Annotated in this window: 51 protein-coding genes and 1 pseudogene (2 of these 52 only partly in view); 38 read left to right on the top strand and 14 right to left on the bottom strand. The window is 67.2% G+C overall.

Going from position 1 to position 57671, the window contains the following annotated elements:
- The 5 genes in view from FVA80_RS24430 to FVA80_RS24410 are tightly spaced (at most 59 nt apart) and all read left to right on the top strand, a layout consistent with a single transcriptional unit that may run on beyond the window.
- Positions 1-756, top strand: partial view of a TRAP transporter substrate-binding protein gene (locus FVA80_RS24430; protein ID WP_243970969.1) — the 3' portion only. It extends 204 nt beyond the left edge of the window; only the last 756 of its 960 coding nucleotides appear in the window; its start codon lies beyond the left edge, outside the window; the stop codon is at positions 754-756.
- Positions 757-808: 52 nt separating this feature from the next.
- Positions 809-2386 (top strand): AMP-binding protein, encoded by a 1578-nt coding sequence (locus FVA80_RS24425; RefSeq protein WP_147907799.1) that lies wholly within the window; start codon positions 809-811, stop codon positions 2384-2386.
- A 58-nt stretch (positions 2387-2444) separates the two neighbouring features.
- A complete protein-coding gene (locus tag FVA80_RS24420) occupies positions 2445-3377 on the top strand; it encodes an AEC family transporter (RefSeq protein ID WP_147907798.1) in 933 nt (310 codons plus the stop codon).
- Between the two features lie 24 nt (positions 3378-3401).
- Positions 3402-5132, top strand: a complete 1731-nt coding sequence (locus tag FVA80_RS24415; RefSeq protein WP_147907797.1) for a thiamine pyrophosphate-binding protein — start codon at positions 3402-3404, stop codon at positions 5130-5132.
- A 59-nt stretch (positions 5133-5191) separates the two neighbouring features.
- Entirely contained in the window at positions 5192-7084 is a 1893-nt protein-coding gene (locus FVA80_RS24410; RefSeq protein WP_147907796.1) for a TRAP transporter large permease subunit, read from the top strand.
- A 273-nt stretch (positions 7085-7357) separates the two neighbouring features.
- Here the strand turns inward: FVA80_RS24410 and FVA80_RS24405 are convergent, their stop codons facing one another.
- The 4 genes from FVA80_RS24405 to FVA80_RS24390 form a co-directional block, all read right to left on the bottom strand.
- Positions 7358-7654 carry a DUF1236 domain-containing protein gene (locus FVA80_RS24405; protein WP_243959432.1) on the bottom strand — a complete coding sequence of 99 codons (297 nt, stop codon included), beginning with the start codon at positions 7652-7654 and terminating at the stop codon, positions 7358-7360.
- A gap of 170 nt (positions 7655-7824) precedes the next feature.
- Positions 7825-9024, bottom strand: coding sequence for an alpha/beta hydrolase (locus FVA80_RS24400; RefSeq protein ID WP_246692124.1), 1200 nt, complete (start codon positions 9022-9024; stop codon positions 7825-7827).
- Between the two features lie 247 nt (positions 9025-9271).
- Positions 9272-9478 carry a hypothetical protein gene (locus tag FVA80_RS24395; protein WP_147907794.1) on the bottom strand — a complete coding sequence of 69 codons (207 nt, stop codon included), beginning with the start codon at positions 9476-9478 and terminating at the stop codon, positions 9272-9274.
- A gap of 66 nt (positions 9479-9544) precedes the next feature.
- A complete protein-coding gene (locus FVA80_RS24390; protein WP_147907793.1) occupies positions 9545-11518 on the bottom strand; it encodes an AI-2E family transporter in 1974 nt (657 codons plus the stop codon).
- Between the two features lie 303 nt (positions 11519-11821).
- On the opposite strand from FVA80_RS24390, the gene FVA80_RS24385 reads away from it, so the two are divergent.
- The 22 genes from FVA80_RS24385 to FVA80_RS24280 all read left to right on the top strand — a co-directional run bounded on the left by FVA80_RS24385 (position 11822) and on the right by FVA80_RS24280 (position 29451).
- On the top strand, positions 11822-13267 hold the full coding sequence (locus FVA80_RS24385) for a helix-turn-helix transcriptional regulator (RefSeq protein ID WP_243959482.1): 1446 nt from the start codon (positions 11822-11824) through the stop codon (positions 13265-13267).
- Between the two features lie 105 nt (positions 13268-13372).
- Entirely contained in the window at positions 13373-13570 is a 198-nt protein-coding gene (locus FVA80_RS24380) for a hypothetical protein (RefSeq protein WP_147907791.1), read from the top strand.
- 255 nt (positions 13571-13825) lie between these two features.
- The gene (locus FVA80_RS24375; RefSeq protein ID WP_147907790.1) at positions 13826-14086 is read left to right on the top strand and encodes a GlsB/YeaQ/YmgE family stress response membrane protein; all 261 of its coding nucleotides are present in this window, start codon (positions 13826-13828) and stop codon (positions 14084-14086) included.
- Positions 14087-14240: 154 nt separating this feature from the next.
- Positions 14241-15116 (top strand): PhnA-like protein, encoded by an 876-nt coding sequence (locus FVA80_RS24370; protein ID WP_243959480.1) that lies wholly within the window; start codon positions 14241-14243, stop codon positions 15114-15116.
- Between the two features lie 2 nt (positions 15117-15118).
- Complete coding sequence (locus tag FVA80_RS24365) at positions 15119-15616, top strand: YsnF/AvaK domain-containing protein (protein ID WP_243972356.1); 498 nt, start codon at positions 15119-15121, stop codon at positions 15614-15616.
- A complete protein-coding gene (locus FVA80_RS24360; RefSeq protein ID WP_147907787.1) occupies positions 15613-16503 on the top strand; it encodes a YsnF/AvaK domain-containing protein in 891 nt (296 codons plus the stop codon). The genes FVA80_RS24365 and FVA80_RS24360 overlap by 4 nt, the downstream gene beginning before the upstream one ends.
- 83 nt (positions 16504-16586) lie before the next feature.
- Positions 16587-16844 carry a 3',5'-cyclic-nucleotide phosphodiesterase gene (locus FVA80_RS24355; RefSeq protein WP_147907786.1) on the top strand — a complete coding sequence of 86 codons (258 nt, stop codon included), beginning with the start codon at positions 16587-16589 and terminating at the stop codon, positions 16842-16844.
- Between the two features lie 45 nt (positions 16845-16889).
- Positions 16890-17336, top strand: a complete 447-nt coding sequence (locus FVA80_RS24350) for a YidB family protein (RefSeq protein ID WP_147907785.1) — start codon at positions 16890-16892, stop codon at positions 17334-17336.
- 114 nt (positions 17337-17450) lie between these two features.
- Complete coding sequence (locus FVA80_RS24345; protein ID WP_147907784.1) at positions 17451-17642, top strand: hypothetical protein; 192 nt, start codon at positions 17451-17453, stop codon at positions 17640-17642.
- A gap of 63 nt (positions 17643-17705) precedes the next feature.
- Positions 17706-18068: a CsbD family protein gene (locus tag FVA80_RS24340; protein WP_147907783.1), complete on the top strand. Its 363-nt coding sequence runs from the start codon at positions 17706-17708 to the stop codon at positions 18066-18068.
- Positions 18069-18164: 96 nt separating this feature from the next.
- The gene (locus tag FVA80_RS24335; RefSeq protein ID WP_147957885.1) at positions 18165-18563 is read left to right on the top strand and encodes a hypothetical protein; all 399 of its coding nucleotides are present in this window, start codon (positions 18165-18167) and stop codon (positions 18561-18563) included.
- A complete protein-coding gene (locus FVA80_RS24330; RefSeq protein ID WP_243959425.1) occupies positions 18560-18973 on the top strand; it encodes a phage holin family protein in 414 nt (137 codons plus the stop codon). Before FVA80_RS24335 ends, FVA80_RS24330 begins: the two co-directional genes overlap by 4 nt.
- Positions 18963-19319, top strand: a complete 357-nt coding sequence (locus FVA80_RS24325) for a DUF3618 domain-containing protein (protein ID WP_147907780.1) — start codon at positions 18963-18965, stop codon at positions 19317-19319. The genes FVA80_RS24330 and FVA80_RS24325 overlap by 11 nt, the downstream gene beginning before the upstream one ends.
- The gene (aqpZ, locus tag FVA80_RS24320; protein ID WP_147907779.1) at positions 19319-20089 is read left to right on the top strand and encodes an aquaporin Z; all 771 of its coding nucleotides are present in this window, start codon (positions 19319-19321) and stop codon (positions 20087-20089) included. Before FVA80_RS24325 ends, aqpZ begins: the two co-directional genes overlap by 1 nt.
- Positions 20090-20113: 24 nt before the next feature.
- Complete coding sequence (locus tag FVA80_RS24315; RefSeq protein ID WP_147907778.1) at positions 20114-20425, top strand: hypothetical protein; 312 nt, start codon at positions 20114-20116, stop codon at positions 20423-20425.
- 31 nt (positions 20426-20456) lie between these two features.
- Complete coding sequence (locus FVA80_RS24310; RefSeq protein WP_147907777.1) at positions 20457-21629, top strand: chromosome partitioning protein ParA; 1173 nt, start codon at positions 20457-20459, stop codon at positions 21627-21629.
- A 46-nt stretch (positions 21630-21675) separates the two neighbouring features.
- On the top strand, positions 21676-22662 hold the full coding sequence (locus FVA80_RS24305; protein ID WP_147907776.1) for a mechanosensitive ion channel domain-containing protein: 987 nt from the start codon (positions 21676-21678) through the stop codon (positions 22660-22662).
- Positions 22659-23435 carry a hypothetical protein gene (locus tag FVA80_RS24300; protein WP_210249190.1) on the top strand — a complete coding sequence of 259 codons (777 nt, stop codon included), beginning with the start codon at positions 22659-22661 and terminating at the stop codon, positions 23433-23435. The genes FVA80_RS24305 and FVA80_RS24300 overlap by 4 nt, the downstream gene beginning before the upstream one ends.
- A 94-nt stretch (positions 23436-23529) precedes the next feature.
- A complete protein-coding gene (locus FVA80_RS24295) occupies positions 23530-24405 on the top strand; it encodes a transglutaminase family protein (protein ID WP_147907775.1) in 876 nt (291 codons plus the stop codon).
- Between the two features lie 93 nt (positions 24406-24498).
- On the top strand, positions 24499-24690 hold the full coding sequence (locus tag FVA80_RS24290; RefSeq protein WP_147907774.1) for a hypothetical protein: 192 nt from the start codon (positions 24499-24501) through the stop codon (positions 24688-24690).
- A gap of 156 nt (positions 24691-24846) precedes the next feature.
- Positions 24847-27510: an MHYT domain-containing protein gene (locus tag FVA80_RS24285; protein ID WP_147907773.1), complete on the top strand. Its 2664-nt coding sequence runs from the start codon at positions 24847-24849 to the stop codon at positions 27508-27510.
- Positions 27511-27624: 114 nt separating this feature from the next.
- On the top strand, positions 27625-29451 hold the full coding sequence (locus FVA80_RS24280) for a sodium:proton antiporter (protein WP_147907772.1): 1827 nt from the start codon (positions 27625-27627) through the stop codon (positions 29449-29451).
- A gap of 90 nt (positions 29452-29541) precedes the next feature.
- On the opposite strand, the gene FVA80_RS24275 is transcribed toward FVA80_RS24280, so the two are convergent.
- Positions 29542-31008 carry a carbohydrate porin gene (locus FVA80_RS24275; RefSeq protein ID WP_243959475.1) on the bottom strand — a complete coding sequence of 489 codons (1467 nt, stop codon included), beginning with the start codon at positions 31006-31008 and terminating at the stop codon, positions 29542-29544.
- A gap of 237 nt (positions 31009-31245) precedes the next feature.
- Between FVA80_RS24275 and FVA80_RS24270 the strand changes: the two genes are divergently transcribed.
- The gene (locus tag FVA80_RS24270; protein ID WP_246692123.1) at positions 31246-32304 is read left to right on the top strand and encodes a CorA family divalent cation transporter; all 1059 of its coding nucleotides are present in this window, start codon (positions 31246-31248) and stop codon (positions 32302-32304) included.
- A 689-nt stretch (positions 32305-32993) separates the two neighbouring features.
- Positions 32994-33152: a DUF3606 domain-containing protein gene (locus FVA80_RS24265; protein ID WP_147907770.1), complete on the top strand. Its 159-nt coding sequence runs from the start codon at positions 32994-32996 to the stop codon at positions 33150-33152.
- Between the two features lie 12 nt (positions 33153-33164).
- On the opposite strand, the gene FVA80_RS24260 is transcribed toward FVA80_RS24265, so the two are convergent.
- Entirely contained in the window at positions 33165-33470 is a 306-nt protein-coding gene (locus tag FVA80_RS24260; RefSeq protein WP_147907769.1) for a hypothetical protein, read from the bottom strand.
- Positions 33471-34437: 967 nt separating this feature from the next.
- On the bottom strand, positions 34438-34983 hold the full coding sequence (locus FVA80_RS24255) for a PAS domain-containing protein (RefSeq protein ID WP_187193493.1): 546 nt from the start codon (positions 34981-34983) through the stop codon (positions 34438-34440).
- A gap of 133 nt (positions 34984-35116) precedes the next feature.
- On the opposite strand from FVA80_RS24255, the gene FVA80_RS24250 reads away from it, so the two are divergent.
- Positions 35117-35329 (top strand): hypothetical protein, encoded by a 213-nt coding sequence (locus FVA80_RS24250; protein ID WP_147907767.1) that lies wholly within the window; start codon positions 35117-35119, stop codon positions 35327-35329.
- Positions 35330-35632: 303 nt separating this feature from the next.
- Here the strand turns inward: FVA80_RS24250 and FVA80_RS24245 are convergent, their stop codons facing one another.
- Positions 35633-36403 (bottom strand): SDR family oxidoreductase, encoded by a 771-nt coding sequence (locus tag FVA80_RS24245; protein ID WP_147907766.1) that lies wholly within the window; start codon positions 36401-36403, stop codon positions 35633-35635.
- 102 nt (positions 36404-36505) lie between these two features.
- Here FVA80_RS24245 and FVA80_RS24240 point away from each other — a divergent pair, with 102 nt between their 5' ends.
- Positions 36506-36940, top strand: a complete 435-nt coding sequence (locus FVA80_RS24240; protein ID WP_147907765.1) for a helix-turn-helix domain-containing protein — start codon at positions 36506-36508, stop codon at positions 36938-36940.
- Positions 36941-37777: 837 nt separating this feature from the next.
- Here the strand turns inward: FVA80_RS24240 and FVA80_RS24235 are convergent.
- A complete protein-coding gene (locus tag FVA80_RS24235) occupies positions 37778-38488 on the bottom strand; it encodes a helix-turn-helix transcriptional regulator (RefSeq protein WP_246692122.1) in 711 nt (236 codons plus the stop codon).
- 493 nt (positions 38489-38981) lie between these two features.
- Here FVA80_RS24235 and FVA80_RS24230 point away from each other — a divergent pair, with 493 nt between their 5' ends.
- The 4 genes from FVA80_RS24230 (at position 38982) to FVA80_RS24215 (ending at position 44239) form a co-directional block, all read left to right on the top strand.
- Positions 38982-39686 carry a Crp/Fnr family transcriptional regulator gene (locus FVA80_RS24230; RefSeq protein ID WP_147907764.1) on the top strand — a complete coding sequence of 235 codons (705 nt, stop codon included), beginning with the start codon at positions 38982-38984 and terminating at the stop codon, positions 39684-39686.
- Positions 39687-40336: 650 nt separating this feature from the next.
- Complete coding sequence (locus FVA80_RS24225) at positions 40337-42154, top strand: adenylate/guanylate cyclase domain-containing protein (RefSeq protein ID WP_147907763.1); 1818 nt, start codon at positions 40337-40339, stop codon at positions 42152-42154.
- Positions 42155-42176: 22 nt separating this feature from the next.
- Positions 42177-43151, top strand: a complete 975-nt coding sequence (locus FVA80_RS24220) for a phosphatase PAP2 family protein (RefSeq protein ID WP_147907762.1) — start codon at positions 42177-42179, stop codon at positions 43149-43151.
- Positions 43148-44239 (top strand): G1 family glutamic endopeptidase, encoded by a 1092-nt coding sequence (locus FVA80_RS24215; RefSeq protein ID WP_187193492.1) that lies wholly within the window; start codon positions 43148-43150, stop codon positions 44237-44239. The genes FVA80_RS24220 and FVA80_RS24215 overlap by 4 nt, the downstream gene beginning before the upstream one ends.
- A gap of 647 nt (positions 44240-44886) precedes the next feature.
- Here FVA80_RS24215 and putA read toward each other — a convergent pair.
- Positions 44887-48585 carry a trifunctional transcriptional regulator/proline dehydrogenase/L-glutamate gamma-semialdehyde dehydrogenase gene (putA, locus tag FVA80_RS24210; RefSeq protein WP_147907760.1) on the bottom strand — a complete coding sequence of 1233 codons (3699 nt, stop codon included), beginning with the start codon at positions 48583-48585 and terminating at the stop codon, positions 44887-44889.
- Between the two features lie 130 nt (positions 48586-48715).
- On the opposite strand from putA, the gene FVA80_RS24205 reads away from it, so the two are divergent.
- Positions 48716-49177, top strand: a complete 462-nt coding sequence (locus FVA80_RS24205) for an Lrp/AsnC ligand binding domain-containing protein (protein ID WP_050736324.1) — start codon at positions 48716-48718, stop codon at positions 49175-49177.
- 3 nt (positions 49178-49180) lie between these two features.
- On the opposite strand, the gene FVA80_RS24200 is transcribed toward FVA80_RS24205, so the two are convergent.
- Genes FVA80_RS24200 through FVA80_RS24190 form a run of 3 tightly spaced genes read right to left on the bottom strand, consistent with a single transcriptional unit; the run spans position 49181 to position 55017 of the window.
- Positions 49181-50116 carry an ornithine cyclodeaminase family protein gene (locus tag FVA80_RS24200; protein WP_147907759.1) on the bottom strand — a complete coding sequence of 312 codons (936 nt, stop codon included), beginning with the start codon at positions 50114-50116 and terminating at the stop codon, positions 49181-49183.
- 49 nt (positions 50117-50165) lie between these two features.
- On the bottom strand, positions 50166-51626 hold the full coding sequence (locus FVA80_RS24195; protein ID WP_147907758.1) for a TIGR00366 family protein: 1461 nt from the start codon (positions 51624-51626) through the stop codon (positions 50166-50168).
- Between the two features lie 16 nt (positions 51627-51642).
- The gene (locus tag FVA80_RS24190; RefSeq protein ID WP_147907757.1) at positions 51643-55017 is read right to left on the bottom strand and encodes a molybdopterin-dependent oxidoreductase; all 3375 of its coding nucleotides are present in this window, start codon (positions 55015-55017) and stop codon (positions 51643-51645) included.
- 100 nt (positions 55018-55117) lie between these two features.
- On the opposite strand from FVA80_RS24190, the gene FVA80_RS24185 reads away from it, so the two are divergent.
- Both FVA80_RS24185 and FVA80_RS31615 read left to right on the top strand, forming a co-directional pair.
- Complete coding sequence (locus FVA80_RS24185; RefSeq protein WP_243959405.1) at positions 55118-55801, top strand: GntR family transcriptional regulator; 684 nt, start codon at positions 55118-55120, stop codon at positions 55799-55801.
- A gap of 284 nt (positions 55802-56085) precedes the next feature.
- Positions 56086-56332: pseudogene (locus tag FVA80_RS31615) on the top strand (IS5/IS1182 family transposase); the annotation flags it as partial.
- 273 nt (positions 56333-56605) lie between these two features.
- Here FVA80_RS31615 and FVA80_RS24180 read toward each other — a convergent pair.
- A protein-coding gene (locus FVA80_RS24180) for an IS3 family transposase (RefSeq protein ID WP_147911033.1) occupies positions 56606-57671 on the bottom strand; the annotation gives its coding sequence in 2 pieces (ribosomal slippage) (positions 56606-57510 and positions 57510-57671; 1170 coding nt in all) (it continues 103 nt past the right edge of the window).

Here is a 57671-nt window from a genome sequence, read left to right as displayed (position 1 = left end):
TCGGGGGCGCTCGAACTCGCGACTATGCCCACGACCCTGCTGTCGACGCTGGTGTCAGCAGCCGCGCTGCCGGCCATCGGGTTCGTCTTCCCGAGCTACGACAAAGTCTGGCCGGCAATGGACGGCGAGGTCGGTGCGTACATGCGCAGCAGCATCGAGAAAGCCAACCTGCATCCGTTCGAGGCGATGTGGGACAACGGCTTCCGCCAAGTCACGACGAGCACCAAGCCGATCAGCCGTCCCGAGGACCTCAGGGGCTTCAAGATCCGCGTGCCCGTCGTCCCATTGTGGGTCTCGCTGTTCACGGCGCTGGGTGCCGCGCCGACCAGCATCCCCCTGAGCGAGGCCTACGCCGCACTTCAGACCAGGATCACTGACGGGCAGGAAAACCCGCTGGCGATCATTAACGCGACGAAGTTCTACGAGGTGCAGAAGTTCTGCTCGCTCACCAATCACGCCTGGGACGGCTTCTGGCTGCTCGCGAGCGGCCGCGTCTGGAAGACGATCCCAGCGGACTTGCAAGCGGTAATGGCCAAGCACTTCAATGCCGCCGCCCTCAAGCAGCGCGAGGACAACCTCAAGGATAGTGCCGACCTGAAAGTGGCGCTGGAGGGAAAGGGGCTGGCCTTCAACACCACCGATCCGGCGCAGTTCCAGCAGGCTCTCGCCAAGACGGACTTCTACAAGACCTGGAAGGGCAAGTTCGGGACCGAAGCGTGGGCGTTGCTGGAGAAGTACGCCGGCGCCATCGGCTGATGCGTCCGAAAGGCGGGAACCACCAGGCGAGAACGATCGAGGAGATGGCGCCATGAAGGAGCTCCTGACGCTCGGGCAGATGCTCTCGGTGCATGCGCGGCTCGCGCCGGAGCGCCTCGGCGCGCGCGACCTGGAACGATCGATGACGTTCCACCTGTGGAACGCGCGCGCCTGCCGCTTGGCGAACGCGCTGCTCGGCCTCGGCCTCGGGAAGGGCGCGCGCGTCGGGGTGCTCGCCTACAACTGCGTAGAATGGGCCGAGATCTACGCGGCGACCGCCAAGGCTGGCCTCGTCGCCGTGCCGATCAACTTCCGCCTCGTCGGGCCCGAGATCCGCTTCATCATGACCAACGCCGAGGCGTCGGCCCTGATCGTTCAGGACGAGCTGGCCGGCGTCGTCGAGGATGTGCGAGCTGATCTCGGCCTGCCCGAGGGCAACGTCGTCCATTTCGGGCCCACGCCTTGCCCGAAAGGCTACCGGGACTACGAGGCATTCCTCGCGGCCGCCAGCGACGCCGAGCCGGACGTGGCCGTCGCAGCGGCCGATCCGTGGATGCTGATGTACACCTCGGGCACCACCGGCAACCCGAAGGGCGCAATCCGCAGTCACCGCGGTGCCAGCCTCATGGCCCTATGCACGGAGATCGAGCTCGGCATCCACCGCAATGACAGCGCGCTGCTCGTCATGCCGATGTGCCACGCCAACTCGCTCTACTTCTTCGGGGCGTTCAGCTATTGCGGCGGTGCGACGACGATCTACTCGCGCAAGAGCTTTGACCCAGAGCACTGCCTGCGCACCCTGGCCGAGGGCGGCGCGACCTTCACCTCGCTCGTGCCGACCCACTACATCATGATGCTCGGCTTGTCCGCGCAGGAGAGCTCACGCTACGACCTCGACCGCGTCACCAAGCTGATGATCTCCTCCGCGCCCGCCCGCCAGGAGACCAAGCGGGCGGTGATGGGGCTGTTCCACAATTCCGGGCTGTACGAGCTCTACGGGGCGACTGAGACCGGCTGGGTGACGATGCTACACCCCCGCGACCAGTTCACGAAACTCGGCTCGGTCGGCCGCGAATGCGTCGGCTCCGCCCCAATCCGGATCCTCGACGCGGATGGCGACGAGGTGCCGGACGGGGAGCCCGGCGAACTCTATTCCTGCAATCCCTACACCTTCGACGGCTACTGGAAGCTGCCGGAAAAGACCGCCGCCGCCTTCCGCGGCGCGTACTGCACGGTGGGCGACATGGCCCGGCGCGACGCGGACGGGTTCATCCAACTAGTCGACCGCAAGAGCAACATGATCATCTCGGGCGGCGAGAACGTCTATCCCTCCGAGATCGAGGCGGCGCTCGGCACCCATCCCTGCGTGCAAGACGTTGCCGTAGTCGGTCTGCCGGACGCCAAGTGGGGCGAGCGCGTCCACGCCGTCGTCGTACTGCACCCGGGCACCGCCCTGACCGAAGCCGACCTGATCGGCTGGAGCCGGGACCGACTGGCCGGCTACAAGCGGCCGCGCACCTGCTCTTTCATCGCCGCCGAGGCCGTGCCGCGCAACGCCACCGGCAAGGTGCTCTACCGCGTCCTCAAGGCGCAGTTGAGCGCCGAGGCCGGTGCGGGCACGCCGGCTTGATGGGTGCCCGCGATGCCCGTCGATTCCCCCGCCCCAGTCCCCGTCGACGGCCGGTGCGATGCAGGCCGTCCTGAACGCGGCCGTCCCGATCTTTGCGCTGATCCTGGTTGGGTTCCTGTGCAGCCGCTTGGGCGGGTTCACGCGCGAGTCGACCGACAGCATCAACCGCTTCGCGGTCTACCTCGCGCTGCCGGCGCTGATCTTCACGACGATGGCCCGGATCACGCCGGCCGAGATCGGGCAGGTCGGCTTCGCGGCGGGATTTGCCGGTGGCATCAGCCTCACCTTCGCCTTGGCCTTCTGGTTCGGGCTACGCCGCGGCGGCTCGATGGCGGATGCCAGTATCGAGGGGCTGGATGCGGGCTACGGCAACGTCGGCTTCATGGGCATCCCGCTCTGCCTGCTGGTGTTCGGGCCGGAGGGCCTCCCGGCAGCGGTGATCGCCACCCTGTTCACCGCATGCGTCCTGTTCCTCACGGCGATCGTGCTCGTGGAGTTCGACCTCCGCCGGGGCGTCGACCGCCGCAACACCGTGCGCCGGGTCCTGGTCTCGCTCCTGCGCAACCCCTTGTTTCTGGCGCCGGTCGCGGGGCTCGGCGCCGGCCTCACCGGCCTGCCGCTGCCCCAGCCGCTGGAGACCGCCGCCAAGCTCCTCGGCGGCGCGGCGTCCCCGTGCGCACTGGTTTGCATAGGCCTGTTCCTCGCCCAGGAGAGCGCGCTGTCCGGCGACCGGAGCCGGATCGGCCTGCTGGTCGTCCTGAAGCTGCTGTTCCAGCCGGCCGTGACGGCCCTTCTCGTCTTCTGGATCTTCGACGTGCCGCCGCTCTGGGCGCGGGCGGCGGTGCTGCTCAGCGCGCTGCCAATCGGCTCGGGCCCCTTTACCATCGCCAAGCTCTATGGGTTGCGGGCGGGCGTGACCTCCGGGGCGATCCTGATCTCGCACCTCGTCTCCGTCCTCACCGTCTCGACCCTCGTGGCATGGCTCGGCTGAGCCCCCTGAGAAAGGATCATCCGCATGCAGGTCACTCCAGATAGCGTCGCCGCCCTGATGGCCAAGTCGCTGAAGGCGCGGGGCGTCGAGCGGGTCTTCGCCCTATGCGGCGGCCACATCATGCCGATCTGGATGCGCCTCGACGCGGAGGGCATCGACATCGTGGACGTGCGCGACGAGCGCGCCGCTGTGCACATGGCGCAGGCCCATGCCGAGGTGACCGGGAGAATCGGCGTCGCCCTGGTGACGGCGGGCCCCGGCATGACGAACGCGGTCACCGGCATTGCCAACGCCCACGTCTCCCGCGCGCCCGTGCTGGTCATCTCCGGCACCAGCCCGCGGGCCCAGGAGAACCGCGGCGGCCTGCAGGACCTCGACCACACGGCGATTGTGCGCTCGGTCACCCGCTACGCCCGCACTGTGCGCGAGTCGACGCTAGCCCTGGCCGAGCTCGACGAGGCGATCTCCCGCGCCTTGGGCGAGGGCGGCGAGCCGGGACCCGCCTATATCGACTTCCCCACCGACACGATGCGCCAGCCCGTGCCGAAGGCCATGCAACTGCCCGAGCACCTCGCGCCCCGGCCGCGCGCGCAGGCGCGGCCAGATCCCGACCGGATTGCCGAGGCGGTGGAGTTGCTGTGGTCGGCCCGGCGCGTCCTGGTGATCTCGGGGCGCGGCGCCCGCGGGGCCGGGCCGGAGCTGACCGCGCTGCTCGACCGCCTCGGCGCCGTCTACCTCGACACCGGCGAAAGCCGCGGCCTGGTGCCCGACGGCCATCCCGCCGTGGTCGCGGCCATGCGCGGAGCGGTGATGGGCGACGCCGACGTGGTGCTCACCGTCGGCCGCCGCCTTGACTTCCAGCTCGCCTACGGGTCGCCGGCCGTGTTCGGGGACGCCAAGTTCGTGCGCATCGCCGACATCCCGCAGGAGCTGCGCGACAATCGCCGCGGCGCGGTGGAGATCCTCGCATCTGCCGGCCCGGCACTCAGCGCGCTGGTCGAGACCGCTGGCAACCGGCCCTCGGCGGTCGACCCCGACTGGGCGGGCAAGCTCCGCGCGAGCCATGTAGGGCGCGCGAAGAAGCTCCGCCAGACGATGGCGGAGGCGCCCAACGGCAGCGATGGCCGCCTTCACCCGAACCGGGTGATCTCCGCCCTCCAGGACGCGATCGGTGACGACGCCATCGTGATCACCGACGGGGGCGATTTCCTGAGCTTTGCCCGCGTCGGCCTGTCGGCGCCGACCATGCTCGATCCGGGGCCGTTCGGCTGCATCGGCGTCGGGGTGCCCTATGGGATCGCCGCGAGCCTGGCGCGGCCGGACAAAACCGTACTGGTCGCGACCGGCGACGGCGCCTTCGGCTTTAACGCCATCGAACTCGACACGGCCGCGCGCCACAAGGCGCCGGTGCTGATCGTCGTGGCTAACAACGGCGCGTGGCAGATCGAGGTGCATGATCAGACAGTCACGCACGGCAAGGTCGTCGGAACCCTGCTTCAGTTCAGCGATCACGCCGCGATGGCCCGCGCCTTCGGCATGCATGGGGAGCGCGTGGAGACCGCAGAGCAGCTTGGACCGGCCATCGCGCGCGCGCTCGCCAATCGGCCGGCGCTTCTCGACATCGTGGTGACCCCCGAAGCTGTCTCATCCGACGCCAAGACCGGCCTCGCCTGGGTCCCCGATCTTCAGCCACTGGCCGCCTGGGACGAGGCGGAACGGACATGGCGTGCGACGCGTACGAGCGAGACACCGTAGATCGACGACGCGACGAACCGGGCGGCAGTCCCGGCGTCGCCGCCTGATGGGAGGGCAGCATGCAGATCGATATCGCGGCGGTCGAGAGCGCGGCCGGGCTCGAGCTTTCGGGTCCGCCCCTGCGCGCCCGGGGCTGGCTGCGCCGCCTCGACGACGGGCTCGGCTACCTCGTAGAGATCCCCGCCGCCCTGCTCGTGCTCGCCGAGATCGCGGTGCTGCTCGGCGGCGTCGTGAGCCGCTACGTATTCCGCGAACCCCTCGTCTGGTCCGACGAGCTCGCCTCGATCCTGTTCCTGTGGCTCGCCATGCTGGGCGCCGTGGTCGCCTTCCGCCGCGCCGAGCACATGCGGATGACCGCCTTCGTGGCCATGAGCGGGCCGCGCCTGCGCACCTTCCTGGAGACGGTCGCCCTGGTGGCGGGCCTGATCTTCGTGGCGCTGCTGCTGGAGCCGGCTTGGGAGTTCGCCAGCGAGGAGACCTTCGTCCAGACGCCCGCGCTGGAGCTGAACAACGCGTGGCGCGCCGCCGCCCTGCCGGTCGGGCTGGGCCTCATGCTGCTCGTCGCGGCGATCCGGCTCCTGGAGACGGCCGACTGGAAGCTGACCGCGGGGGCGCTCGTGCTCGGCGTCGCGGTCGCCGCCGGACTCGTGGCCCTCCAGCCCTGGCTGATGGACCTCGGCAACCTCAACCTGCTGCTGTTCTTCGTCCTAGGCGTCGGCGCGCTGGTCTTCTCCGGCGTGCCAATCGCCTTCGCGTTCGGCCTGTCCACCTTCGCGTACATCACGCTGACCACCCACGCGCCCGCGATGGTGGTGGTCGGGCGCATGGACGAGGGCATGAGCCACCTGATCCTGCTCGCCGTGCCGCTGTTTGTGTTCCTCGGCCTGCTCATCGAGATGACCGGCATGGCCCGCGCCATGGTCGGGTTCCTGGCGAGCCTGCTCGGGCACGTCCGCGGCGGCCTGCACTACGTGCTGGTCGGCGCGATGTACCTCGTGTCGGGCATCTCCGGCTCGAAGGCCGCCGACATGGCCGCGGTCGCCCCCGTGCTGTTCCCCGAGATGAGGGCCCGGGGCGCCAAGGAGGGCGACCTCGTGGCGCTGCTCGCCACTACCGGCGCGCAGACCGAGACGATCCCGCCCTCCATCGTGCTTATCACCATCGGCTCGGTCACCGGCGTGTCGATTACGGCCCTGTTCACCGGCGGCCTGCTGCCCGGTCTCGTGCTCGCCGCGACCCTCTGCGCGCTGGTCTGGTGGCGCTACCGCCGGGAGGACCTCAGCCACGTCGCCCGGCCGTCCGGACGCATCATCGGCCGCGCCTTCCTGGTCGCGATCCCGGCGCTGGCCCTGCCGTTCGTGATCCGCTTCGCCGTGGTCGAGGGCATCGCCACCGCCACCGAGGTGTCCACCATCGGCATCGTCTACGCGGCGCTGGCGGGGCTGCTGATCTACCAGCAGTTCGACTGGCGGCGGCTCTACCCGATGCTGGTGACCACCGCCACGCTGTCGGGGGCGATCCTGCTGATCATCGGCGCGGCCACTGGCATGGCCTGGGCGCTGACCCAGTCGGGCTTCTCGCAGACGCTGGCCGAGGTGATGAAGAGCCTGCCGGGCGGCGCGCTCGGCTTCCTGTTCGTCTCGGCCCTCGCCTTCATCGTCCTGGGATCGGTGCTGGAGGGCATCCCGGCGATCGTGCTGTTCGGCCCGCTGCTGTTCCCGATCGCCCGGGCGGTCGGGGTGCACGAGGTCCACTACGCCATGGTGGTGATTCTCGCGATGGGCATCGGCCTGTTCGCCCCGCCCTTCGGTGTCGGCTACTACGCGGCCTGCGCCATCAGCCGGATCCACCCCGATGCCGGGATGCGCCCGATCGTCGGCTACATCGTCGCCCTCTTGATTGGCCTGCTCGTCATCATCCTCGTCCCCTGGTTCTCGATCGGATTCCTCTAAGCCAGCCCAGATGAGAGGACACGCGGCGCACTGAGGCAGTTCCAATCCATGTTCGGCTCATGGGGAGATATGAACCGTGCTGTGCACCGCTTGGACGTCCGCTTAAGAGAAGCGCATCGTAAGGGAGGAATGTCTGAGATGGGCGCAAAGCCGAACGTCTAGTTTTGCGCGGGTCGGCGATCCGGCATGGCGTAGTATGGCCGAAAGCGGAACGGCCGCTTGAGAGTAGGCCCATCGGAAAAGCGGACAGCCTGCTATCGAACCATTTCTACTCTATGATCTCGACAACACGGCGCCTGCGCGGGTCAACGAGCACGGGTGGTCGTTGACGACGGTGTAGCTGTAGTTCGGCAGGGCGAACTCGGTGGGCACGTCGTAGTAGATAACACCGTCCTCAGGCAGAATGGTACCGACCCGCAGGGGACCGACGTAGGCGAAGGACGGCCGCCGCTCGCCCAGCGCATAGATCAGGAAACGCGCACGCCGGTCGACGCCGGGACTGCCGTTGGCCATGCTGACCATCGCACCGACCGCATCGCCAACGACGGCCCCGAGGGGACCGGCGATCATCTAACCCCGGATAGCACACTCTTGAGCCCCATGTTCCAGGCTCTGGGCCTGGACGAGGCCCATCCACGCCAACGGCTCCGCAGCAACGGTGAGCCCGACATTCCACACTATCATCTCTTCTGCGCAGGGCTGAGGAGTCAGCCCCATCCAGACTTACTTGCTTCGGATGATCAGCGACCGCCCGTGACAGCGCGCAAGGGCGCGGCGGCGAGGTCGGCCGTCGAGCCGACGGTGTCCTTGAAACCGCTTCCGACGTTCGAGAGGTGGTCGCCGTAGGTCTCGCGGGTCTGCGGGTCGATCATGGCCACCGGGGCGGCGACTGCCAGTGCGGCACCGGTGGCGACCGTCGAGGCGGCCCCGGCGGCCGTGCTCACTAGCCTGTCGCCGATGCCGATCTGGCCGTCCGAGATCGGCTGCCCGTCGGCAAGGCGCTTGCCCAGAAGCGCGACCACGTCCCCGGAGGCGAACTTGCCGTGATTGAGTGCATCGTCAGACTTTACCGAGGTCAGGTTGAGGACGCCGATGTTCTCGCGCTCCAGCTCGGACCTGTACGGCTCGGCGTTCGGGTCGATGGCTCCCAGTCGCACGCTGTCCCCCCAGACGAGACGCGAGACCGCCAACGCCTGGTCGTCGCCCGACACCATCAGGGTTAGTCGCGGCCGATCCTTGCCCATATCGTGGAAGGCACCCCGGGCGAGGTCCATGTCGACGTCGGGTGCGGCCAGGATGACGTTCCGGATCTTGGGCGCCACGCGCTTGTCGCGGATGGCCATCTGTCGGAGGCTCTCCAGGGTGAGCCAGTTGCCCATTGAGTGGGCGAGCACCGTTACCTCGCCGACGTTCGGGTCCCTGGCGAGGTCGCGCAGCAGGGTCTCCAGGCCATTACGAGAGAAATTGGTGCTTTCCCGGTCGTAGCCGTAGGCGAGCACAGAGCCGCGGGACGGCCAGGTGAACAGCACCGGTGCGACCTCGGCACCGGAATCGTGCACGATCTGCGCGAACCGGAAGACGGCATCCTCGAACTTGTTGTTGAACCCGTGCACGAACACCAGGACGTGGCGCTTGCCTCGTCCGTGCACCGCCTTTCCGGTCCAGGCCGTGACCTTCGAGCGGTCGACCGGATCGGCGCGCAGCGCCACGAAGTCGGTGGCGGGGTTGCCGGGGAGGCGTTCCGGCCATTGCACGGTGCCGGGCTGGCGGGTGGCGTCCGGCGGGATCGACACCGCGAGGTCGGTGTAGGTCACGGCCTCGCCGCGCTCGCCGGAGAACAGTACCCCGCGGTCGGTCGCGGACTTGCGGGTCGTAGCGACCAGCATATCGACACGGGACGTACCCGCGACCGGTGCCGCGTCGGCGATGGGCAGCAGCACGCCGGTCGGGCGTCCGCCGCAGGCCCCGAGGCTTACGAGGACGGCGGCTACCAGCGTGGCGGCCAGTGCCCGTTCGGCACATGCAAACCGTGGAAACACCCGTACCCCCGAACCATGGCCGGGACGGGTGACCGGGTCACGCTCCGTCGAGGCCGGGAAGTCCTAGCGGATGATTACGGCGGGGTGCGGACGGCAAGCCCGAAGATAAGCTCCTGGACCATCGGACAACCGTGCCGGCCGGCAGAGCTCAGTTACCGAAGGGCGAGGCGAGGACGATGCGAACCTTCTTGGTCGACGCTACCTGCGCGACGGGTACCGGGGCGGCGTTCATGACAACGACCATCTGGACCGTCGCGGGCTTCGAGACGCCGCTGACGACGTTCGACGTCTCGGAAGCGATGGCCGGTGCTGCGGCCACCAGGAAGATCGCGAGGGCGGCGAAGACTGTCTTCACGGCGGCTGTCCGAGGCTTGACTGTAAGACGTCCGAACAACGGTCAAGCCATCGGCGGGTTCCAGCTTCAGGCGGCGTTCGCCGCGGCCGGGGTCTCGTCGCCCGTGTTCGTCGCGCCCGCCTCCCTCAGGCACGCCTCGACCGCACCGCGCAGCGACGAAACGTAGGCGTCGGCCCCGACCTGCCGACCGAGGTCCGTATCGGTCAGGACCGCCTCGCCCTGGGGCCATAGTCCGACCAACAGCTTGACGTCCCGCGACTTCCTACGGAGACGCTCCAGCAGGTAGCGTAGGTGCGACGGGTTGCCGGTGATGTCGAGGTAGGAGATGCACACCATCGCCACGCCCGAGAGGTCGAGGTCGCGGATGCCTTCGCGCGAGGCGGACTGGTAGGCCGTCACGCGCGCCCCGAGTCCGTGCTTGCGCAGGAGTTGCGCCAGCATCGCCGAGGAGGCCTCGTCGAGGGGGCCGCGGCCGGCCAGGCACAGCACCGGCGCCTCGCCGCGCCACGCCTCCGGCAGCGCCTCGCGAGGTGGCGCTTGACCGGGTACCGCCTCGTTCTTCGGATGCGCCCGCTCGGCCAGCGTCGGGGTGTCGTTCGGGTTCACCGTCGCGTCCGTGCCGGCCGGCTCGACGTCGGGATGGTCCTCGAAGTCTTCGACCAGGGAGCGGGACGACGCCCGGATGTTCTCCAGCTGCGCAGGCGTGACGACCCCGCGTGCGTAGTCGTTTGCGGCGAGCTGAAGGCCCTTCAACGCGACCTCGTCGTAGTACGACGACAAGGAGCGCTCCTTCAGCATTTGCTCGCCGAGGTCGCGGGCCTCGTCCGGGTCTCCGGCGAGCATGCGCTGGTAGAAGTTCTCCACCGGCGTTAGCGGCGGCCGGTCGCCCAGCAAGATGTCGAGGAACTCCAGGCTGTCGACGTGGCGACCGAGCACGACCAGACAGACGGTGAACGGGGTCGCCAGGATCAGGCCGATGGGCCCCCACAGGAAGCCCCAGAACAGGGTCGAGACGATCACCGCGAAGGGCGAGAGCCCGGTGGAGTGCCCATAGAGCAGGGGCTCGATCACCTGCCCGAACACCGGCTCGGCGATCAGGAACAGGGCCGCGGTGGCGATGACCATGTTCCAGCCCGGATCGACGGCCGCCGCCAGCGCCACCGGGAGGATGCCGGAGATGAAAGCGCCGATGTAGGGCACGAAGCGCATCAGCGCGGAGAATACGCCCCAGAGCAGCGGGTTGGGCACGCCGATGAACCACAGGCCGACGCCAACAATGACGCCGAACGCGGCGTTCATGCCGAGCTGAGCCAGGAAGTAGGTCCCGAGCCGTCCGGCCGCGTCGTCCATCGCCACAGTGGTGCGGTGCAAATCGCTCGATCCGAACAGGCGGATCATGCGGTTGCGCAGGTCCTCGCGCTGTAGGAGCAGGAACACGACCACGACCAGGACGATGCCCACCGTGGTCAGCGGCTCGAAGATCGGGCCCAATACCTTCTCGGCGAGCGCGAGCGGCGAGATCTCGGGTTCCTGCACGCGGACGAGCTGCGCCTTCGGGGTGTCGCCGCCGGGACCGGTGGCCGCGGTGGTGCCGGCGGCGTCAGCCTTCTGAGTGGCATCGTGGACCTGATGGCTGAACTTGGCGATGACCCGATTGGCCTCGCCCAGCCAACCCTGTTGCAGACCGGCGAACTTCTTCGAGACCGTGGCTTGGTACTGCGGCAGGTTGCCGGCGAGCCCGGCCACCTGTGTGCCGATGACCGCGCCGATGCCGCCGATCACGCCGAGCGCCAGCAGCACGGCGACGATGACCGAGGGCACGCGCCCGAGCTTGATCCGACGCAGCAGGTTGACCACCGGGGCCAGGACGAAGCTGAGGAGCACCGCCAGCACGAGGGGGATGAACACCTCGCGCCCGAAGTACAGCGCCGCGATCAGCACGACGCCGACCGCGAGGGTCAGCAGGCCGCGCAGGCCAGGCACCAGCGAGGGCGGCACCTGGGCGGGCGGCTTCGCGGCTACGGCGTCGTCCATCGGCATGCGGGATTCCCGGTCACGCCACGTTCCGCGGCGCATCGCACCTCAACGCCGAAAGCTTCGATTTGTCCCGGAGGACCTCGTGGCGTTGCGGACGGGGACTCCCACGGCCCGGCATGCTAGTGTTGCCTAACACGATCCGGCCCTGCCGCCCTGCCGCGACGCTGAGCCAAGCCTACGGGGGCGACCATGAATCCAAAGGTCAACCCGAAAAATGCTTCGGTCGGAAGCCGACGCACCCCCGGGCGCGAGATCGAACCACCGGGCGCACGGGGCGCTGGCGGCCATGGCCCCGGACGTGGACCCATCGCGACCGATGCCAACCGCTCGGAACTCCGCCAGCTCGTCGCCGGCCTGAGCGAGGGGGTGATCCTGGTCGAGCCGGACCAGCGCATCTCCTGGGCCAACGACGCGGCGCTGGCGATGCACGGCGTGGCGGCCCTGTCCGACCTCGGCGCGACGGTCGACGCCTACCGCGCGCGCTTCAGCCTGCGTTACCGCAACAACCGTGCGCCCGGCCGCTACCCCATCGAGCGCGTCACGGACGGCGAGACCTTCCGCGACGTCGTCGTCGAGGTCAGGCACGCCGACCGGCCCGGCATCGACTTCGTGCATTCCCTGCGCAGCCTCGTGGTCACCGACGCGGGCGGCCGCCCGACCTTCCTGGCATTGATCATCAAGGACATCTCGGCACAATTCGAGGCCGAGGAGCGCTTCGAGAGCGCGTTCGCTGCTAACCCCGCCCCCGCCGTGATCGTCCGCCTGACCGACCTGCGGCTGGTCCGCGTGAACACGGGGTTCCTGGAGATCACGGGCTACGCGCGCGACAAGGTCCTCGGGCGCAGCGTGTACGAGGTCGACCTCCTTGCCGACGCCCACGGGCGCGAGAGGGCGTTGGAGCACCTGAACGCCGGAGAGCCGATCCCCCATCGCGAGGCGTTCCTGAAGCGCCCGGGCGGTGGCACACACGCCGTGATCGTCGCCGGCCAACCCATCGAGATGGGCGACGTCGCCTGCATGCTGTTCACTTTCGCGGACCTGGAACCGCGCCGAAAGGCGGAGACCGCCCTGCGCCAGAGCGAGGAGCGCTTCGCCAAGGCGTTCCGGCTTACCCCGGTCCCGACCGTGCTGACCCGTGCGAGCGACCACATCGTGACAGGCGTCAACGAGGCGTTCGTCCGGGTGTTCGGCCGTGCCGAGGGGGATACCCTCGGGCGGACGGTCGCCGAGACCGGCCTCTGGGTCGACGACGCCGCCCGCGAACGGTTCGAGGCGACCCTGGCTCACGAAGGGTCCGCCCTCGGCGTCGAGACCTGCGTGCGCGACGGGGGCGGGACGGCGCTCGATTGCCTGGTCTCGGCCGAGCGCGTGGTCATCAACGGCGAGGATGCGGTGCTGGCCGTGCTGCAGGACATCACAGAGCGCAAGCGTTCCGAGCGCGAGCTGTACTCGGCCATCGAGACGGTGATGACCGACGCCTCCTGGTTCAGCCGCGGCCTGGTCGAGAAGCTTTCGGTTCTGCGGAACCCCGGCGAGGGTGCGCGGCCCGCGACGCCCGACCTCACCGCCCGCGAGCGGCAGGTGCTCGACCTGATCTGCCGGGGACAGAGTGACAAGGCCATCGGCCAGGCCCTGGTGCTATCAGGAAGCACCGTGCGCAACCACGCCGCCGCGCTCTACCGTAAGATCGGCGTCAACCGGCGCACCCAGGCCGTGGTCTGGGGCCGGGACCACGGCTTCCCGGTGACCTGACCGGTACATAAAACATTCGAACCGGTACGTTCCGACGATTTGCACGCGGCGGGACCAGGGCCATCTTCAACCACGACGCAAGGCTGGGCATCGACCGGAAAGCGAATGGCCGACGAACCCAAGCCGGCGGACGAGCTTAAGCGGACGGACGAGCTCAAGCCGACCCTGGAACAGGTCAGGGCTTCGGTACGGGACGCCCTGGAGAAGCTCACCGGGGATCCCGGCCCCGAACCCGGGATCACGCCGTCGAACCCCAGGGGGAAACGACGCCCGGAACTGAAGCCGGAACCAGACGTCGACTGACGAAAACCTAAACCGCGAATATTCGCCACGAACCAAAGTGGAAATATTGCGGTTTGATTAGATGTTAATCGGCGGAACATCGCGGACCCGGGGCGCTTGTCGCGTATCGGGTCCGGTCGTCGAGCGAACGACCACAGGCGGGTTCGGCGGCAGGCAGCCGCCTCACTGCGACCGCCGTGCCAGAGAGTAGCCCACACCCCATCCCGTCCCGCGCGGCCTTGGCACCGACCGAGCGCGCATGCCCGGAGACCGCCCATGTCCCTCCTCGCCTGGATCGTGCTCGGCCTGATCGCCGGTTTCATCGGCAGCAAGATCGTCAACAACACTGGCCAAGGGCTCGTCGTTGACATCCTGCTCGGGGTCGTCGGCGCCGTCGTCGGTGGCTTCCTATTCAACCGGTTCGGCCAGCCCGGGGTGTCCGGGGTGAACCTCTACAGCCTGCTCGTAGCCGTCGTCGGCGCCGTGGTGGTGCTGTGGCTCTACCACGCCCTGATGGGCCGCCGCCGGGTTCTTTGACCCGGCCGAACCCACTTCCGCCGATCCTCGGCCGAAGCCCGACCCGACCACCCCCGACGAGAGAGTTACTACGATGGCGTTATCCCCCGATACCACCCGTTCTGCCTATGACCGCGACCTGCCGACCACCAGCCCGGCCACCCCGGCCGAGGATATGCGCACGATGGCGCTGCACTCCATCTCTTGGGGTGCCGTCATCGCCGGCGCCGTGATCGCGCTGGTCGCCCAGGTCATCCTGAACATGGTCGGGCTCGGCATCGGTCTCTCGACCGTCGACCCGGCTGGCAGCGGCACCCCGACCGCCGGGTCGCTCTCGTCCGGCGCCGGGATCTGGTTCGTGATCTCCGGCATCCTTGCTTCCACCGCCGGCGGCTGGCTCGCCGGGCGCCTTTCCGGCAAGCCGGCCCGGACCACCACCGCCTACCACGGGCTGATCGCCTGGGCGGTCTCGACCCTGGTCGTCGTGTACCTGCTGTCATCGGCGGTCGGCGGCATCGTCAGCGGCGCGTCGAGCGCGGTGTCGAGCACTCTCGGCGGCGCCGGCAACTTGATCGGCGGCTCTGTGAAGACCGCCGCGCAGGCCGCGGGCCCGTCGCTGCCGGGCATGGACAACCCGTTCTCGAATATCGAGAATCAAGTCCGCGGCACGACCGGCAATGACCCCGAGGCCCTGAAGAACGCTGCCGTCAGCGCCATGCGCGCCGCCGTGACCGGTGACGCCGCCCAGCAGAAGGACGCGCAGGAGAAAGCGGCCCAGGCGCTGGCCAAGGCCCAGAACATCCCGGTCGACCAAGCTCGGACCCAGGTTGCCCAGTACGTGCAGCAGTTCAACGACACGGTCGCCAAGACCAAGGAGCAGGCCAAGCAGGCGGCCGACACCGCCGCCCGCGTCGGCTCGCAGGGGGCGCTCTACGGCGCCCTGGCGCTGATCCTCGGTGCGCTTGCCGCCTTCTTCGCCGGACGCGGTGCAGCGGTCGACCCGGTGCTCACCCGCACCGCCGTCGCCGCCACCACACAGCGTCGAGTCTGATCGTGAACGCCCCCGCCGCCACCGAGCCGTATCGCTCCGGGGCGCAGAACGAGCCGGCGGCGGAGGTTGCCGTCGGCGAGGAGGCGGTCCTCCCGCTGATCGCCGAGACCGCCGGCATCGAAAAGCGGGCGGTGGAGACCGGGCGGGTGCGGGTCACGACGCGCACCGAGACGGTCGAGGAGGTCCTGCGCGAGACCCTGCGCAGCGACATGGTCGGGGTCACCCGGGTGGCCATCAACCGGACTCTGGCCGAGGGCGAAGCGCCCCCGGTGGTCCGCGAGGCGAACGGGGTGACGATCATCCCCATCCTGGAAGAGATCCTCGTCGTCGAGAAGCGCCTCGTCCTGCGGGAGGAGGTGCACGTCCGCCAGACCACGGCGGGCGAGGACGTCGAGATGCCGGTGACGCTGCGCAGACAGCACGCCGTGATCGAACGCGTGTCCCCCGAGGGGCACGTCACGGCCCTGTCCCCTGCACCCCCATCGGAGGTCGAACCATGACCCAGACCATCACCGCCATGTACGACACCTACCCCGAGGCGACGGCCGCGAAGGCCAAGCTTGTGGCCATCGGCATCCCTGAGGTTGGCGTCCGGATCCTATCCGGCAGCGAGGCGGGCACGACGACCGGCGCCGCCACGACCCACGAGGGCGGCATGTGGGGCTCGCTGAAGGAGTTCTTCATGCCGGAGGAGGACCGCCACCTCCACGCCGAGGGACTGAACCGCGGCGGCACCATGCTGACCGCGACCGTAGAGGACGGGTACGCCGAGCGTACCTACGACATCCTGGAGGAGCACGGCTCGGTCGACATGGACGAGCGCGAGGCGTCCTGGCGCAAGGAGGGCTGGAACGGGCAGGCTGCGGGCGCGCCGGTCGCGGCCGTTGCTCCCGCATCGACGACTGCCACGACGGGGCTGCGTGCGGCGGGCTCCACCGAGACCGTCGCGGCTCAGGAGACCGCGCAGCGCACCGACTACATCCCGGTGGTCGAGGAGCGCCTCAACGTCGGCAAGCGCATGGTCGACAGCGGCCGGGTGCGGGTGCGCTCCTACGCGGTCGAGAAGGACGTCAGCGAGAATGTCACCCTGCACGACGAGACCGTACGCGTCGACCGCCGCGTGGTCGACCGGGCGGTGACGCCGGGGGACATGGCCCTGTTCGAGGACAAGGTCATCGAGGCGACCGAAATGCGCGAGCAGGCGGTGGTCTCGAAGGAGGCCCGCGTCGTCGGCGAGGTCGGCATCCGCAAGGACGCGACCCAGCGGGTCGAGACCGTGACCGACAAGGTACGCCACACCGAGGTCGAGGTCACCGACGAGCGGGGTAACGTCGAGCGTACCGGTACGGCCGGCACCGCCGGGACCGCCCCGCGCAAGCCGGTCTGAGCGCCTGGTCGGGAGGGGTCCCGCGGACCTCTCCCTTCTGACGCGCGAACCCTCGGGCAAGCAACAGGCACGGCCGCCGCCCCATGATCCGCATCACCCGATTCCTTGTCCTCTCCTTCGTCATGGCGGCCGGATCCGCCGGCGCCCAGGGCGACGATGCCGCCACGGGCCATCTCCGGACGTCCTGCTCTGGGGACTATCTCAGCCTTTGCAACGGCATGGACCCGAAGGGCCCGGAGGTGGTCGCGTGCTTCGGCAGGAACATGGGCAAGCTCTCGCCCGGCTGCCGGACCGCCATCGACGAATACAAGGCATCCAAGGGAACCGGTTCGAGGTCCTGAGCCGCCCCGAACCCGTACGTCGAACACCCGAACGGGAGAATGAACATGAGTGACGGCTTCCCCTCCATGACCGCCCTGCTCGGGCTGCTCGCCGTGGCGGGCTACCAGAACAAGGACAAGATCGCCGAGATGCTGAAGGGCGCCTCCGAAGCCAACCCGTCCGGTGCCACGCTTGGCCAACCAGGGCTCGACGGCATCCTGGGCAACCTCGGTGGTGCCGGTGCCGGTGGACTGCTCGGCGGGGGCCTCGGCCAGCTGATCGAGCATTTCCGCGGCAACGGTCACGGCGAGGCTGCGGACTCATGGGTCCGGCAGGGCCGGAACACCGAGATTCCGGCTGAGCACATGCATTCCGCCCTCGGCTCCGACCTGCTCGCGACCCTGACAAAGCAGACCGGCCTTTCGAGCGACGAACTCCTTTCCAGGCTCTCACGGGAGCTTCCGTCGGCGGTCGACCGCTACACCCCCGACGGCAGGTTGCCGGCGCACTGACGCGCCTCGCGCCTGAGGACATCCCGCACGCCGGTCGGGTCCTTTTCCGACCGCACGCGCCGGTCGACGCGACCGCAACGAGCACCGTGACGGTGCCATTCGAGGAACACCACCATGGCCAAGACCGCGCACGCCGAGGCTGCCAAGCACCACGAGGCCGCCGCCAAGTCGCACAAGACCGCGGCCGAGCATCACGAGAAGGGCGACGAGACCGCCGCTGCCAAGCACTCGAAGGAGGCCCACGGCCACTCCGAGAAGGCGCACGAAAGCTCGACCAAGGCCCACGGCAAGAGCGCCGGAAAGTAATCGACCCGACCCAATCCCCGGACGCGCATCCCGCGCGTCCGGGACCAAACCAGGAGAAGAACCATGGACGAGAACCGCATCACCGGCGCCGCGAAGGAGTTCGGCGGCAAGGTCCAGGGCGCCGTCGGCGACCTCACCAGCGACCGCGAGACCCAGGCCAAGGGCGCGGCCAACGAGGCCAAGGGCAACGTCGAGAACTTGTACGGGCAGGCCAAGGACGCCGTGCGCGACGTGGCCGACCAGGCCGGCGACCTCGCCCAGGGCGCGCTCAAGCAGGGTCGCGATGCTTTCCCCGACGCCGAGCGCGCCTACCGCCAGGGCGCCGACACGGTGACGAGCTACGCCAAGGAGTCCCCGCTGATGATGGCGGCGATGGCCGGCGCGCTCGGCTACCTCCTCGCCATGGTCGTCCACGGCCGCCGCTAGGCCCGGGAGCCCATCAAAGTCCTCTCGCAGGTCCGGAGCATCGCCGTGAACGATCCCACCCGACCTGCGGGGCCGGCCCCAGCCGCCGATGGCCCTATGCAGGCGGCACGCTCGCCGGCCGGCTTGGCCGATGCCGTGCGCGACCAAGCCGGTGGCTATGCAGACCGGCGCAAGAGCGAGGCGGCCAGCTTCCTGTCCGAACTCGCCCGGGCACTGCGTTCGGGCGGCAAAGAGCTTGACGGACAGACGCAGGCGAAGCCGTTCGTCCACACGGTCGCCGACAACCTCGATGCGCTCTCGGGTCATGTCGCTCGCCGCGGCTGGCGAGAGCTCTATCGTGATGCCGAGGTAGCCGCGCGTAGCAATCCGCTGGCGACGGCCCTGGTGGTGGGAGCGCTCGGGTACGGTGCCTTCCACGTCCTCCGGTCCGGCGAAGGCGATGCCCGCAAGTCGCAGGTTCCTGAGCACAAGCAGGCATGGGGCGGGTATCCGTGAGCGCCGTTCCCCACCCCCCGCCGTCCGGCGGGCTCCAGGGCCTACTCGCCGAAGCACTCCGGGGTGCCGGCGATGTCCTAGGGGGCGAGATCGCCCTGTTCCGCCAGGAGATGGCCGACAACTTGCGACGTCTGATCGTCGGCCTCGCTGCGATGGCCGGCGCGGCCGTGTTCGCAGTCGTCGGCTTCCTGGAGTTGGTCGACGCCTTGGTGAAGTGGCTCGCCACCGTCGTCGGCTCGGAGGCGCTCGCCGCCCTGATCGTCGGCGTCGCCTTCCTCGTCATCGGCGTTGTTCTGGCGTTCTTCGCCAGACGCCGGTTCTCGGTCGACGGGCTCGTCCCGACCCGGACGGGCCGACAGCTTCGGCACGACGCCACCGTCATCAAGGAGCGCGTGACGCATGACGAGTGACGCAGATGCCTTGGAACGCGAGATCGAGGAGAGCCGTGGCCGCCTGGACCGGACGCTCGACAGGCTTACGCAGCGCCTCACCCCCACCGGCATCGTCGAGGACATGCTCGGCACCGTCCGCCGCGACGGGACCGGGGCCGACCTCTACGAGGGCGCCCTCGAAGCGGTCCGCCGCAACCCGGTGCCTGTCCTGCTGATGTGCCTCGGCGTGGCGATGCTGCTGAAGGGTGGCGGGCGGCGACCGGCTGCGACCTACCGCGCCGTGTGCGATCCCGACCGGTACGCCGCGGCGGCCGTCACCTCCAACCCGAACCCCGGGGCCACCATCCCGAAGGAATCCCGCTGATGCGCCCGTACGTCGCCGAGTTCGTCGGCACCTTCGTCCTGGTGTTCTGCGGTTGCGGCAGCGCGGTCCCGGCCGCCGACCACATCGGCTATGCCGGCGTCGCCCTTTCCTTCGGTTTCGTCCTGATGGCGATGGTCTACGCGCTCGGACCGATCTCCGGCTGCCACCTCAATCCTGCGGTGACCCTGGGGCTGACGCTCAGCCGCAAGTTCGACGCCGCCCGTCTGCCTGGCTACGTCGCCGCGCAGGTCCTCGGCGGCATCGTGGCGGCCTACGTCCTCTACGTGGTGGCGCAGGGCCATCCCGGCTTCGACGTCTCCTCGGGCTTCGCATCGAACGGCTACGACGTGCGCTCGCCGGGCCACTACAAAGCGAGTGCCGCGTTCATCGTCGAGTTCGTGATGACGGCGCTCCTCGTCCTCACCATACTCGGGGCGACCGACCTGAAGGCGCCGGTGGGTTTCGCCGGCCTCGCCATCGGCGTCGTCCTGGTGGTGATCCACCTCGTCTCGATCCCGGTGACCAACACCTCGGTCAATCCGGCCCGGAGCATCGGCCCGGCCCTGTTCGCCGGCTGGGACGCCGTGGGGCAGCTCTGGCTATTCGTTCTCGCTCCGCTCCTCGGCGGAGCCGCCGCGGCGGGATTGTACTCGACGATGCGTGCCCTCGATCCGGTGCTGCAGATGCCGGTGCGCCAGGCGGTGCAGGCCCTTCCGGCCGAGCTCGAACAGCGACTGGAGAAGGCGGGCATCAAGCCGACCGAGTTCTAGCACCACCTCCCGAGGGACCCGTCGATGACCACCATACGGACGCTGATCCACGCGGGGAGCAACGACGACCGCTGGTTCCTCTGCCACGGCGACGACCAGGCCGACGTGTTCGTCTTCCACGAGCCGAACGGACCGTCCGGGGGGGCGCCGTCCCGGATCGAGCTTACGAGCTTCCTGGCTTCCGGGAACGGATCGCCCGAGCACCGCGCGCTCCTGACGATGATCGGCTCCCTGGTCGAGGCGGCACATGCGGGCTCGGCCCCGCCCGTACGTGGACCCGAGCCCGGAGCCGCAGGTGCCGAACCGACCCCGGGCGAGGCCGCCTCCTCGATCTGACCCCAAACCCCTCCAAGCCCGCGAGACCGCCATGACCATCGACTATCTCCCGGAACTGCGCCGACCCCTCCCGTTCAGCCTCGCCGTCGTGGCGGCGGTTCTCCTGGTCTGGCTCGTCGTGGCGTCCATCGCCGGCGCCAGGCAGCGGACGACGAGGGACCACCGCATCGGTGATCTGGAAGCCCGGCAGACGGCGCTCCAGGGTGACCTCGACCAGCAGCGGTCGACCGCCGGCACTTTGGCAGCGCTCCAGGCCAGGATCGCCTCGGCCCAGCAGCAGGACCGGGACGCGACCCAGGCCGGCGAGCAGGCCAAGGCGAAGGCGGCGAACCTCGCCTCGGAGCGACAGGCGGCGGAGGGGAAGGCGACCGAGGCGAAGTCCGCATCCGAGGCCGAGGCCAGGAAGCTGGCCGACCTTCAGGCGCAGGTCGGCCAGGCCGAGCAGAAGCTCGCGCCGATGAAGGAGGCCATCACCGCGGCCGAGCAGGCGGCGTCCGCCCGGACGAAGGAGCTCGCCGACGTCGGGCGCCGCCTTGAGGATACGCGCCAGCAGGAGGCCAAGCTGCGTGCCGACATCGCCGCCATGTCCCAGGAGGCGACCGCCAAGACCGCTGACTTGGCCAAGGCCGAGGAGAGCCAGCAGAAGGCCCGCGAGGGCTCGGCCGCGGCGCAGAAGGAACTTGCGGACGCCCGTACCGCCACGGAGCAGTCGACGAGGCAGCGGGGCGAGCTGGAGCAGGCCATCGCCGGCCTCGACGCCAACAAGGACAAGCTGACCGCCGAGATCACCCAGGCCGGCCAGCAACTGCAGCAGGCCAAGGACGGATTGGCGTCGACCCGGAAGGATCTCGCCACGACCCAGGCCGAGCGGGACCGGGTCATCTCCGAGCGCGGTCAGGCCGAGCAGGCCATCCAGAAGCTGACGGCCGACCGTGACGGGGCGACCGCAGCGGTGGAAGCGCTAAGGAAGCAACAGGCCGACGCCCAGGCGCAACTCGCCTCCCTGACCGAGACGCTGGCCACGCGCAACAAGGAGATGGCCACCCTCGAAGACCGGCTCGGGATGACCCGCCAGGAACTCGCGGCAGCCCAGGCTAAGCTCGCGGAAGCCCGGCAGGGGCTCTCGGACCAGCCCCCGGCCATGACGGTGCAGCCCGTTCCGTCCCAGTCTCCGGCGCCCACCACCGTACCGAAGGCGGACTGAACCGGCACATCGTCGATACACCTCGACCTACCCGAAGGGCGAAGACTTGCATTTCCTCGGAATCGACTGGGTCGGCGTCAACGCCGAGAACGGGCGGAAACTCGTCCTTTCGCTCGTGTTCATCGCGGTGGTCGTCGGCGGTGGCATGGGCCTTCGGGCGCTGGTCGGGCTAGTCCTGACCCGCACCGACCATTCCACGCTCCAGACCAAGTTCTGGACGCGCCAGGGCATCAGCCTGCTCGCGGCGGTGCTGCTGGTCCTCGGGCTGCTCTCGATCTGGTTCAACGACCCGGCCCGGCTTGCCACCGCCTTCGGACTGCTCTCGGCCGGCCTCGCCTTCGCCCTGCAGCAGGTGATCACGTCGCTCGCCGGCTACTTTGTGATCCTGCGCGGCTCGACCTTTACGGTGGGCGACCGCATCACCATGGGCGGCGTGCGTGGAGACGTGCTGCGCCTCGGCTTCATCCAGACCACCATCATGGAGATGGGCCAGCCCCCGGCGGTCCAGGGCAGCAGCCCGGCGATGTGGGTCAGGAGCCGCCAGTTCACCGGCCGCATCGTCACCGTGAGCAACGCGCAGATCTTCTCGGAACCGGTGTTCAACTACACCCGCGACTTCCCCTTTATCTGGGAGGAGATGGCTATCCCCATCACCTACGAGTCCGACCGCCTGAAGGTCGAGGCGATCATGCTCGCCGCCGCGCGCCGGCACGCCCTCGACGCCACCGCGATGGCCGGGGAGGCCAAGGCGCGGCTACAGGACCGTTTCGGGGTCAAGCCGGTCGATCTGGAGCCGCGGGTGTTCTTCCGCATCACCGACAACTGGCTGGAGCTCACCGTCCGCTTCATCCTCGGCACACACCAAATTCGTGGGGCCAAGGACGCGATGAGCCGCGAGATCCTGGCCGGCCTGGACGACGCCGGCATCGGCATCGCGTCGGCGACCTACGACATCGTCGGGCTACCGCCGGTCGAGCTCGCCGGTCGGCGCCGCATGGGGCGTGCCGCCGCCTCTTCGGAAACTGCCGAGTGACGACCACGATTCCGTTCCTGGCTGCCCTGGCGGCGGTAGTGCTGGCGCTCGTCCACGTCGTGACGCCTACCTTGCGTTTCCTCGACGGTTCGCCCCGAAGCATCTGGCTGTCGGCCGCCGGCGGGGTCGCGGTGGCCTACGTCTTCGTCCACTTCCTGCCGGAATTAGCCGATGGCGAGGCCAGCGTCGGCCGGATGGCCGGCGGCACCTTCGGGGGCTTTTCGGAGCGGCATGTCTACCTGATCGCGCTTGCCGGCCTGATGGCCTTCTACGGATTGGACCGGTTGGCGAAGGTCGACCGATCACGCCGCGCCGGCCTCGCGGTCACCGATGCCCGGAGTTCCACCGCGGCGTCCGACGTCGGCACCGGGGTCGGCGTGTTCTGTATCCAAATGGCATCCTTCGGCCTCTACAACGGCCTAGTCGGGTACCTCCTCCTGCACCGCGAGGTCATGACCTTCGCCTTCCTGGCCTTCTTCACGGTGGCCATGTCGCTGCATTTCGTGGTCACCGACTACGGCCTGAACGAGGACCACAAGGCGGCCTACCGCAGGATCGGCCGCTGGGTCCTGGCCGCCGCCGTGCTCGCGGGGTTCGCGCTCGGCGCCCTGACGACCGTGTCCGGTGCCGCAATCGCCGCGCTGACCGCCTTCCTCGGCGGCGGCGTGATCCTCAACGTCTTGAAGAACGAGGTGCCGAGCGAGCGGCAGAGCCGGTTCTGGGCCTTCGCGCTGGGAGCGGCCGGGTATTCCGCGTTGCTTCTGACGCTTTGAGCCGTCCTCTCGGAACACGGGCACGGCTCATGCAGACCTCGATGGTCGCCGCCGAGCGGGACGGGACGACGGGACTCGATTCACGGGGATGAGCATGAGGATCAGGACGGGGTACACCATCGGCTACGACACGTTCGGGCCGACGCCGATCATCTACCAACTCGACGTCCATCCGTCGCGGGCCCACGACCTGCTGTCCTCGGATGCGATGCGGGTCGACCCGCCGGTTCCGATGCGGAAGTACACCGACACGTTCGGCAACACCTGCGTGAGGCTGCTCTCGCCCGGCGGGCGGGTCACCGTCTCGGCCGACTTCCTGATCCACGACAGCGGCGAGCCCGACGCCTACGCCCCCGACGCGCGGCAGATCCCGGTCCAGGACTTGCCGGACGAGGTGTTGATCTATCTCCTCGGCTCGCGCTACTGCGACACCGACAAGCTCGCCGGTACCGCGTGGTCGCTCTTCGGCGGGGCGCCCGAGGGGTGGGCGCGGGTCGCGGCCATCGTGACGTGGGCGCACGAGCGCATCCGGTTCGACTACCAGCTCGCCGATGCGACGCGGTCCGCGTTCGACGGGTTCAACCAACGCGTCGGCGTCTGCCGCGACTTCGCCCACCTCGCTGTGACCCTGTGCCGATGCATGAACTTCCCGGCGCGCTACTGCACCGGCTACCTGGGTGACATCGGCGTTCCGGTCGATCCGAACCCGATGGACTTCTCTGCGTGGTTCGAGGTGTTCCTCGACGGTCCCGAGGGGCCGCGATGGTATACCTTCGACGCCCGCCATAACGCCCGCCGGATCGGACGCATCGTGATCGCCCGCGGTCGGGACGCCACCGACGTCGCGATCTCGACGAGCTTCGGCACGGCGCTGCTGGCGCAGTTCGACGTGCACACGGTGGAGGTTGCCGACGAGGCCACGACGGAGCCCCATTCGGGTGCTAGGTCGCCGGCATCCTCGGAGGCCTGAACCGCGGTGACGCCGGAACCTCATCCCACGGCCGGTCCGGCGTCGCATGCGAACCGCCGGTGGGGGCACTCGCAATCGATGGAGGGACGGCCCTTGATCCCCGGCACCACGTCCCGCACCGTCACGCCCGGCGAGGCCATCGCGCTGTGGCATCTGAGGTTGGCCATGCAAGCCGGCAACGACAACATGCCGATGACGGGGCGAGGCCTCGCCTTGGGTGCGGCGCTCGGCGTCCCGCTCGCCTCGACGGCCGCCTTGGCTGCCTGCGTCCGCTTCCTGCTCTAGGCATCCGCATACACCGGTGCGGATCTACGTACGGACGGCTCGAATACAGCCACCGAGCGCCGGAAACCGGATCGCCCGGCCCGTTCACGAATGGGCGAGTGCCCCAAGGTCGTTGCCTTTCGGTGGTACGGACCGCGTACACACACCGGAATTCCCATGGTCCATACCGGATACAACCCACTCCTCGTCGCGCTCTCCATCGTCATCGCGGTCTTCGCGTCCTACGCCGCCCTCGACCTCGGCGCGCGGGTGCGCCGGCCGGACGTCGGTCCGCGCTGGGCCTGGGGTGCGGGCGCGGCGGTGGCGATGGGCGGGGGCATCTGGTCGATGCACTTCGTCGGCATGCTCGCCTTCGAGATGGGACTGCCCGCCGCCTACGACCTCGGCCTGACGCTGCTGTCGCTGCTGATCGCCGTCGGCGTCACCGCCGCCGCCTTCGCCTGGGTGGCGCGCCGGGGCACCGGCACGCGGTCCCTGCTGGTCGCGGGCCCGCTCATGGGAGTCGGCGTGGCGGCGATGCACTACACCGGCATGGCGGCGATGCGCGTGCCCGGCAACTTCGCCTACGACCCTGCCGTCGTGGCGGTGTCGGTCGCCATCGCGGTCACCGCCGCGACCGCCGCCTTGTGGCTGACCTTCCGCCGCAACCGGCCATGGCAGAAGCTCGCCGCCGCCTGCGTGATGGGCCTTGCGGTCGCCGGCATGCACTACACCGGCATGGCGGCGGCGACGTTCACGGCGCAGGAGGCCGGCGCCCACGCCGCGCACGCGACCACACTGGCGACCGGTCAGCGGGACGTCGCCCTGGCGGTGGCCGGCATGACCTTCCTGATCCTGTTCCTCGCGATGATGGCCTCCTCGCTCGACCAACGCCGGGTGCAGCGGCGCCTGCACGTCAGCGAGGCGCGCTTCCGATCCGCCGTCCGGGCCGTCAACGGCATCATGTGGACCACCGACGCCGCCGGACATTTCGTCGAGGAGCAGGCGGGGTGGGCCGGCATTACCGGGCACGCCCCGGAGCAGTACATGGGCGCCGGCTGGGCGAAGGCGATCCATCCCGAGGACCTTCCGGCGACGGTTGCCACCTGGACCGACGCCCTTCGCGCCGGATACCCGTACACTGCCGAGCATCGCGTGCGCACCGCCCACGGCGAATGGCGGCGGTACGTGGCCCGCGCGGTGCCGGTGCGCGACGCCGACGGTACGATCCGGGAATGGGTCGGCGTCCACGAGGACATCACCGAGCGCCACGCGTCCGAGGTCGCCCTGAAGGAGGCCCGGGACGCCGCCGAGGAGCACAGCCGGGCCAAGAGCCGTTTCCTCGCCAACATGAGCCACGAGCTGCGTACGCCGCTGTCCGCGGTGATCGGCTACTCGGAGATGCTGGAGGAGGAGGCGGAGGAGCTCGGCCAGGAGAGCCTGCTGAAGGACCTCGGCAAGATCAAGTCGAACGCCCAGCACCTGCTCGGGCTGATCAACGATGTGCTCGACCTGTCGAAGGTCGAGGCCGAGAAGATGGAACTCTACTCCGAGGACATCGACGTCGCCGACTTCGTCACGGACGCCGCCGGCACCGTGGAGGCTCTGGTGGCCAAGAAGGGGAACGTCTTGGCGCTGGACGTCGCCGGGGATGTCGGCCGGGCGCGCACGGACGCGACCAAGCTGCGCCAGTGTGTGTTCAACCTGCTGTCGAACGCGGCCAAGTTTACCGAGGGCGGCACCATCACGCTGCGGGCCGCCCGCGAGGTCGCCGCGGCCGGCGACTGGCTCCGGTTCACCGTGCGGGACACCGGCATCGGCATGAGCCCCGAGCAGGTCGGGCGGCTATTCGAGCGGTTCACGCAAGCCGACGAGAGCACGACGCGCACCTACGGGGGGACCGGCCTCGGGCTGGCGCTGAGCCGTGCCTTCGCCCAGTTGCTCGGCGGCGACATCACCGTCGAGAGCGTCGAGGGCCAGGGAACCAGCTTCACCCTGCGCGTCCCGGCGGTGGCTCCCGAGCAGGTCGTCGAGGCGGCACCGGTGGCTCCAGAAAACCAGGTGACGGTCGGCGACCTCGTGCTGGTCATCGACGACGAGGCCAACCAGCGCGAACTGATGACCCGGTTCCTGGAACGCCAGCGCTTCGCCGTCCGCACCGCGGGGGACGGGCGTACCGGGCTCGACCTCGCCCGGTCGCTGAAGCCCCGCGCCATCCTGCTCGACGTGATGATGCCGGAGATGGACGGCTGGTCGGTGCTCGCCGCCCTGAAGGCGGAGCCGGGGACCGCCGGTATCCCGGTGGTGATGGTCAGCTTCGTCGCCGACGCGGCCTTGAGCGCCTCGCTCGGCGCGGTGGAGGCGCTGCCCAAGCCGGTGGACTGGACGCGGCTGCGCACGATCCTGGAACAGTTCCGGGAAGCCGACGGCGACGTGCTCGTGGTCGATGACGATGCCGACATGCGTCACCGCCTCCGGACCGTGCTGGAGCGCAACGGCTGGACTGTCCGTGAGGCCGGGAACGGCTGCGAGGCGCTAGACCAAGTCCGGCACGGCGTGCCGCGCCTCGTGCTGCTCGACCTGACCATGCCCGTGATGGACGGGTTCTCTTTCCTGGACCGGCTTCGGGGACTGCCCGGTTGCGCCGAGCTCCCCGTGGTGGTGCTGAGCGCCCGGGACATCACGGCGGCGGAGCGCGACCGGCTGTCCGAGGCCGACCGGGTCCTGCGCAAGGGCGACGCCAGCCTGCAGGACATCGCCACCGAGCTGCGCAAGCTCGACAATCGCCAAACCGATGCCGGGGGTGCGACCCCGACGAGGACCTGGTCGGGAATCCCATAGGCTCCAACCCGTTGTAGGGCATGTGATCCGACCCTTACGACGGCGGAAGTGCTGATCCCTCCGCCGGTGAGGCGTCGGACGGTCTCGACGACAGGTTTGCCCGGAAGGAAATGGATGGAACAAGGTTTGGCGACGGCCGTCCTCTGCATCGTGGGCGGTGGCATCGCCGCCCAGTTGCTCGCCGCGCGCCTGCGCATCCCCGCCATCGTGCTGCTGCTCGCGCTCGGGTTCCTTGTCGGACCCGTGTTCGGCCTGCTGCACCCGTCCCGCGACTTCGGGGAGAACCTGCGACCCTTGATCGGCTTGGCGGTGGCCATCGTGGTGTTTGAGGGTGGTCTCGCGCTCGATTTCCGCGAACTCAGGGCCTCGGGCGAGGGCGTTCTCCGGCTCACCGCCTTCGCGCTGCCGGTCAACTTCGTCCTGGGTACCCTCGCCGCCCACCTCATCGGCGGGATGATGTGGGGCCCCGCGTCGGTCTTCGGCGCCATCCTCGTCGTAACCGGACCGACCGTGATCCTGCCGCTGCTGCGCCACGCCCGCCTGGAGCGGCGGTCTGCCGCCTTCCTGAAGTGGGAGGCCATCGTCAACGACCCGGTCGGGGCCATCCTCACGGCGGTCGTCATCGAGATCCTGGTGGGCGTGCCGCACGACGCCGGCGAGACCCCGGCAGTCGCCCTGGCGATCCACCTCGCCGAGGGCGTGCTGGTGGCGGGCGGTCTCGGCGTTGGCTTTGCCCTCTTGGTGGCCTGGGCATTCCGGCGGGATCTCGTCTCAGAGACGCTCAAAACGCCGGTGCTGCTCGCGCTCGCGCTTGTCGCCTACGTCGTCCCGAACCTTCTCATGCACGAGGCCGGGCTGATCGGCGCGACCGTGTTCGGCATCGCGCTGGCGAACCGCCACGTGCCGGGCTTGGGCGAGTTGCGTCGGTTCAAGGAGGCGCTTGTCGTGCTCCTGGTGTCGTGCCTGTTCGTCGTACTGACCGCCGACCTCGACCTCGGCGTCCTCGGCAAGCTGTCCCTGCCCATCCTCGCTCTCACCGCCGCTGTCCTGTTCGCGGTCCGCCCGGCCGCCATCTGGCTCGCGACGCTGGGCAGCGACCTGTCGCGGCGGGAGCGGCTGTTCGTGGGCTGGATCGGCCCTCGCGGTATCGTCGCGGCTGCCGTCGCCGGTTTGGCCGGTCCCCGTCTGAGCGAGGCGGGCTACGCCGGCGGCGACCTGATCCAGCCCACCGTGTTCGCGGTCATCGTGGCCACGGTCATCCTTCATGGCTTTTCACTGGGACCGCTGGCTCGGCGACTGGGTCTGTCCACCGCGGCCGAGACCCAGCGGCTCGCCGTCGTCGGGGCGTCGCCATGGGCGAGCGACATGGTCGTCGCCCTGCATCGCGCGGGCGTGCCGGTGGTGCTAATCGACACCTACCCTGGCGCGCTTCAGGCTGCTCGTGAGGCGGGGGTGCCAACGCTGCAGGCCGAGCTCCTGTCGCGGCATGCCGAGGAAGGTCTCGCCGACCACCCCCCGGACCATCTGCTCGCTGCGACCCGGGACGAGCTCTACAACGCGCTGGTGTGCACTCGGTTGGCCCCCGAGATCGGCCGCGAGCGCGTCTACCAACTCGCGCCGTCGGCGGACCACCTCCTGCACGCGGACACGGGTGTCAGCCGGGATACCCGCGGCAAGGTTCTCGGCAACGGCACGGTCGACTTCGATGCCCTGGCCGGGCGGCACGAGGCCGGCTGGCGGTTCGAAGTCGTCCTCGCGAATGCGTGGGCGCAGACCGACGCGGTCGCCCTGCTGATCATCGAGACGGACGGGGCGGTGAAACTCCTCTCGGTCGACAACGAGCGTGCCGCCCCCAACGAGGGGGATCGCATGCTTGCCTTCGCCGCGCCGGACATTCCTCGCCTCGATTTAGCGGAAGAGTCATCTCCGGTGCACGCCTGACGAACGGTATCCGAACGGCGTCCGGGCTCGACCGGTTCACTCTCGGGTCGGATGGCCATTGCCGAGGTTCCGCAAGGAGTCAAACCTCGCTCAGTAGGTCAGCGTCGCCCGCAAGCCGACGACCGTGGCGTTCTTGATCCGCCGCCCGAGCGCGTCGCGCGGGTCGGGGATGTTGCCCCCCGGATGGAAAACGTACTGCAGGTTCGGCTGCACCGTCACGCCCGGGCCGAGGACCGCCTGGTACGTGGCCTCGATCAGCGCCTCGAACCGCCGCCGGGGCATCGCGGTGCCCGTCTCCAGGATGGTGTCGCGATCTGCACCCCGGGCCGACGGCGAGATGCGCGCGTACGACACTGCCACGCCCGCCGTGTCGTTCGACCGACCCGGCAGCAGCCCGCGGTAGCCGATGCCAGCGTCGAGGTAGAGGTCGATCAGGTTGCGGTCGCCCGGCGACGTCACCGCCCGCACGAACGCGCTTGCGCCCTGCCCGGCGTCGTCCGGCTCGCGGTACACGGTCTGGTCGATGATCCCGTACAGGCCGTCGTTGCCCCGGAACCTGCGGGCGACCCCGGTTGTCGAAGGGTCGGCGAGCGAGCGACCGGTGTCATCGACCCGGAGAGAATCGAACCGGCCGAAATGGTGCCAGCCCCCGAGCGTCACCGTCCCGGGCTCGACTAGAACCTGACCCGTGCCGGCCCGTTCCTCGAAGTTGTACGCGTAGGCCGCTTCCGCGATCAGGAACGCTGGATCGGACAGCCTGAAGTTTGTGCCGGTGCGGTCGCGCCGTTGCGGGTCCGGGTCGTTCCACTGCCGCGCCGGACCGGCCGGGTCGCCGTCGAACAGACCGACCTGGAATGAGAGGTTCGAGGTCGTGAGGTACTTGGCCCGGATCGCGGGCGCGCCGAACGGGTAGGCCGGACCACCGCTCGGCAGGTTGGTGCCGGCGATGGTCGGCCAGCCGAACGTCGAGTTGATGAACAGCGTCGCGGTCTGGCTCACGAGGAACTCGGTGTCGGCCGCCACCTGTCCGAGCTTGACCGCCAGTTGCCCGTCGAGGAACTGCTGCTCAATCCAGAGCTCGTAGAGGCGGGTGGACGGCAGCGCTTCCAGTTCGCTGATCACGGCAAGGTCGTTGACGGCGGCCCGGGACAGCCCGGCGCCGTTGATCTGGTAGGCCTCGACCCGGAACGCGGCGCCGTGCCAGCCGGCGAGGCGGTCGAGGTCGGCGTCGAGCTGCATGTCGAGCCGCCCGAGGACGGTGGCCGTGCGACGCGTGCCGCCGCTAGTGTCGCCGAGGATGTCGGCAATGGCGTTGAAGCTGAGGACAATCCCTCGGTCAGACAGGAAGCGACGCAGACCCGTAGGATCGGCTGCGTCACCGAGCACGGACTGGATCGAGGTCGTCGCCACCGCCGACGGCTTGCCTGACACCTCGGGCTGGGCGACCGAGGTGCGCGGATCGCCGCCGGCGCCGGTATTCGCGGACTGGGCGACTGCGGCGATGGGTGCGAGGCTGACGATCAGCGCGACGGCGAGCGTATCGCGCAAGGCTCGCACGTGCCCGGAGCGCCCATGGACGGACGGCCGCCACGCGCGTTCGGTGGAGATGTCTGGCAGGATGCAGAACCCTGGGAACCGACGAGCCGCTCGAATGTCCGGTGCGGCGCCCATGCGGCTCGTCGGTCGCCCTCGACTTGGATACGGGGGGCACCATACGGGTGCGGCGCCACCACTCAAAGTTTTTATGGTCTCATCGGCCCGCCGTCACCGGGCCGTTCATCGATTGGATCACCCATGAAGCCGTCGGATCCGCCGGTCGACGCCAGCGCCGCGCCCTCGACCACGACGGGCATCGCGGGGCCGACCCGGCCGAGCGAGCCGCTATGGGCCATGGCGTTCGACGCGGATGGGCGGGGACGGTCCGTCCCGCCGGCGCAGGCGGCGAGCGACCTTGACGCGTTCGGCGGCGGGTTCCTGTGGTTGCACTACGACCTGGATGCGGCGGATCTGGTCGGTCGGGCGAGCGAAGGTAGGTTCGGTCCCACCCGGCTCGCCACCGCCGTGTTCGCGCCCGACGAGCACCAGCGCATCACTGTCGAGGCCGACCACATCGGGGGCGTCGTCGCCGACCTCGCCCGCCCGGGAGCCAAGCCCGTCCCGGCGGGCAGGCTCCACTTCGTCTTGGGACCACGCAGCCTCGTCAGCGGCCGCCGCGGACCGGCGGAAAGCCCGGACGCGACCCGCGCGGCGGTCGAGGGGGGCCACACCGTCGCCTCGCCGACCTTGCTCCTTGAGACCCTTGTCGGGCACGTCGTGTCGGCGATGGCCACCACCGGGCAGAGGCTCTCGGACGCACTCGACGGGATCGAGGACCACATCCTCGACGGACGGCCCCGCGACGACCGCCGCCGGCTCGGGCCCGTCCGCCGCAACGCGGTGCGCCTGCATCGGCAGATCGCCGGCCTCGCCGCCGTGTTCCACCGGCTGGAGACGGACGGGGCGACGGACAACGTCCACGGGCCGGCGGTCGCGGCGGCGGCCCGGCTCGCGCAGCGCCTCGATGCGCTAGACCGCGATATGACCCTGCAGGCGGAGCGGGCTCGGCTGCTGCAAGAAGAGGTGTCCGAACGCATCGCCGAGGCGACGAACCGGCAGCTCTACGTCCTGTCGGTGCTGTCGGCGCTGTTCCTTCCGCCGACCTTCGTCACCGGCTTGTTCGGGATGAACGTGAAGGGGCTGCCCTTGGGCGACGATCCGCACGGTTTCCTTTTCGTGTGCGGCCTAAGCTTGGCATCGGCCGTCCTAGCCTTTGCCGTCATACGATTGCTCGGCATTCGTCCACCCAGGGGGTGAGCATACCCTTCGCGACCGTTCTGACCGTGAGCGGATCACTTCCGTTGGCCGTGTTCCGATGCCGCGCATCTCGTTGGGAACGAAGTGGCTGTCCGAAGGCTCGCCATTTGGAACTGTGACTTCTCAAGCGTCGTCCGGACGACGGTCGCCGCGCTCGCCATCGCGTGCGAGCAGCACGGCGACGAGTTCGGCCAGGCGCGACGGGAGGTCCGCGTTCTCGGGAGGTACCATTCGCCTCGACAGTACCCGAGCGACTTAGGTGAGGGCCGGTCGGGCTTCGCCACCTTGATAATGATTGCAATGGATCATGGCTGCGGCCTTCGCGAACGCGGATCATCCGACGGGCGCGGCCGACGAAATGTTCGATGTGGTGATACGAGAAGAAGAGCGCCAAGCGTCTTTGGTTGCATTCCTTCCTGGGCGCCATTTCGGATGAGTTTCACACCCGATATGAAAGCGAGGTCACCTGGACTGGGCAGGCTCCGGTCGTGGCATCTCTCCGGTTCTTCAAGGTCGATCTCGAGGTCGACCTGCATAACGGCGAGATGCTTCCATTCGTTGGATCGTCCGCGGAACCTGTGCATGACCGGCGGAACGCGTCTGTTTGGGTCGCAACACGGAGGGTGAGGTCGCGTTGATCCCACAGTCGACGGCGCTCCTTCGAGAGGCGTGTCAGGGAGCGAACACCGATGGCTACCGAGACCGAACGCACTCACCTCGACATCCACGACCGGTCCAGCCGCGAGTCCTACGCCAAGCTGTTCGGGGTCAGTGAGGAGCAACTCCGCAAGGCCGTGCGCCTCGTAGGCAGCCGCGTCACCACACTGCGCGGCCACCTCCGGCGTTGAGGCCGGGGCCGCTCACAGCTTGCGGGTGGGGGCGACGAACGGGTTGGTCTTGGTGGCCGAGCCGTTCCTGCAGTAGCACACCTCCAGACGGTCCAGGCCGGCCGTGCTCTTGGCCAGCGCAACCTTGATGATCGTGCCCTCGCCCTTCACGTCGAGCGCGTCAGTCAGTCTAAGCGCCTCTACGAACCGCACGTCCTTTAACTGCAGTACCGACGAGCCGGCTGCCAACTCCACCAGATAGTTCAAGCCACGCCCAAGCTTCCACTTCGGCCAACTCATCGTCAGGTTGAGCCCGGTCGCGTTGTGGGTGAACCGCACGTCGATCCACTCGTCAGTAATTCAGCTTGGCGTGCAACACCTAAATTTCTGCCTCATAGAAACCACCTCGACCATCCTCTTACAAGTGTTCAGCGACAGATTGCTCGTGGCCCGGCTGTATGATGGTGTTCTCGCAGTCGCGGGGCGCTCGTCGGCCCAACGCAATTCCAATGTAGTGGCCGTCGACATCGACGGGATGTGCTTTCTTCAACGACTAGTCGCGGGCTGGACCTCAATAACCCTTTACTTCGCCGACTCTCGGTTAAATAATATCAATTCTGCCCCTCTGCAAATTCGCAGCATGCCAGTGTGTCTATGAATGTCTGCTATGCAGGCGTTGCCGAGCTTGCCTAAATGACAGAGATGGGCGCAGAGCCGAACGGCCGGTTTTGCGCGCGATAACGATCAGGCATGGCGTAGTCCGGCCGTAAGCGGAACGGCCGCTTCGGAGATGATCGGCTGGATAAGCGGACGGCCTCCTATCGACCCAACCCAGCCGCCGGAAGCGCTGTCGGCGTTCCCCCGAAGCGGACGTTTGTCAGCCCTCCGGCAACTTCTGCTCGGGGTGGCAATCAGACCTTAGCCCTTCGCCCCGAAGCGGACGTTCGGTTTCCGATCCATGGCACGCACGGCTGCGAGGCTTACACCCCAACCGAACTTCCTGGAGGGCCAAGCCTTGCCTTATTGCGTCAGTTGAGCGCCTACGCACTTTACAACCATAAGTTGCATTGTATCGTAGCACGCACTGCCAGGCGACGATGATCGTGAGCGACCGCCCGGAGGATCAAGGCTGTGTTCCGCGTGGTGTTGAAGTAAAGCATCTGATCGTAGGGGGCATGACATGGTGGTAGTGCTCGACCCTCGGACCGGAAAACTCGTCCAGATCCGCGTCCTGCCTCGACCGCCGTCAAAGCCAACGAAGTAGTTAGCAAGGTGCGCCTGCAGCGGGGCACGAGGTTGCAGTCACTCAGTTGACCTGCGACCGCGATCCATCCCCACGGGCCAACGCTTGACCGACCCTAAACAATGCGCCTTTGACCTCCTTCAGACCTGACATCACGTCGTGCTGCTCCATCAGCGCATGCACGATGATGAGGTGATCCGCGATGGTGTCGAGCGGTGCCACGGCCTGTGTGGCCACGTGTGTTGGCGGTGGAACGAACCTCTCGATACCACCATACGCTGCGATCTCAGTCGCCTCGGTCGGAGCAAACTCGATCATGGACCCGAGATAGCCGAGGAACGAGCGCCCCGGCGGTCCAAATGAGGGAACGCCTCCAGCCGCCAGCCACCGCACCGACCCGTCTGCGCACCGAATGCGGAAGCGGACGCTGAACTCGGCTTGGGCTTGGGCGGCCTCCGCGAGGATGGCCCTGACAGCACCCTGGTCGCTCTCCAGGACTGACGTGGTCCAGCCGTCCCGGTACGCGGCCTCACGTGTCTGCCCGGCGTAGGAGAACCATTCGAGGCAGATGTACGTGACTTCGCCCTGAGCGTCGGTCGTGAAAATCACCAGCACCTCCCGCCTCAGTTCGGTCGGGCCAACATGCTGACACAACCTTTGAACGCACAAGTCGTTCGCGTTACAACCAAGCGGGATGGTACCCCCTACGACCGCACACGACCGACAATCTTTGGAGGGCAATATGCTCAACGAGAAAGACGCTCGTCATGAGAGTTTGAAGCGGATTGCAGATACGCTTCGCATATCCGTAGATGACTTGTATGGCTTTGGCGAAGATTTTATAAAATTTGAGCAAACCGATCGAATGATGCAATTGTGGGAGCATCTTACTACTGACAGATTGCGTGAAGATGCGTTGGATGCCATCCAGGGCCTCATTCAGCACAAAACATAGCAAGATACTGTTACGGGCGCGAGTACTCGCTATTTTGGGGCGGCGTTCGGTTCGCGGCTGCTGTCTGCTACTCGTTCGAAGTGCTCCTGGGCACGTGGGATCGATGTTGATCATAGAAGGCGGCCAGCGTGCCGTCCCCCTGTCTTGATTGGTCGCGCGGCTTTATCTTACGAAGTGCTTGGAAGCAGACATTCCCAAGGCCTGCTTCGGGTGGGAAACAGTCCTCGCTGGCGCGACCGAAAGAAGACCTCGCTTCGCCGGGACAAACGGCGGAGCATGGATCGTCGACCGCGCCCTTCGTTCTTACTGCTGCGCCTCGCGGGCCTTGCGAGCCATCTCGTTGAGGGTCGTCACCGCTTCGTCGAAGCGTTGTTCCGCCTCGGCTTGACGCTGGAAGCGGACCCGCTGCACCAGGATCTCACGCGGGGTGGGCCGCTCTTGGAAGAGCGACATGACCTCGTCGATGAAGTCGGCCAGTGACAGGTATCCTTGGCGTGTCGCCTGTCCCGGGGTGAGGTCGGTCTGCACTGCCGGCGGCACCAGCTCGATGACCTCGACCTTGCCCTTAAGCGCCTCGCGCAGCGCGACCGTGTAGCTGTGCAGGGCGGCCTTGGTCGCCGAGTAGGTCGGGGCCGACACGAGAGGCACGAAGGCTAGACCGGAGGTGACGTTCACCAAGGCAGCATCGGGCTGCCGGCCGAGATGATCGATCAGGCCGTCGGTCAGCCGGATGGGGCCGAGCAGATTGGTGATGACCGTTGCCTCCGCGTCCGAGAGGTCGCGAGGCTGGTCCAGCGCCTCGGAGCGCATGATCCCGGCGTTGTTGATGACCACGTTGAGGGCCGGATGCTCGGCCGTCACGCGTCGTGCGAAATCGGCCACGCCCTCAGCGCTGTCGGCATCGAACGCCATGGCATGCATGTTCGGACGTCCGGCAATCGTCCGCTGCAACGCCTCCGTCCGCCTGCCGGCGACGATGACGGTGTTGCCGAGGTCGTGGAAGCGTTGGGCGAGGGCTTGGCCGATGCCGGAGCCGCCGCCGGTGATGAGGATGGTGTTCCCTGACGTCTTCATGTGAGCGACCTTCGTTGTTGTCGCCCATGAGGTTATGGATCATGCTCTCCGAACCGAAGTAGGCACCGAAAAGATTTATACGCACCAAACGGAGAGTGTCGGATGCGTAGGGCAGAGGCCGATCCACGGATCGAGGAGCGTCGGAAGGAACAGGTCCCGACCGAGACCGACCCGGCCATCGAGGCGTTGGTCCAAGACATTATCGGCAAGGTAGCCGACAAGTGGACCATGCTGATCCTCGAAGCCCTGCACGAGCGCGGCACGCTGCGTTTCACCCAACTCGGCAAGGCGGTCGGCCGCATCAGCCAAAAGATGCTGACCCAGACAGTTCGCCAGATGGAACAGGACGGCTTGGTGCGTCGGACGGTGCACCCGGTGATCCCGCCCCACGTGGACTACGCGCTCACGCCGCTTGGTGAGAGCCTGGGTGCCGCATTCTGCGGTGTGTGGATCTGGGCGGAGACGCACCATGCCGAGATCAAGCGGGCACGCGAGGCTTTTGCGTCGCGAGCGTGCCGACGACCCGTTCAGGCGTAACTTGGTCTTACCCAGAGGCTGACCGCAGCTCCCCGGGTCTAATTAGGGCGCCTGCAAGCGGACCTTCCGAAGGTCTGTGAAGGGGTCGTGAGCGGGAACGGCGGTGATGTCCGCTTCCATCGGTTACTGCTTGTAAGCAGACCGGCAGAAAACCACCCAACCCAGCCATTCAGAAGTGCGCGCCGACCGGACCGCATTTGGCCGAAAGCCGATGAGTTGCCCAAGGAGGTAAGCCGCGAAAGCGGACAGACCTTCACCAACCCAATCCGCCAGCAAAAGCTGCTGCAAGCGCTGCTCCATAGCAGACATAAGCTCTGGTGAGTGAGAAGGTCGCGGAAGAACGTTCCCTCATGGTCAGCCGCAAGTGATCAGCGAAGTCAGGGTTTCAGCTGGCGCCAGTCCGCTTTACAGGATATTGACCGTCTGCCTGAGCCTCCAAGGGCTTGATACGCCCGGCCCAGTAATTTTTTACGCTAATCCGGCCTTCCGTCCCGTAAGTGCCTAGGTTCGCAAAGTAGTGATTCGGCACTCGCTACGCTTCCTGTCGAGGGCGGAGACCAGTTGCGCAGTTCTCGCTCATATCCACCGGCTCTCGCTCGGCGCATCTTTCCAGAGCACGGCAGTCACTTATCTCCGAATGGGAGCCCCTACCGTAGCATTGCAGGCGAAACTCTGTTCCATACATCGCCATCGATCGCCGTTCAAAGATCTCGTGCCCCGCGTACGGCCCTGAAACCGCGCGGCTTCCAGGTACCGATTTCGAAGGCCTCGACGTAGACGGCCGGACGAGGGCTGCCTCGATTGAGACCTGCTTCAACCGTTGGATCGACTTCCGCTTCATACCTGCCGCGTGACCGGTTGGGGGCAGAGCAGGAGCAGACGTATCAACGCCGCTTGCCGACGTGTCTCCGTCTTATCGAAGATGCGGCGCAGGTGCACGCGTGCGGTGTTCAGCGTGATCCCGCGGCGGGTCGCGCTCGCCACCAGATCGTTCCCAGCCAGCATCTCGAGGGCAAACGCGGCCTCGGCGGGCGTAAGACCGAATTGCACCTGCAGCATTTCCTGCCGGGGCAGCCGGATGGCAGCGGGATCGATCAGGCGCAGGAGCACCGCCGACTCGGCCGACGCGAAGGCTATCGGGGCCAGCGCGCTCGCGGCGATCAGCAAGGTCCTGTCCTCGCTCACAAGACGGATCGAGTCGCCGCCATTGAGCGTGCAACCCGAGACCATCTTGCGAAGGGCCGCCGTGTCGTTCGGCACGCTGGCGCAGAGATGACCGTTCACGAGCCGCAACGGAACACCGCGCACCATAGCTCGGGCGGCGCAATTCAGGAACAGCACGCGTCCGCAGGTCGCTATGACCGCCACCCCTTCCTCGAGATGCTCGATGAAAGCCTCAAGCGCGGCGGCGACGCGCGTCGGATCGACCCGGGCGTGTTGCGGTCCGTCGGCGTCAACCGCCCGGTCTGAGCCGGCCCCGCTCAGGTCACCACTAGGCGCCAGCGAGGCGCCCGGCATCATCGGGGTTGGGTCTTTGGCAGCCAACATGAGCGATCCCTCCTCCGCTCGAGGTCAAACGTCTCCTGAGCGCCGACAAAGTGTAGTTCGTCGCATCCAAACGGGTGTGAGGTTCGTCACTCTTGCACCGCGCAGAAGAACAGTGCGACCGCGGCGCTCCTGCTGGCGCCGGAGTCTGGTGGCGGGCGGCGGCGCGATTAGCAAGACCGCAACGCGCCCCTCCGGCCGGTCATGACTGTCTCTGATCGCCACGGGATTCAATCTCCGTTGACGATCGACACAGCCGGCTACGCCCGATGTTGAAGCGGGAGGGCCTTGTCCCGGTTTCGTGTCCGACAGTAGTATGCTGCCGCGCGTCGGCGAGACACCGGAGATGCCATCCGCCATCGGCATGCAGTGGATACAGTCCGATATGCTTGGGTTTGGGCGAGACAACAGATCTTTATGGGCTACGCCATCGGTCTTCAGGATCATCGGCGGAAGCGTGCCACGGGTGTTCCGACCCGGGCCGGGAGCCTGACCCGTGCTGTCCGACAGAGCCGCCGCGGCGCTCGACAAGCGATGCATGCTGTCGCAGCACGAGCTGTTTACGGACGCGCCGCAAACTGTCATCGAGCGCCTCGCCATGCGCGCGCAGCGCCTCACGTTTCGCTGCGGGCAACGCATCTTTCGCCGCGGCGACGAGAGCCACGGACTGCTCGCCGTCGTGAGCGGGCACGTTCGGATCTCGACGCCGTGTCCGGAGGGCCGGTCCGAGCTCATCTTGAACCTGATCGGGCCGAACGAGGTCTTCGGCGAAATCGCGCTTCTCGATGATGGGCCACGCACGGCCGACGCGATCGCAGCGACGCGCTGCTGCCTCCTGCTAATGGAGCGGCGCGACCTGCTGCCCCTGGTCAACGACTTCCCGATGCTGGCCGTCCGGCTCCTGGCGATCCTGAGCGGACGGCTGCGGCGGACCAGCCAGCAATTATCGGATCACGCCTTCGTCTGCGCCGAGCAGCGCCTGGCCAAAACCCTGCTCATGCTGGCCGGCGCCCCGGACCGCAACGGCAACCGCGTGCTGACCACGCAACGCGAACTCGGCAACATGGTCGGCCTTTCCCGCGAGGGGACCAACCGGCATCTCTCAGCGTGGCAGCGCAAAGGATATATCACTATAGCGCCTGGCGCCTGCACCGTGTTCAATCGGACGGCCTTGCAAAAAATCGCCTTTAGCCATACTTAATTTTTTTTAAATTGTGGCGAATTGCATTATAATGAGTTACAGTATCTCTGCATCGAAGCGATTTGACGGATTTTACGTTGTTATTTTAGCGTCAAGAAATACATCAATATTTAAAGCACATTCGGTTGTGATGCCGCGCGCACCTGTGTGCTGAAAGGCTCTGACCTTTGCAGGATCGCAGGCATCCTGAGCCGATCGGACTTCGAATGCCCGACGAGAGTCAGGTGTGCGGCTCGACAGGTTTACGGCGCGAACTGCAACCCGAAACCATGAAGCGGCCTGAACCCTCGGCACGCCGACACCGGCCAGCGATCGGGGAGTGCTCGACGGGACCGCGGAGGACGTGGCTAGAACCGCGCCGAGCATTCAAAAAATACGTTGCTCGAATCACACGCCCCGATATAATTTCCGACGCGCAGATGCCAGCATGATGACTGCCGTTCAAAATCTAACAGGCGCGCGTAGAATCTTATCGATAAAACGGCACGCAAAACACTTTGAACTGCGCAAATGATATCGTCAATTCGGCTCATATACCAGCGCTTTCATCTCTTCCCGCTCGGTTATTTCTTAGACAACTATCAGGTGATCGGAACGCCAACTCATGCTCGTGGTCTTGTATCTAGCCTGGTTATCGCGAGGGCAAGACATTGTCGCCTCTCCCTGCGATTAACGCCGCTCCGTTCGGCAAGGAAAAGATCCAGCGCCGGCTGGCGGCGATCCTTACGGCGGACATCGTGGGGTACAGCGCCCTGATGGGGAGCGCGGAAGAGGACACCCACCGCCGCGTCTGCGCGGAGATCAGCAAGCTTGGCCGCGCTATCGCGCGATCCGGCGGTCAGGTCTTCGGCGTCGCGGGCGACGGATTGATCGCGGAGTTCCCCAGCGCCGTCGACGCCGTAACCTGCGCGTTGCGCTTCCAGACCAACGCCCGGCGCCGCACGGGCGCGGTATCGCCCGAGCGGCGGCTCCTGTTTAGGATCGGCATCCATGCCGGCGAAATCATGGTTCAGGGCGACCAGATCGGGGGAACAGCGGTCAACATTGCAGCACGTCTCGAACCACTCGCGGATCCCGGCGGAATACTAATCTCGGCAGCTGTATACGATCAAGTCAGACAGCGAGTGCCGTCGGCCTTCGCGTGCGTCGGCGAGCGGCGGCTTAAAAACATTCGCGCGCCCGTCATGCTTTATGCCACTCACGCCAAGACTGTTCTGACAGAATCGGATGTGCCGACGCCGCCGCGTAGCTGGGACCGCGTGTCGGGGGAAGAGCGCCGCGATTACAGGCCGGTGCTGGCTGTGCTTCCGTTCCGAGCGCTCCACAGGAGCGAAGTGGACACGTACTTCGCGGAAGGCATGATCGACGACATTATCCGCGCCTTGAGCGGCCTCAAGGATCTGCTGGTCATATCCCGCAGCTCCACCGCGGGTTTTAAGCTCTTCCCGGTCGACCTGCACCGCGCTTTTCGTGAACTCGACGCGGACTACGTCCTGCACGGCAGCCTGCGACGCCAGGGAGATGCCTTGCGCCTCACAGTGGAACTAGCCAACCACGGCGGCGTGATCTGGGCGGATCGTTTCGACGGAACGCTCGGCAGTATCTTCGAAATGCAGGACGCGATCGCGATGCGGGTCGCGTCGATCGTCGCGCCGCACCTGCGATCCCATGAACTGGCGCGTGCGGACCGTAAACGGCCCGAGAGCCTCACGGCCTATGACCTGACGCTCCAGGCACTTAGTCTCATTCACAAATTGGAGCGGACGTCGTTCATCGAGGCCAGGAGATTGCTCGAACAGGCTGCGGCCTGCGATGCAGCCTACGCGCCGGCCTATTCCCACCTGGCATCGCTCGGCATGCAATGGATCGGCCAGGGCTGGTCCAATGACGATAATGCCGACTGCCTTGCGGCTTCCCATGCCGCGCGGATGGCTATCGAGCGCGATCCGAACGATGCGGTCGGCCTGTCAATCTACGGTCATCTTCAGTCTTATTTGCTTCACGACTATTACAGCGCCCAAGAATATTTTAAACGCGCACTTGCGGCAGGCCCCAGCTGTGCGTCAGCCTGGGCTTATAGCGGGTTAACTCTAGGTTACGCCGGCGAAACGGCGCGCGCTGTCGAGCATGCTGAACACGCGGTGCGACTATCACCATTGGGCAGCGATGCCTTTTGGCTGGAGCATTATCTATCGCAGGCCTATTACCTCGCCGGGCGTCACGAGGATGCAATCGCGTGGGGCCGCGCATCCGCGGCGAAGGGTGCCAGCAACGCCTCCAATTTGCGGTGCCTGATTGCGAGCCTCGTTGCGGCAGGGCAGCGCGCAGAAGCCGACCTAATCGCCCGTCAGCTCCTAAAACTCATTCCAGAATACCGCGTCCGTCTGTTCCGCAGCCGAACGCCGTTGTGCGGCCAAGTCCGCGATATTTTTGCTACTCAACTCCTTGAGGCTGGAATTCCCGACTGAATCGAACTGAAAGGAAGCTAGTATGCCCGCAAGCTTCAACGGAAATAACGGCAACAACGGAAATAACGGCAACTCCGGCAACGCCGGGGGCGGAGGCAACGCCTCGGGCAATTCCGCGGGTTGGTTCTTTCCCGATCGGGTCGCTCTGCCGTTCGTCTTTGCGCCTGCGGACACGCCGCCGGGGGGGGGCGCGGTGCCTCCCGGCGAGACGATCGGGGCGCTCGCCATCATCGCGCAACCGAAGTTTCCCGATCGCAATTGGTCGGCGGATTGGTACGCGTGGCAATGCTTGGTGGAATTCTCGACCACGAACTGGCGCGCCATGACGCCCGCATGGCCGTCCAGCATACCGCAGCTTCCGTCGGCCACCGCACAACCTCCGGCGTTTCCCGCCACCCCGCCAGTGGACTGGATCGTCGGCACCGGCGCCTTGAACGTGAAACAAGAGATCGACGATCTCGTCATCGCGGCAGAGGAGGAGCGGGCGGACGCGCTGGGCGAGATTCTGTCCCAGTCGGACGAATTCATCAGCTACTTCTTGAACGCTCTAACGTCCCAGCCCGGTTCTTATCCGAACACGAACAAGGTCCTGACGATTGCAAGTCTTATCGGCACATTCGTCGCCATGTACTACAAAGGCCAATATGTTCGGCCACGCCCCACGCACCTGTGCCCCGCGTTGATGCCGCCGCTTCAGGTCCCGGGCCACGCGTCCTTCCCGAGCGGCCACGCGACCCAAGCGCATCTCATGGCGCTGTGCATGCGCGACGTGCTCGCGGGGTTGCCGGTCGAGAAAACCGCCTCGGTCGTCCTGTGGACCTTGGCGAACCGAATCGCGCGAAACAGGGAGATCGCCGGTCTTCACTACAAAAGCGACACGGACGGCGGCCTCGCGCTCGCCATCAGCACCTTACCGCTGCTGCAGCAGTCCGGCACCGCGCCAGGCACCAGCAAGTATCAGATCGCCGTCGATGCAGCGCGGGAGGAATGGGCATGAGAGATCCATCGTCCGATCGAGGCGGCGTCGACGAGCGTGTGCTCGACGATCTGCAGCGACGTTTCACTGGCTTCGAGGCGCCCGCCCAGCCGATCATACCAGCCGATATCGATGCCTCGCGGCTTCGGGAATTCGGCCTGCCGCCGCGCCCGGGATCCGCCGCGCCCAGGATTCTGCACCAAGTGTGGGAGCGCGGATTCGGAAGGTCGCTGGCCCTCAAGTCATTCGCCCTTGACCCCATGGTCCGTGAGAGGATCAAGACAACCGCGTATCGGATCAGCGCGAAGCGCGCCAACCGATTGAGTCCGGCTGCAAGCCCACTCGACACCAGCCGGAACTGGGCCGGCGCTTATCTGACGGCCAATGGTGGCCAACAATTCGCTCAAGTCTGGGGGGTCTGGAAGACGCCCGAAACGCTACGCGTCCCGGACCCGCCGAACCCAGGGACGCCCGGCTTTCCCTACGTGTGCTCCCACTGGATCGGGCTCGACGGTCAGCGCCGCTATCTCGACGCCTCGCTGCCGCAGGTCGGCACCGTCTCTCTGTTGAAGGCGGACGGAGCGGTGACGGCGGAGGCGTGGACGCAATGGTGGACGCTGGACGCTGCGCACAACGCACCAACCTATCTCCCGCTTCCGCTCGCCCCGGGCAACGAGGTGCTCTGCGTGCTGACGGCAATCGATGCGCGGCGCGTGGTTGCCGTCGTCGTTAATCTCTCGACCTCACCGCCGGTCGGCATAGCCGTCCAATACGTTCCTCAGACCGTCGACATCGACGGCCAAATGATCAGTCCCAAGATCACAGGCGCCACCGCGGAATGGATCGTCGAGCGACCGAGCGTCGTCGGAAGTTCGGATATCTACAACTTTCCAAACTACGGCACTGCCGCGTTCGACCTGTGCGTCGCTGTCGAAAGCCCGGCCGAGGATTTCCCGGCCCTCTCCTCCGGCGTTCCGCAGGTGCTGCACGGGACGCGCTACATCAGGATGCTCGAACGCAAGCGCGACCCGGCGCGCATCGCCGTCCTGTCCCTCGCCAAGGGTTGCAGCCCGACTTCGCTGAAGGTGACGTATGGAGGACTGCGCTGACTCCAGCCCTTCCTGATCGATCACTGTGATGGGTGGATCCCCGCCACGGGTGTGTAGGGTGCAGCGCGTAGAGGCAGTCGTCGAGCGGCAGCAGGGTATGCCGCCGGAAGGCAACGATGACCGCCTCGTCGTCCAGGAACTGATCCGTAGTCGCTTCCTAACGTGTCGCCCCGATGCCCAATCGAAAAATTCGCCGGCGTAGAACAAAGCGGGCTTCGTTCTGTAAGCCACTCCCAAGCAAAAGATCGGGTGGTAGCCAGTAGTGTCCGCTTACGCGATGTCGGCATAACAAGCTGAATGACCGGATTGGGCGCAAAGCCGAATGTCTGATCTTGCGAGCTTCGGCGATCCGGCGTCACGTCTTATGGCTGATAGCGGAATAGCTGCTCTGGAGAGTCCATGGCGTCGAAGCAGCCATTCCGAAATCAACTCATCACGGGCGCAGCAACGGAACCTATCAAAACGGTCAAGCTACTCGCTTCGGCGCCAACTACAAGACGGGCACATCGTTCGACTTCGCTGACTACACCTCATCTGCCGGTCCTAAAGAACATTTCGCCTACCATCCGTTTCGCGGTCGTACGGGATGGGCGTTGCCATTCCTTCCTCTCAATAAGTGCTATGAGGCGCTGCAAAATCGCATGGGATCAGGCGTCGAGGGCCATCAGGCTCGCATTGCCACCTGCCGCCGCCGTGTTGATCGACACCGCCCGTTCTTCGAAGAGATCCGAGAGCTCGTAATCCTCCAGATTGGACGCCGTGAGGATCGACTGGATCGTCAAGATTGGACCGCTCCGTCCGGCGATCCGGCGGGTCAGCCCCGCGAGGTCGGCCCGTTCGCCTTCGTGGAGCACGCCGCCAAGTCCGGGGGCGATCGCGGGATCCTCTGCGGGGATGATCTTGCGCAGGACCCCCGCAGGCAAGCCGTCGAACAGGCCCGATAACGCCCTCGCAGCCGTGATCACGGCGCTCTGGCCGGTCGCCAGGATCGCGCCGACCTGGAGCAATGTTCCCTCCTCGCCCGAGGCCAAGGCCGCGATTGGGCCGCGAGGACGGAGGCTGTAGATGTTGCGTTCACCGACCGGGCCCGGCAACACGCATTCGGTGCCGGCAGGTGCCCGGGCGAAATAATTTTCGACTCGGGTCGCGACGTCGGCGTGGCCCCGCTGCCGGAGCCATCTGATGTAATCCTGAGCGACCGTATCGGCGGAGGACGGAGTTGCGGTCGCACCGGCTGCGGACGGAGCCATGCGAGGCAGCAGGCGGCGGAGGTAGCGCGGACCGCCAGCCTTCGGCCCTGTCCCGGACAGGCCCGAGCCGCCGAATGGCTGCACGCCGACCACAGCGCCGATGGTGTTGCGATTCACATAGATGTTGCCCGCCTCGATCCGGTCAAGAACGCGCGTAACCGTCTCCTCAATTCGGGTGTGCAGGCCGAAGGTCAGCCCGTAGCCGGTGGCATTAATGGCGTCGATGAGCGCGTCGAGATCATCCCGCCGATAGCGCAGCACGTGGAGCACTGGGCCGAACACTTCGGCCTCCACATCCGATATTTTGGCAATCTCGATCACCGTGGGAGGGACAACGGTGCCCGCATCCGTGGCCGGGGTCTTGCCCAATTGCGTAATCTTATGGCCGCGCATCCGCATCGTCTCGATGTGGCGGGTGATGCCTTCGGCCGCCCCGGAGGTAATCACCGGACCGATATCGACGGACAGGCGCCGGGGGTCGCCCACTTCCAACTCGCACAGGGCGCCGTGCAGCACGGCCAGCGTCTTTTCGGCGATCTCCTCCTGGAGACACAGGATGCGCAGGGCCGAGCAGCGTTGACCGGCCGAATCAAAAGCGGAGGCGAGGACGTCCGTCACAACCTGCTCGGGCAGTGCGGAGGTATCCACGATCATCGCGTTCTGCCCCCCGGTCTCGGCGATGAACGGCACCGGGCGTCCGTCCGTGGTCAGGCGATCCGCGAGGGTCCGCTGGATCAGACGGGCGACGGCGGTCGAGCCGGTGAACATCACGCCTTGAACCCGCGCATCGCCGACGAGCGCGGCGCCGACGTCGCCCGCACCGGGGAGGAGATGCAGCACATCCACGGGGATCCCGGCTTCGCTCAAAAGCCGCACGGCCTCAGCCGCGACGAGCGGGGTCTCCTCCGCCGGCTTGGCGAGCACGGTGTTGCCAGCCGCGAGGGCGGCCGCCACCTGCCCGGTGAAGATCGCGAGGGGGAAATTCCAGGGCGAGATGCAGACGACCGGGCCAAGGGACCGTCCGTGGTCGGGGCTGCAGACCCGTTCGGCCTCGCCGGCATAGTAGCGCAGGAAGTCCACCGCTTCCCGCACCTCGGCGACGGCATTCGACAGGGACTTGCCCGCCTCCCGCACGATCAGGCTAAGCAGAACCGGCATCCGCATCTCGAAAGCGTCCGCGGCGGCGCGGAGCAGCTCGGCCCGGAGGGCTGGTGGCGTCGCGACCCAATTCGGCACAGCCGCCGATGCGGTCGCCAGGGCCTGGGCGATGTCGGCGGGCTCCGCGGCGCGCGCATGGCCCACCACGTCGCCGCAATCGGCAGGGTTGAGGACCGGTTCGCAGGCCTCCGCAGCGGAGCGTCCGGATGGAACGGCGGTCCAGGCCCTGGTGGCTCCCTTAGCTAGGTCGGTGGCGAGCTGGGCGAGCACGGCCTCGTCGTTCAGATCTAGGCCGGCCGAGTTTCGCCGCCCAGCGCCGAACAGGTCGCGCGGGGCCGCGATCCGCTCGTGTGCCGCCCCCGGCTCGCGCATCGCCCGCACTGTGGAGACTGGATCGGCGATGAGGTCGTCGATTGATACGGACGCGTCGGCGATGCGGTTGACGAAGGAGGAGTTCGCGCCGTTCTCCAAGAGTCGCCGGACGAGATAGGCGAGCAGGGTCTTGTTGGTGCCCACAGGGGCGTAGATCCGGCACGGGCGGCCGATGACGCCGGTGCTGACCACGGCCTCGTAGAGCGCTTCGCCCATCCCGTGCAGGCACTGGAACTCGTAGTCGCCGGGCCGGAAATCCGGGCCGGCCATCTCCACAATGCTGGCCAGGGTCTGCGCGTTGTGCGTGGCGAATTGCGGAAACACCGCGTCCGGCGCGGCCAGCAGCTTCCGAGCGCAGGCGAGGTAGGACACGTCGGTGTGGGCCTTGCGGGTGAAGACCGGGAAGTCGGAAAGCCCCTCGACCTGCGCCCGTTTGATCTCGCTGTCCCAGTAGGCGCCCTTCACCAGCCGTACCATCAGGCGGCGGTCGCTCCGGCGGGCGAGATCGACAAGCCAGTCGATGACGAAGGGGCAACGCCGCCCGTAGGCCTGGATGACGAACCCAAGTCCGTTCCATGCCCCGAGCTCCGGATCGGTGGCGAGCGCCTCGAAGATGTCGAGGGACAGGTCGAGCCGATCGGCTTCCTCGGCGTCGATGTTCAAGCCGATGTCGTACCCCCTGGCTAGCAGGGCCAGCGCCTTCACCTGGGGGATCAGCTCATCGAGCACGCGGGCGCGCTTCATCCGGGTGTAGCGCGGGTGCAGCGCCGAGAGCTTGATCGAGATGCCCGGCCCCCCGGTGATGCCCCGACCGGCGGACGCCTGCCCGATGGCATGGATCGCCTCCTCGTAAGAGGCTTGGTAGCGGCCGGCATCCTCGGCCGTGACCGCGGCCTCGCCGAGCATATCGTAGGAATAGGTGAAGCCCTTCGCCTCACGGCGGCGCGCCCGGCGCAGCGCATCGGCGATGGTCTCACCCATCACGAACTGCTCGCCCATCAGCCGCATGGCAAGGTCCACGCCTCGCCGGATCAACGGCTCCCCACCCCGCCCGATCAGGCGCGTCAGGGCCGAGGACAATCCGCCTTCGTTCGTCGTCGCGGTTAGCTTGCCGGTCACCAGAAGGCCCCAGGTGGCCGCGTTGACGAACGGCGAGGGACTGTGGCCGAGATGGGCTCGCCAATCACCGGAGGCGATCTTATCGCGGATCAGCGCGTCGCGGGTTGCGGCGTCCGGGATGCGCAGCAAGGCCTCGGCAAGGCACATCAAGGCCACGCCCTCCTGGCTCGACAGGTCGTACTCGTGAATCAGGCCTTCGACGCCGCCCCGCGGTGTGGTCCGCCGCAGGCCCGCGACGAGGCCGCGTGCCGTCGCGGCGACACGGGCCGCCGCCTCTGAAGGAAGCTCCGCGAGATCGAGGAGCGGCGCCAGGCACTCCGCCTCAGGGCGCCGGTGAGCCGCAACGATCGCCATGCGCAGCAGCGACAGTGCAGGTAGGTCGTCCTGGAAGTCCGCAAACGACGCGTGAACGTGTGCAACGCGCCGGGCTGAAGACACGATCGACATGGCAGAACCCGTCTCCCTCCGCCGGCCCTTGGCCCGCCTCTTGGGATGTTGTAGGGGCGCTAGGGCGGTGATAACATCCAACAATCACGCCGAAAGTCGGCGGATTTCTCAATGGAATAGCTAGCTGGTAGTGAAAAGCACGGATTCGACTGATGCTGCTATCCTGCGCATCCTGCAGCAGGACGGGCGCATATCAACCGTCGACCTCGCCGAGCGGCTGAGGCTCTCGCCCACCGCCACGGCCGAACGTCTGAAGCGGCTGACCCGCGAGGGATACATCACTGGCTACGGTGCTCGCCTCGATCCGGCGATGCTCGATCTGGGATTGCTGGTGTTCATCGAAGTGTTGCTCGACAAGACTACCGGCACGGTGTTCGACCGCTTCTCAGCGGAGGTCCGCCGCGTGCCCGAGATCTTGGAATGCCACATGGTGGCCGGAGGCTTCGACTACCTGCTCAAGGCCCGGGTGAAGGACATGGCCGCCTACCGCCGCTTTCTGGGGCAGGTCATGGTCGATCTGCCCGGCGTGAAGGAGACACGCACCTACGCGGTGATGGAGGAGGTCAAGACGGACAGCCCGCTGCCCGTGTGAACCTTACCCTTCGACGACGAGCGAGGCAGCGACGAGATCTTCCAGGGACGCGCCGACGGACTTGAACACGGTGATCTCTTCGGCGTCCCTGCGGCCAGCCTTCGCCCCGCTGCATAGGTCGTGCAGGTCGCCCGCGAGCCGGTCCTCCGACCACGTGCCGTCCGCGATCGGCTGCGTCAGGTCGCCGGCCTCGCGCAGGGCCCCGGCATAGGTGTCGACATAGACACGGGCGACGCGAATCAGCGCGTCGTCGCTCTCGCGCATCGCGGGCGTAAAGGCGCCCACGAGGTCGACATGGGTACCGGGGTGGACGTGACGGCCAAGCACCAGCGGCTGCGTCGAGGTCGTGGCGCAGCTGACGATGTCGGCGGCCGAGACCGCCGCCGGAAGATCGGCCGCCGGCTCGGCGGGAAGCCCCTCCTCCCGCAGCCGCGCCGCCAGGGCCTCGGCCTTCGCTGCCGAACGACCCCAGACCAGCACGCGCCGGATCGGCCGGATGGCGACGTGCGCGTGGGCGAGCGCTGGCGAGAGGTGACCGGTCCCGACAAGGGCGAGCACCGCGCTGTCCGGACGAGAGAGGTACGTCGAGGCGAGCGCCGAGGCGGCGGCGGTGCGGCGGTTCGTCAGCGCCTCGCCGTCGATCATCGCGCGGGGCGCTCCCGTCTTTCCATCGAACAGGACGTACACCGCGTGGACGGCGCCGAGGCCGCGCTCGGCATTGCGGGGGAACACGTTCACCAGCTTGACGCCGACCAGGTCACCCCGGCGCCAGGCCGGCATGGCCAGGAGGCGACCGGGCGCCTCCGCTGCGCCGACCTCGTGGGCCGTCCGGACGGGGGCCTCGATATCGGCGGCGGCGAAGGCGCCGCGCAGAGCTTCGATCAAGCGCGGATGGTCAAGGGCGGCATGAACCGCATCGTGATCGAAGAACGGAATCAAGGGATCACCTTTGAGCGCAGTCCGAGCGCGGCGGCGCCGGGCGCGGCCGTCACGGCACGATCGGGGGATGATAGGTGAAGGTCGTCATCAGGACCGCCGCCAGCACCAGCATGATCGGCAGGTGGATCATGAACTGCACCGCCGTGTAGCCGATAAGATCGCGGGATTTCAGCCCGAGCACGCCGAGCAGCGGGAGCATCCAGAACGGATTGATGAAGTTCGGCAGCGTCTCGGCGATGTTGTAGACCATCACCGTCCAGCCGAGATGGGCGCCGACCTCATTGGCCGCCTTCATCACGTAGGGAGCCTCAATCACCCACTTGCCGCCGGCCGAGGGGATGAAGAAGCCGAGCACCGCCGAGTAGATCCCGACGAGGACCGAGAAGGCCCCTGATCCGTGGGCGAGGCTGACGAACCCGTGGGCGATGGCGTCCGACAGGGTCGAGCCGTCCGCCGCCTTCACCTTGGTCAGCATGTAGGCGATGCCGCCGTAGAAGGGGAACTGGAGCAGCACGCCGGAGACGCTCGGCATCGCCTTGGCGAAGGACGCGATGAAGCCCCGCGGCCGCCAGTGCAGCAGGGCGCCGAGCAGCAGGAACACGAAATTGTAGCTGTTGAGGCCCGACATCGTGATCAGCGGGTTGCCCGCCTTGAAGGCATCGTAGAGCCACCCGGATGCGAGGACGAGGACGAGGATCGTCAGAAGCGGGCTGTGCTCCAGCCATTCGCCCGGACGACTCGCGCGGATCACCTTGGGCTGGGCGTCGACGAGGTCGATCCCAAGATCTGCGGCCGTTCGGGCATTCGCATCAGAGGGGGTGGTCAGGTAGCAGATCGCGGCCGAGAGCAGCGTGCCGAAGGCGACGACGACGAGGTTCTGCCACGTCAGGATGGTCTGCTCGAAGCCGATCACGCCCGTGATCGGCAGGAGCGAGGCCGGAATGCTGGCGGCATTGGCTTGCAGCTGTGCCGGCCCCGAGCTGATGCCGAGGGTGAAGCCGAAGCCGAGGCCGAGATAGCCCGCCGCGCCGGCGGCCCGGTAATCGAGGCGCAGATCCTGCCGGCGGGCGATTTCGCGCACCAGCAGGCCGGAGAAAATCAGGCTGACGCCCCAATTGAGCAGAGACAGCAAGATGCTGGTGATGCCAACGAACACCACGGCCCCGCGCCCGGTGCGCGGCAGGGCGGCGGCCCTGCGCATCAACCCGGCCACGGGGGGCGAGACGGCAACGACGTAGCCGCCGACCGCCACCAGCGCCATCTGCATGGTGAAGGGGATCAGGCTCCAGAAGCCGTCGCCGAACGCCTTGCTGATCGCAAGCGGTTCGCTCCCGTGGGCGAATACTCCCAGGGCGACGATGCAAGCTGCAATGAGAACGAAGACGTAGCTGTCGGGGAACCAACGCTCGGCGAAGGCCACGATCGCCTGCGAGACGCGCACGAGACGACCCTCCCGGGCTAGATCCGGGCTGGGCGGGGCGATGGGCGTCAAGGTAGCCGTATCGCTCATCGGTCGTGTCTTCCTTTCAGGCGTCGAGGACGAGGTCACTGACCGGCACAGCGCGGCAGGTCAGGCAATGGTCGGGCTCGCCGTCGTAGGGGCCGAGGTGGGCGACCGACCCGGACGCGACGGGCACGCTGCAGCTTTCGCACTGGCCCGCCCGACAGCCGCTCGGCAGCCCGAGCCCCGCCGCGTCGGCCGCGTCGAGCAGGGTTCCGGCGGAGGGCGTCCAGGTGAAGCCCGTTCCGCTGCGGGCAAGGCGCACGGTTCGCGGTGCAAGGTCAGAAGGCACGGCCATGGCCGACGCAAAGCTCTCGCTGAACACGTCGAAGCGCGGGACGCCGAGTCTTGTCAGGGCCGCCCTCCCGTCGCGGAGGAAGGCATCCGGCCCGCACAGGTACACGAGGGGGCGGCACGCCGGATCCGGCAGGGCCAGCTCGGACATGGCCGGCCGACCGGCCCGCTCGTAATCGACCCCGATCCGATCCTCCGGGCGCGGGCGCGTGAACACGCGGGTGATCCGCAGGCGTGGGAGGGCCGCCGCGGCCTCGCGGAGGCGGACCCCGAAGGCCTCCTCCGCTCCGTTGCGGGAGATCGCGACCAGATGCACCTCGGGCGCGGAGTCCGGGCGCGCGGCAAGCGCGGCGAGGTAGCCTACGAACGGGGTGATGCCGATCCCGGCCGCGAGCAGGACGATGGGGCGATCCCCCCCAAGCGGCGGAGTGAACGTGCCTGCCGGCATTTCGAGCTCGACCGGATCGCCGGACTTCAGCCCGTGGACGAGGCTCGACATTCGTCCGGCCGGCCAGCCTTCCTGCGCGGCGTGGTGCTTGACGCCGATCTCGTAGGTCTCCGGCGTCAGGGCGTCACCCGTCAGGGAATAGGCGCGGCTGAGGCCCGGGACTGTGGCGTGGAGGATGGCGTATTGGCCGGGAAGGTAGGCGGGAACTGGACCATCATCCGCAGGCGCGAGAGTGAACGCGGCGATGTCCGCCCCCTCGCGCCGCAGCGACGCGACGCGGAACGAGCGCCGGCCTTGCCAACGTCCGCGATTGGCCCCGACGGCGCGGACAAGCTCGCAAGCCACCGCCCGCAGGGGCACGGAACCACTTACCGGATCTCGGGCCGCGTCGGACAGGGCGGCATTGACGTTCGCGCTCGTCGACCCGGCAACCGGCGAGCCCTCACGCCCCAGGGGCGGGCAATCCTCCCACCAGCCAAACTCCGTGATCACCGTCCCGCTCGGCAGCGTCGCGTCGATGCGCGCCCGCAGGTGGGCCTCGCCGTGAGCGGTCCGCACGATGACGGCATCGCCCTCGGCGATCCCGCGGAGGCGGGCGTCGTCGGGCGCCACCTCGACGGTCGGCGCTGCCGCGCGCTTCCGCAGAGAGGCGATGTGGCGGTAGGCACTGTGCACATACCAACCGGTCTTGGCGGTCGACATCACCAGCGGCAGGCCGGGCTCGTCGAGTCCTGCGGGCTCGACATGGTGGGCGAGAGGGGGCTGCCCATGCGCGAGCAGATCCTCGGAGTAGAGCGTGATCCGCCCCGTCGCCGTGGGAAAACCGACGACCGACCCGTCCTGGCGGAGGGCTTCGTATTTGCGCCGGGCCGTCGGCTGAGGCAAGCGGATGCCCCCGGGGCATGCCCGTAGGTCGTCTACCGTCAGCCCGACGGGCGCGAGCTGGTAATTCCAGCCGGCTTCGATCGAGCCGCCGAAGAACTGTTCGCCATGCCCGAGGCGACAGGCGAGATCGAAGGCGATGGCGTAGTCGGAGCGGGTGCCGCCCAGGGGCGGCACCATGGCTTGGCGCAGCTGCACCAGTTCCACCGCTTCCTGCGTGATCTCGAACCCGACCTTCAGCGCCTCGCGCTCCCAGGGCAGACTCGCCGGCAGCACGATGTCGGCATTCGCGGCGGTCGGATTCAGGAACATGTCGACGTGGACGTGGAAGTCCAGCGCTTCCAGAGCGGCTTGGTTGCGGCCCGTATCCCCCTGCGAGACCACGAAGTTCGTGCCGAAGCTCATCAAGCCGCGCACGCGGTAGGGCTCGCTCTCGAGCACGGCGCGGGTGAAATCGCGAGCGGTGATCCATCCCCGGCTCGGCGGCCCGAGGGGCAATTCGGCCAAGCCGAGGGCCTTTGCCCGCTGCGCCGGGGCCAGCAGATCGTAGGCATTCACCGATCGGGTCGGAGGGGCGGTCGTCCAGAGGTTGCCGCCGTCGCGGTCAACGGCTCCCGTAAGGGCGTAGAGCGTCGCGATCGCACGCTCGGTGGTGGTGGCGTTGGTGTGTTGACCCACCCCCGTCCAGGAATGATAGGCGAGCCGTGGCGCGCCCGCGAAGAGCGCGTTGAAGCGCGCGATCGCCGCAGGATCGAGTTGGGTGACCGTGGCGACATGGGCCGGATCGTAAATGTCGGCCTCTTCGGTCAGCAGGCGCAGGACACTGGCACACGTGCGCCTGTTGCCCGCGGCGTCCATCAGGCGGACCTGTGTGTCGAGTTGCGCGGCAGCACCGGCAGTCGGGTCGCGTGGGTCGCGCGGCTGCGGCCGCCCCGCTTCGTCGAGCACGACAAAGCCGCTGGCGCCGGGCCACAACTCGGCGGCCTTCAGAAGACGTTCATTGGCACGATCGACGAGGAACGCCGCGTCCGTCCAGTCGTGGACGAAGGCCCTGTCGTAGCTTCCCTCCCGCAGGAGGTGGCGGATCGCCCCCATCGCCAGGGCTCCGTCCGCCCCCGGGCGGATCGGTAGCCAGAGGTCGGCCGTCTCGCCGGAGCCGCCGCGCTTGGGATCGACCACCACGACGGTCGCTCCGCGCCTGCGGGCGTCCGCGATGCGTGTCGCTTGGGCGAGCCACGTGCGGGTCGGGTTGTGGCCCCACAGCACGATGGTATCGGCCGTCTCGTAATCGGGGGTGCCGATCCCGCGGCCGAAGGTCAGGGCGTGGGCGAAATCCTTGTGCCAGCCGCAGATCTCGACGGCGTAGATCAGATTGGGGCTGCCGAAAACCCGGACGAACCGCTCCACCCATTCGAAGCTGTCGACCATCGGCGTGCCGCTCGGCGTGGTGACCGCGAAGGCGACTGTCTCAGCGCCGTGCCGTGCACGCAGATCCCCGAGACGGGCGGCAATGTCTGTCATTGCCTCGTCCCAGCCGATCTCGACCCAGCCCGGATCCGCACTGCCGCGCTCCCGGGTGCGACGAAGGGGCGTCGTCAAGCGGCGGGGGCTACCAAGAAGTTCCGGTGCAGCCCGTCCCTTGGCGCAGAGCGCTGCGCCGGTCGGATGCGCGGGATTCGGTGCGACGGAAACGAGCCGTCCGCCCTCGATCCTGTTGAGCGATCCGCAACGCGATCGGCACAGGGTGCAATAGCCTTCCTTGATGTCAGCAGACATGGAAGCAGCCTCAGTAGCGCGTCACGCATTACCATTGGGTTGGTGGTAGTTCAAGCGAGGGCCAAAACACGCTATTGGTCCTGCCGGGAGAAGGCGTGCCGTGCTGGATTGCAAAGATCGAACCAATCCGCTCGCGACGGAAGAGAACCTGCGGGAGCGAGTCGAGCGGCAGTTACGCCTCGACATACTCGCCGGTACGATCGAGCCGGGCACGGTATTCTCAGTCCCCTCGCTCTCCCGTTCTCTCGGGATCTCGACGACGCCTGTTAGGGAGGCGCTTCTCCAGCTTGCCGCCGATGATTTGCTGCAGCCGATCCGCAATCGCGGTTTCCGAGTTGTCGATCCGACGCTCGACGAGTTGCGCAACCTGTTCGAGGTTCGCGTGCAGCTCGAAGCTCAGGCCTTCGCGAAAGTCGTGCGGGCCGGAGCTGTTGACGTGAACGATTTGATGAAATGGGCTGACGAGATTGCGAGGGCTGTGCGGGATCGTGATGTGCCGGCCTATCTCGTGGCGGACCGGTCTTTTCACGAAGCGCTCTTGTCCCGTGCGGGCAACCCGATCCTTACCGGCATCGTCATGAAGCTGCGCGACAAGATGCGGCTTTACGGCATACGCTCGAAGGCTGGGCGGACGAGACAAGACGCGTCTGTGGCAGAGCACTACCGCATCGTCGACCTCGTTACAGGGCGGGTCAAGGACGATGCGATGACCCTAATGACGGACCACATCATGGCCTGGGAGCCGGTCTTTACGGAAGCAGTACTGATGCGGAGAATCAACTGAATTCGGCCTATTGCTGATCGTTTTCTATTGTAGAGACCATTCTTTCCGGAATGTATTGGCCCAATCCTCTTCTCACTACTCAATTTGTAGGCGTTTCAGTGTCGAAGGGCGTCCGCTTGGGGGGATGTGAGCAGGCCCCTCGAATGACTGAGATGGCCGCGACTGAGACCCACAAGCTGTGCTGTCACAGCGTCCGCTTCGGAGAGTCCGCGAGATGGCGCTGAGCGGCCGAGATGGGCGCAAAACTGAATGTCGGCTTTAAGGCGAGGCCTCACCTCCAAACAGGGCGCTCAGCGGTCAACATGCGGGCGGGTTGGGCGCGGGTTAGGTCCTGGTGAGCGATCGCGCCTACGACAGTGACGCTCTGCGGGTCCAGATGGCCGAGCATGGGGCATGGACCAACGTGAAGCCGATAGCCAACCGCAAGCAAGTACTGGCGATCCGCCCGTTCCAGCATAGATACCGCAATCTGGTTTAGCGTTTTTCAGCAGGACTAATGACTTCCGCGCCGTCACCACGTGCTACGCAAAGTATTCATACGACCTGCGCACCAGCAACACACCCGCAGCCGTCGGGGCCTAACTGCGAATCTTATGCGCCCACGACTTAATTCATCAAAATCGACGAGCGATTTGTCTATGCCATGATGGCGGCAGTCAAATTGTCATTATCCCGCCCGAAGCCAACGACCGCCGGACAAAAGCCTTATTAGCGCACCTCTACGAAGTCCATAACCTGGCCGGAATATTATAAAATCTGAATAAACTGATTGGCCTGCCCCCATTCGGTGGCCCAGGTTCGAAGTTAGTGCATCGTCGGTCGCGTGACGATGGCGGGGTGAGCGAGCGGCCCTGAGCCGCTCGGTTCGGTTGGCCAGATGACGACCTCGGGCGCAGGTGGCTGGTAGCCGAGTGAGGAGTGTGGCCGGATGCTGTTGTAGTGCCTCCGCCATTGCTCGATCACGACGCTGGCCTCTTTGAGGGTGTAGAACACCTCGCCGTTGAGAAGTTCATCCCGCAGCTTCGCGTTGAAGCTCTCGCAATAGCCGTTCTCCCACGGACTGCCCGGCTCGATGTAGGCGGTCGCTGATCCAACCGCCGCGATCCAGTCCTGAACGGCCTTGGCGATGAACTCCGGCCCGTTGTCCGAGCGGATATGCCCTGGCACCCCGCGCAGGCTGAACAGGTCCGAGAGTACATCGATCACGTCCAATGCCTTCAGCTTACGAGATACGCGGATGGCCAGGCACTCGCGTGTGAACTCGTCGATGACGTTCAGCATCCGGTACTTGCGTCCATTGTGCGTGCGGTGCTCGACGAAGTCGTAGGACCAGACGTGGTCGGGACGCTCGGGCCGTAAGCGAAGGCAGGAGCCGTCGTTGAGCCAGAGGCGCGACCGCTTCGGCTGGCGAGCGGGAACCTTGAGGCCCTCGCGGCGCCAGATCCGTTCGACCCGCTTCACGTTCACCGTCCAGCCATCGCGCCGGAGCATCGCGGTGATCCGACGGTAGCCGTAGCGCCCATACTGCAGAGCCAGGGCGACGATAGCAGCCGTCAAAGCAGCCTCGTCCTCGACCATCACGGCGACTTTGCGCTGCGTCGAACGATGCTGACCCAGGACACGGCAAGCGAAGCGTTCGGACACACCGTGCTCGGCAACGACGTAGTCGACACAAGCCCGGCGGCGAGCCGGGCTCAGAAGTTTCCCGAAGCTGCCTCCTTCAAAATGAGCTTCTCCAGCGTCAGGTCCGAGATCGCCCGACGCAGACGCAGGTTCTCCGTCTCCAAGGACTTCAGCCGCTTGACCTGATCACCCTTCAGACCGCCGTACTCGGAACGCCAACGGTAATACGTAACCTCGGTCACCTCGA

The sequence above is a fragment of the Methylobacterium sp. WL1 genome, assembly GCF_008000895.1.
Classification (GTDB): Bacteria; Pseudomonadota; Alphaproteobacteria; order Rhizobiales; family Beijerinckiaceae; genus Methylobacterium.
Note: the sequence above shows the minus strand (reverse complement) of the source record. Positions and strands in the feature narration are given on the sequence as shown.

Bases quoted from the DNA above. Each gene is read 5' to 3' on its own strand.
- FVA80_RS24425 (WP_147907799.1), top strand. From the start codon at position 809: ATGAAGGAGCTCCTGACGCTCGGGCAGATGCTCTCGGTGCATGCGCGG.
- FVA80_RS24420 (WP_147907798.1), top strand. From the start codon at position 2,445: ATGCAGGCCGTCCTGAACGCGGCCGTCCCGATCTTTGCGCTGATCCTG.
- FVA80_RS24415 (WP_147907797.1), top strand. From the start codon at position 3,402: ATGCAGGTCACTCCAGATAGCGTCGCCGCCCTGATGGCCAAGTCGCTG.
- FVA80_RS24410 (WP_147907796.1), top strand. From the start codon at position 5,192: ATGCAGATCGATATCGCGGCGGTCGAGAGCGCGGCCGGGCTCGAGCTT.
- FVA80_RS24405 (WP_243959432.1), bottom strand. From the start codon at position 7,654: ATGATCGCCGGTCCCCTCGGGGCCGTCGTTGGCGATGCGGTCGGTGCG.
- FVA80_RS24390 (WP_147907793.1), bottom strand. From the start codon at position 11,518: ATGCCGATGGACGACGCCGTAGCCGCGAAGCCGCCCGCCCAGGTGCCG.
- FVA80_RS24380 (WP_147907791.1), top strand. From the start codon at position 13,373: ATGGCCGACGAACCCAAGCCGGCGGACGAGCTTAAGCGGACGGACGAG.
- FVA80_RS24375 (WP_147907790.1), top strand. From the start codon at position 13,826: ATGTCCCTCCTCGCCTGGATCGTGCTCGGCCTGATCGCCGGTTTCATC.
- FVA80_RS24370 (WP_243959480.1), top strand. From the start codon at position 14,241: ATGCGCACGATGGCGCTGCACTCCATCTCTTGGGGTGCCGTCATCGCC.
- FVA80_RS24360 (WP_147907787.1), top strand. From the start codon at position 15,613: ATGACCCAGACCATCACCGCCATGTACGACACCTACCCCGAGGCGACG.
- FVA80_RS24355 (WP_147907786.1), top strand. From the start codon at position 16,587: ATGATCCGCATCACCCGATTCCTTGTCCTCTCCTTCGTCATGGCGGCC.
- FVA80_RS24350 (WP_147907785.1), top strand. From the start codon at position 16,890: ATGAGTGACGGCTTCCCCTCCATGACCGCCCTGCTCGGGCTGCTCGCC.
- FVA80_RS24345 (WP_147907784.1), top strand. From the start codon at position 17,451: ATGGCCAAGACCGCGCACGCCGAGGCTGCCAAGCACCACGAGGCCGCC.
- FVA80_RS24340 (WP_147907783.1), top strand. From the start codon at position 17,706: ATGGACGAGAACCGCATCACCGGCGCCGCGAAGGAGTTCGGCGGCAAG.
- FVA80_RS24335 (WP_147957885.1), top strand. From the start codon at position 18,165: ATGCAGGCGGCACGCTCGCCGGCCGGCTTGGCCGATGCCGTGCGCGAC.
- FVA80_RS24325 (WP_147907780.1), top strand. From the start codon at position 18,963: ATGACGAGTGACGCAGATGCCTTGGAACGCGAGATCGAGGAGAGCCGT.
- aqpZ (WP_147907779.1), top strand. From the start codon at position 19,319: ATGCGCCCGTACGTCGCCGAGTTCGTCGGCACCTTCGTCCTGGTGTTC.
- FVA80_RS24315 (WP_147907778.1), top strand. From the start codon at position 20,114: ATGACCACCATACGGACGCTGATCCACGCGGGGAGCAACGACGACCGC.
- FVA80_RS24310 (WP_147907777.1), top strand. From the start codon at position 20,457: ATGACCATCGACTATCTCCCGGAACTGCGCCGACCCCTCCCGTTCAGC.
- FVA80_RS24295 (WP_147907775.1), top strand. From the start codon at position 23,530: ATGAGGATCAGGACGGGGTACACCATCGGCTACGACACGTTCGGGCCG.
- FVA80_RS24285 (WP_147907773.1), top strand. From the start codon at position 24,847: ATGGTCCATACCGGATACAACCCACTCCTCGTCGCGCTCTCCATCGTC.
- FVA80_RS24280 (WP_147907772.1), top strand. From the start codon at position 27,625: ATGGAACAAGGTTTGGCGACGGCCGTCCTCTGCATCGTGGGCGGTGGC.
- FVA80_RS24270 (WP_246692123.1), top strand. From the start codon at position 31,246: ATGAAGCCGTCGGATCCGCCGGTCGACGCCAGCGCCGCGCCCTCGACC.
- FVA80_RS24265 (WP_147907770.1), top strand. From the start codon at position 32,994: ATGGCTACCGAGACCGAACGCACTCACCTCGACATCCACGACCGGTCC.
- FVA80_RS24250 (WP_147907767.1), top strand. From the start codon at position 35,117: ATGCTCAACGAGAAAGACGCTCGTCATGAGAGTTTGAAGCGGATTGCA.
- FVA80_RS24245 (WP_147907766.1), bottom strand. From the start codon at position 36,403: ATGAAGACGTCAGGGAACACCATCCTCATCACCGGCGGCGGCTCCGGC.
- FVA80_RS24240 (WP_147907765.1), top strand. From the start codon at position 36,506: ATGCGTAGGGCAGAGGCCGATCCACGGATCGAGGAGCGTCGGAAGGAA.
- FVA80_RS24235 (WP_246692122.1), bottom strand. From the start codon at position 38,488: ATGTTGGCTGCCAAAGACCCAACCCCGATGATGCCGGGCGCCTCGCTG.
- FVA80_RS24220 (WP_147907762.1), top strand. From the start codon at position 42,177: ATGCCCGCAAGCTTCAACGGAAATAACGGCAACAACGGAAATAACGGC.
- FVA80_RS24215 (WP_187193492.1), top strand. From the start codon at position 43,148: ATGAGAGATCCATCGTCCGATCGAGGCGGCGTCGACGAGCGTGTGCTC.
- putA (WP_147907760.1), bottom strand. From the start codon at position 48,585: ATGTCGATCGTGTCTTCAGCCCGGCGCGTTGCACACGTTCACGCGTCG.
- FVA80_RS24195 (WP_147907758.1), bottom strand. From the start codon at position 51,626: ATGAGCGATACGGCTACCTTGACGCCCATCGCCCCGCCCAGCCCGGAT.
- FVA80_RS24190 (WP_147907757.1), bottom strand. From the start codon at position 55,017: ATGTCTGCTGACATCAAGGAAGGCTATTGCACCCTGTGCCGATCGCGT.